Source organism: Xanthomonas vasicola, from assembly GCF_000772705.2.
GTDB lineage: Bacteria > Pseudomonadota > Gammaproteobacteria > Xanthomonadales > Xanthomonadaceae > Xanthomonas > Xanthomonas vasicola.
In genome coordinates this window covers 1-57,671 of record NZ_JSBW02000094.1, presented here as the reverse complement: position 1 = coordinate 57,671, position 57,671 = coordinate 1, and the positions used below count along the sequence as shown (strand labels likewise).

The 57,671-nt window shown below is 64.2% G+C and carries 41 protein-coding genes, 1 other RNA gene, 11 pseudogenes and 1 riboswitch; of the genes and pseudogenes, 31 read left to right on the top strand and 22 right to left on the bottom strand.

Annotated elements, in window-relative coordinates:
* The first annotated feature begins 558 nt into the window (after nt 1–558).
* Nucleotides 559–4,011, top strand: coding sequence for a hybrid sensor histidine kinase/response regulator (locus tag NX05_RS20125; protein WP_172645711.1), 3,453 nt, complete (start codon nt 559–561; stop codon nt 4,009–4,011).
* Between the two features lie 178 nt (nt 4,012–4,189).
* Here NX05_RS20125 and NX05_RS20120 read toward each other — a convergent pair whose 3' ends face one another.
* The 3 genes and pseudogenes from NX05_RS20120 to NX05_RS20110 form a co-directional block, all read right to left on the bottom strand.
* Nucleotides 4,190–4,774 carry a manganese efflux pump MntP gene (locus tag NX05_RS20120; protein ID WP_010374404.1) on the bottom strand — a complete coding sequence of 195 codons (585 nt, stop codon included), beginning with the start codon at nt 4,772–4,774 and terminating at the stop codon, nt 4,190–4,192.
* A gap of 12 nt (nt 4,775–4,786) precedes the next feature.
* Nucleotides 4,787–4,948, bottom strand: a riboswitch (yybP-ykoY riboswitch).
* Nucleotides 4,949–5,027: 79 nt separating this feature from the next.
* A pseudogene (locus NX05_RS20115) lies at nt 5,028–5,901 on the bottom strand (S41 family peptidase); the annotation flags it as partial.
* Nucleotides 5,902–6,651 carry an IclR family transcriptional regulator gene (locus NX05_RS20110; protein ID WP_010374400.1) on the bottom strand — a complete coding sequence of 250 codons (750 nt, stop codon included), beginning with the start codon at nt 6,649–6,651 and terminating at the stop codon, nt 5,902–5,904.
* A gap of 179 nt (nt 6,652–6,830) precedes the next feature.
* On the opposite strand from NX05_RS20110, the gene fucP reads away from it, so the two are divergent.
* Complete coding sequence (gene fucP / locus NX05_RS20105; protein WP_039437538.1) at nt 6,831–8,132, top strand: L-fucose:H+ symporter permease; 1,302 nt, start codon at nt 6,831–6,833, stop codon at nt 8,130–8,132.
* A 2-nt stretch (nt 8,133–8,134) separates the two neighbouring features.
* On the top strand, nt 8,135–8,494 hold the full coding sequence (locus tag NX05_RS20100) for an L-fucose mutarotase (protein ID WP_039437535.1): 360 nt from the start codon (nt 8,135–8,137) through the stop codon (nt 8,492–8,494).
* 465 nt (nt 8,495–8,959) lie between these two features.
* Here the strand turns inward: NX05_RS20100 and NX05_RS20095 are convergent, their stop codons facing one another.
* The 7 genes from NX05_RS20095 to NX05_RS20065 all read right to left on the bottom strand — a co-directional run bounded on the left by NX05_RS20095 (nt 8,960) and on the right by NX05_RS20065 (nt 16,225).
* Nucleotides 8,960–10,279: an L-fuconate dehydratase gene (locus NX05_RS20095; RefSeq protein WP_039437532.1), complete on the bottom strand. Its 1,320-nt coding sequence runs from the start codon at nt 10,277–10,279 to the stop codon at nt 8,960–8,962.
* 674 nt (nt 10,280–10,953) lie between these two features.
* On the bottom strand, nt 10,954–11,811 hold the full coding sequence (locus tag NX05_RS20090) for a fumarylacetoacetate hydrolase family protein (protein WP_039437529.1): 858 nt from the start codon (nt 11,809–11,811) through the stop codon (nt 10,954–10,956).
* A gap of 169 nt (nt 11,812–11,980) precedes the next feature.
* Nucleotides 11,981–12,751 carry an SDR family oxidoreductase gene (locus tag NX05_RS20085; protein WP_010374387.1) on the bottom strand — a complete coding sequence of 257 codons (771 nt, stop codon included), beginning with the start codon at nt 12,749–12,751 and terminating at the stop codon, nt 11,981–11,983.
* Nucleotides 12,748–13,620 (bottom strand): amidohydrolase family protein, encoded by an 873-nt coding sequence (locus NX05_RS20080; protein WP_039437526.1) that lies wholly within the window; start codon nt 13,618–13,620, stop codon nt 12,748–12,750. The genes NX05_RS20085 and NX05_RS20080 overlap by 4 nt, the downstream gene beginning before the upstream one ends.
* Nucleotides 13,617–14,627: an aldo/keto reductase gene (locus NX05_RS20075; RefSeq protein WP_039437523.1), complete on the bottom strand. Its 1,011-nt coding sequence runs from the start codon at nt 14,625–14,627 to the stop codon at nt 13,617–13,619. Before NX05_RS20075 ends, NX05_RS20080 begins: the two co-directional genes overlap by 4 nt.
* An 827-nt stretch (nt 14,628–15,454) precedes the next feature.
* Nucleotides 15,455–15,658: a hypothetical protein gene (locus NX05_RS20070; RefSeq protein ID WP_010374380.1), complete on the bottom strand. Its 204-nt coding sequence runs from the start codon at nt 15,656–15,658 to the stop codon at nt 15,455–15,457.
* A gap of 3 nt (nt 15,659–15,661) precedes the next feature.
* Entirely contained in the window at nt 15,662–16,225 is a 564-nt protein-coding gene (locus tag NX05_RS20065; protein WP_017115910.1) for a peroxiredoxin family protein, read from the bottom strand.
* A gap of 490 nt (nt 16,226–16,715) precedes the next feature.
* Between NX05_RS20065 and NX05_RS25100 the strand changes: the two are divergent.
* Nucleotides 16,716–17,482: pseudogene (locus NX05_RS25100) on the top strand (DUF4424 family protein); the annotation flags it as partial.
* A 53-nt stretch (nt 17,483–17,535) separates the two neighbouring features.
* On the opposite strand, the gene NX05_RS20180 reads toward NX05_RS25100, so the two are convergent.
* Nucleotides 17,536–17,611: non-coding RNA, sX9 sRNA (locus NX05_RS20180), on the bottom strand.
* Between the two features lie 60 nt (nt 17,612–17,671).
* Here NX05_RS20180 and NX05_RS25305 point away from each other — a divergent pair.
* Nucleotides 17,672–17,764: pseudogene (locus NX05_RS25305) on the top strand (DUF4424 family protein); the annotation flags it as partial.
* A gap of 403 nt (nt 17,765–18,167) precedes the next feature.
* On the opposite strand, the gene NX05_RS20055 reads toward NX05_RS25305, so the two are convergent.
* Together NX05_RS20055 and acs are read right to left on the bottom strand one after the other, a co-directional pair.
* Nucleotides 18,168–18,836 carry a response regulator transcription factor gene (locus NX05_RS20055; RefSeq protein WP_010374372.1) on the bottom strand — a complete coding sequence of 223 codons (669 nt, stop codon included), beginning with the start codon at nt 18,834–18,836 and terminating at the stop codon, nt 18,168–18,170.
* 293 nt (nt 18,837–19,129) lie between these two features.
* Nucleotides 19,130–21,073, bottom strand: a complete 1,944-nt coding sequence (gene acs / locus NX05_RS20050; RefSeq protein WP_039437520.1) for an acetate--CoA ligase — start codon at nt 21,071–21,073, stop codon at nt 19,130–19,132.
* A gap of 297 nt (nt 21,074–21,370) precedes the next feature.
* Between acs and NX05_RS20045 the strand changes: the two genes are divergently transcribed.
* The 6 genes from NX05_RS20045 (at nt 21,371) to NX05_RS20020 (ending at nt 28,345) form a co-directional block, all read left to right on the top strand.
* Entirely contained in the window at nt 21,371–22,753 is a 1,383-nt protein-coding gene (locus NX05_RS20045; RefSeq protein ID WP_039437517.1) for a DcaP family trimeric outer membrane transporter, read from the top strand.
* Between the two features lie 85 nt (nt 22,754–22,838).
* Nucleotides 22,839–23,156 (top strand): DUF485 domain-containing protein, encoded by a 318-nt coding sequence (locus NX05_RS20040; RefSeq protein WP_039437514.1) that lies wholly within the window; start codon nt 22,839–22,841, stop codon nt 23,154–23,156.
* The gene (locus NX05_RS20035) at nt 23,153–24,880 is read left to right on the top strand and encodes a cation acetate symporter (RefSeq protein ID WP_010374365.1); all 1,728 of its coding nucleotides are present in this window, start codon (nt 23,153–23,155) and stop codon (nt 24,878–24,880) included. The genes NX05_RS20040 and NX05_RS20035 overlap by 4 nt, the downstream gene beginning before the upstream one ends.
* A 605-nt stretch (nt 24,881–25,485) precedes the next feature.
* Entirely contained in the window at nt 25,486–26,496 is a 1,011-nt protein-coding gene (locus tag NX05_RS20030; protein ID WP_017118524.1) for a glycerophosphodiester phosphodiesterase family protein, read from the top strand.
* Between the two features lie 81 nt (nt 26,497–26,577).
* Nucleotides 26,578–27,462 (top strand): peptidylprolyl isomerase, encoded by an 885-nt coding sequence (locus tag NX05_RS20025; RefSeq protein WP_039437510.1) that lies wholly within the window; start codon nt 26,578–26,580, stop codon nt 27,460–27,462.
* Between the two features lie 175 nt (nt 27,463–27,637).
* The gene (locus tag NX05_RS20020) at nt 27,638–28,345 is read left to right on the top strand and encodes a hypothetical protein (protein WP_039437636.1); all 708 of its coding nucleotides are present in this window, start codon (nt 27,638–27,640) and stop codon (nt 28,343–28,345) included.
* Nucleotides 28,346–28,365: 20 nt separating this feature from the next.
* On the opposite strand, the gene NX05_RS20015 is transcribed toward NX05_RS20020, so the two are convergent.
* Nucleotides 28,366–29,511 (bottom strand): ROK family protein, encoded by a 1,146-nt coding sequence (locus NX05_RS20015; protein ID WP_026112418.1) that lies wholly within the window; start codon nt 29,509–29,511, stop codon nt 28,366–28,368.
* A gap of 397 nt (nt 29,512–29,908) precedes the next feature.
* Here NX05_RS20015 and xth point away from each other — a divergent pair, with 397 nt between their 5' ends.
* On the top strand, nt 29,909–30,688 hold the full coding sequence (xth, locus tag NX05_RS20010; protein ID WP_010374354.1) for an exodeoxyribonuclease III: 780 nt from the start codon (nt 29,909–29,911) through the stop codon (nt 30,686–30,688).
* On the top strand, nt 30,685–31,122 hold the full coding sequence (locus tag NX05_RS20005; protein WP_039437507.1) for a GFA family protein: 438 nt from the start codon (nt 30,685–30,687) through the stop codon (nt 31,120–31,122). Before xth ends, NX05_RS20005 begins: the two co-directional genes overlap by 4 nt.
* Before the next feature lie 61 nt (nt 31,123–31,183).
* On the opposite strand, the gene NX05_RS20000 is transcribed toward NX05_RS20005, so the two are convergent.
* Nucleotides 31,184–31,435, bottom strand: a complete 252-nt coding sequence (locus NX05_RS20000; RefSeq protein WP_039437504.1) for a GlsB/YeaQ/YmgE family stress response membrane protein — start codon at nt 31,433–31,435, stop codon at nt 31,184–31,186.
* 117 nt (nt 31,436–31,552) lie between these two features.
* On the opposite strand from NX05_RS20000, the gene NX05_RS19995 reads away from it, so the two are divergent.
* Complete coding sequence (locus tag NX05_RS19995) at nt 31,553–32,149, top strand: 4'-phosphopantetheinyl transferase family protein (protein ID WP_039437500.1); 597 nt, start codon at nt 31,553–31,555, stop codon at nt 32,147–32,149.
* A gap of 18 nt (nt 32,150–32,167) precedes the next feature.
* On the opposite strand, the pseudogene NX05_RS19990 reads toward NX05_RS19995, so the two are convergent.
* A pseudogene (locus NX05_RS19990) lies at nt 32,168–33,573 on the bottom strand (alkaline phosphatase D family protein).
* A gap of 50 nt (nt 33,574–33,623) precedes the next feature.
* A pseudogene (locus NX05_RS25300) lies at nt 33,624–33,981 on the bottom strand (PhoD-like phosphatase N-terminal domain-containing protein); the annotation flags it as partial.
* A 227-nt stretch (nt 33,982–34,208) separates the two neighbouring features.
* Between NX05_RS25300 and rsmG the strand changes: the two are divergent.
* From rsmG to rpmG, 8 genes are all read left to right on the top strand, one after another.
* The gene (rsmG, locus tag NX05_RS19985) at nt 34,209–34,847 is read left to right on the top strand and encodes a 16S rRNA (guanine(527)-N(7))-methyltransferase RsmG (protein ID WP_039437498.1); all 639 of its coding nucleotides are present in this window, start codon (nt 34,209–34,211) and stop codon (nt 34,845–34,847) included.
* A 329-nt stretch (nt 34,848–35,176) separates the two neighbouring features.
* Nucleotides 35,177–36,994 (top strand): DUF885 domain-containing protein, encoded by a 1,818-nt coding sequence (locus tag NX05_RS19980; protein WP_039437496.1) that lies wholly within the window; start codon nt 35,177–35,179, stop codon nt 36,992–36,994.
* A gap of 316 nt (nt 36,995–37,310) precedes the next feature.
* Nucleotides 37,311–37,694 carry a DUF2946 family protein gene (locus NX05_RS19975; protein WP_039437493.1) on the top strand — a complete coding sequence of 128 codons (384 nt, stop codon included), beginning with the start codon at nt 37,311–37,313 and terminating at the stop codon, nt 37,692–37,694.
* Between the two features lie 55 nt (nt 37,695–37,749).
* On the top strand, nt 37,750–39,021 hold the full coding sequence (locus NX05_RS19970) for a TolC family protein (RefSeq protein WP_039437491.1): 1,272 nt from the start codon (nt 37,750–37,752) through the stop codon (nt 39,019–39,021).
* A 182-nt stretch (nt 39,022–39,203) separates the two neighbouring features.
* Nucleotides 39,204–40,475, top strand: a complete 1,272-nt coding sequence (locus tag NX05_RS19965) for an efflux RND transporter periplasmic adaptor subunit (RefSeq protein WP_039437489.1) — start codon at nt 39,204–39,206, stop codon at nt 40,473–40,475.
* 585 nt (nt 40,476–41,060) lie between these two features.
* Nucleotides 41,061–44,252: an efflux RND transporter permease subunit gene (locus NX05_RS19960; protein ID WP_039437633.1), complete on the top strand. Its 3,192-nt coding sequence runs from the start codon at nt 41,061–41,063 to the stop codon at nt 44,250–44,252.
* 471 nt (nt 44,253–44,723) lie between these two features.
* Nucleotides 44,724–44,960, top strand: a complete 237-nt coding sequence (gene rpmB / locus NX05_RS19955; protein WP_002809459.1) for a 50S ribosomal protein L28 — start codon at nt 44,724–44,726, stop codon at nt 44,958–44,960.
* Nucleotides 44,961–44,973: 13 nt separating this feature from the next.
* Nucleotides 44,974–45,141: a 50S ribosomal protein L33 gene (gene rpmG, locus NX05_RS19950; RefSeq protein WP_002809462.1), complete on the top strand. Its 168-nt coding sequence runs from the start codon at nt 44,974–44,976 to the stop codon at nt 45,139–45,141.
* A 441-nt stretch (nt 45,142–45,582) separates the two neighbouring features.
* Here the strand turns inward: rpmG and NX05_RS25085 are convergent.
* Nucleotides 45,583–46,091 (bottom strand): annotated as a pseudogene (locus tag NX05_RS25085) (amidohydrolase family protein); the annotation flags it as partial.
* On the opposite strand from NX05_RS25085, the pseudogene NX05_RS19940 reads away from it, so the two are divergent.
* Together NX05_RS19940 and cls are read left to right on the top strand one after the other, a co-directional pair.
* Nucleotides 46,081–46,495 (top strand): annotated as a pseudogene (locus NX05_RS19940) (LysR substrate-binding domain-containing protein); the annotation flags it as partial. The pseudogenes NX05_RS25085 and NX05_RS19940 sit on opposite strands and share 11 nt — an antisense overlap.
* Before the next feature lie 16 nt (nt 46,496–46,511).
* Complete coding sequence (gene cls / locus NX05_RS19935; protein ID WP_039437487.1) at nt 46,512–47,930, top strand: cardiolipin synthase; 1,419 nt, start codon at nt 46,512–46,514, stop codon at nt 47,928–47,930.
* A 216-nt stretch (nt 47,931–48,146) separates the two neighbouring features.
* Here cls and NX05_RS25080 read toward each other — a convergent pair.
* A pseudogene (locus NX05_RS25080) lies at nt 48,147–48,480 on the bottom strand (VOC family protein).
* A gap of 167 nt (nt 48,481–48,647) precedes the next feature.
* On the opposite strand from NX05_RS25080, the gene NX05_RS19925 reads away from it, so the two are divergent.
* Complete coding sequence (locus NX05_RS19925; protein ID WP_039437632.1) at nt 48,648–50,048, top strand: FAD/NAD(P)-binding protein; 1,401 nt, start codon at nt 48,648–48,650, stop codon at nt 50,046–50,048.
* Nucleotides 50,049–50,427: 379 nt separating this feature from the next.
* Nucleotides 50,428–52,614, top strand: a complete 2,187-nt coding sequence (gene uvrD / locus NX05_RS19920) for a DNA helicase II (protein WP_038897407.1) — start codon at nt 50,428–50,430, stop codon at nt 52,612–52,614.
* A 175-nt stretch (nt 52,615–52,789) separates the two neighbouring features.
* Here uvrD and NX05_RS19915 read toward each other — a convergent pair whose 3' ends face one another.
* The gene (locus NX05_RS19915; RefSeq protein WP_039437481.1) at nt 52,790–53,014 is read right to left on the bottom strand and encodes a hypothetical protein; all 225 of its coding nucleotides are present in this window, start codon (nt 53,012–53,014) and stop codon (nt 52,790–52,792) included.
* Between the two features lie 455 nt (nt 53,015–53,469).
* On the opposite strand from NX05_RS19915, the gene NX05_RS19910 reads away from it, so the two are divergent.
* Together NX05_RS19910 and NX05_RS19905 are read left to right on the top strand one after the other, a co-directional pair.
* Nucleotides 53,470–54,051, top strand: a complete 582-nt coding sequence (locus NX05_RS19910; RefSeq protein ID WP_017113148.1) for a sugar O-acetyltransferase — start codon at nt 53,470–53,472, stop codon at nt 54,049–54,051.
* A gap of 261 nt (nt 54,052–54,312) precedes the next feature.
* Nucleotides 54,313–54,758: pseudogene (locus NX05_RS19905) on the top strand (universal stress protein).
* Nucleotides 54,759–55,028: 270 nt separating this feature from the next.
* On the opposite strand, the pseudogene tagK reads toward NX05_RS19905, so the two are convergent.
* A pseudogene (gene tagK / locus NX05_RS19900) lies at nt 55,029–55,690 on the bottom strand (transcriptional regulator TagK).
* Between the two features lie 135 nt (nt 55,691–55,825).
* Nucleotides 55,826–55,969, bottom strand: coding sequence for a hypothetical protein (locus tag NX05_RS24520; RefSeq protein ID WP_010381415.1), 144 nt, complete (start codon nt 55,967–55,969; stop codon nt 55,826–55,828).
* Nucleotides 55,970–56,028: 59 nt separating this feature from the next.
* Here NX05_RS24520 and NX05_RS25075 point away from each other — a divergent pair, with 59 nt between their 5' ends.
* The 3 genes and pseudogenes from NX05_RS25075 to NX05_RS23300 all read left to right on the top strand — a co-directional run.
* Nucleotides 56,029–56,211, top strand: coding sequence for a hypothetical protein (locus NX05_RS25075; protein ID WP_230597626.1), 183 nt, complete (start codon nt 56,029–56,031; stop codon nt 56,209–56,211).
* A gap of 73 nt (nt 56,212–56,284) precedes the next feature.
* Nucleotides 56,285–57,025, top strand: a complete 741-nt coding sequence (locus NX05_RS19890) for a hypothetical protein (protein WP_039437475.1) — start codon at nt 56,285–56,287, stop codon at nt 57,023–57,025.
* Between the two features lie 229 nt (nt 57,026–57,254).
* A pseudogene (locus NX05_RS23300) lies at nt 57,255–57,671 on the top strand (transposase family protein); the annotation flags it as partial.

The following is a 57,671-nucleotide window of genomic DNA, read 5'->3' as shown; positions in this document are numbered from 1 at the left end:
GCGATGACTGGCATCACGCGGATGGCGTGGACGACAGCGTTGCGTGGCAATCAAACCGTGCCATGCAAACCGACGTCGCAAGAAACGTCTCGGCACCTCGTCCGATTCAACGTGGACAGACAGTATGTCGTGATAGCGCTAACATCAAGCGTCCTGGCAGACGCGGCTGCAATAGTTGCGCGGCGTCTATCGCTCAGCAGCTGCGGTGTGCTGCGGCCATGATCGTGCAGCACCGACGGCTGTGATTGCACTGCGCGTGTTGGCTGTCTTGGCGCGTGTGAACGGGCTTCGGGTCACCCCACCGGCAGGGAGAAACCGCCCAACGACATGCCGGCAATCCGATGGGCGCGGGTGTGTGTTGCGTGTCTGCGATGACCGATGACCAGCGAAGCGAGCGCAGCGCGCTCGTCCAACCCCGTGAGCGGCCTGGCAGGGCGAGGCACGAACGCCGTCGCAACCATGTGCCTGACCGCTGCCCGGCGCCGGATGCGGCGCACGCAACGCCAACGTGCACGACTGCGTAAACTCCAGGCCTGGCGCTGCGCCGTGTAGGAGGACATGTTGGTCTCGAGCTGGATCCTGCTGCTGGTTTCCGTTGGCTACGCAGCCCTGCTGTTCGGAGTGGCGTGGTGGGGCGACCGCCGTCCGCTGTACCCGGAGCGGCCATGGTTGCGGCCGGCGGTCTATAGCCTGGCGTTGGCGGTGTATTGCTCGTCGTGGACCTTCTACGGCGCAGTGGGCTCGGCGGTGCGCAACGGCATCGGCTACCTGCCGATCTATCTGGGCCCGCTGTTATTGCTGCTGTTCGGCTGGCGCATCATCGAGCGTCTGGCGCTGATCGCCCGTGCCGAAAACACTGTCTCCATCGCCGATTTCATTTCCTCGCGCTATGGCCGTTCGCGCCGGCTGGCCGCATTGGTGGCGGTGATTGCGCTGGTCGGCATCGTGCCGTACCTGGCGCTGCAGTACAAAGCGGTGGCCATGAGCCTGGAGGTGTTGACCGGGCATAGCAGCGCCGGGCGCGGCATCTTCGCCGACCCGGCGTTGTACGTGGCGTTGCTGATGGCCTTGTTCGCCACCTTGTTCGGTACCCGCCAGGTGGACGCCACCGAACACCACCGCGGCATGATGCTGGCAATCGCACTGGAGTCGGTGATCAAGCTGGTCGCTATCGTGGCGGTTGGCTTGTTCGCGTGGCTGTGGTTGAGCGACCACCAACTGCATATCGCCGATTCGGCGCGCACGCTGTTCGAACACACGCCGTCGGTGGGCTTCATTTCGCAGACGCTGCTGAGTTTTCTGGCGGTGATCTGCCTGCCGCGCCAATTCCATGTGGCGGTGGTCGAATGCAGCGACGTGGGCGACATCCGCCGCGCACGTTGGTTTTTCGGCGCGTATCTGGTGATCATCTCGGCGATGGTGATGCCGATCGCCTCGGCCGGCATCGCACTGTTCGGCAAGGGCAGTGCAGTGGTGGACGATGCAGTGGTGCTCGCACTGCCGCTCAGCCAGGGCAACACGGTGCTGGCACTGGTCGCCTACGTTGGCGGATTTTCGGCGGCCACCGGCATGGTGATCGTGGCCAGCATCGCGTTGGCCACCATGGTCAGCAACGACCTGGTGATGCCGGTGCTGCTGCGCCGCCGTGGCAGCGCCGACGCGCGCGCGGCGGTGGCTTCGCGGGTGTTGTGGATTCGTCGTGTCGCCATCCTGCTGCTGGCACTGATTGCCTACGGCTATCACCGCAGCGTCGCTAATGACACTACCTTGGCCGCGTACGGGTTGATGGCATTTGCCGCGGTGGCGCAGTTCGCGCCGGGTGTGATCGGCGGGCTGTATTGGCGCGGGGCCAGCCGCAAGGGCGTGGAGACCGGCATGGTGCTCGGCTTCATGACCTGGATCTACACGCTGTTGTTGCCGGCGGCCACGCGCGCCGGTTGGCTGCAGCCGGAGTGGCTGGTAGATGGGCCGTTCGGTATCGCCTGGCTGCAACCGCAGCAGTTGTTCGGCATGCGCGGCTGGGACCCGCTTGCGCATGGCACGTTCTGGTCGTTGTTGGTCAACGTTGGCGCGATGATGCTGGTCTCCGCGCGCTGGCGTCCCGGCGTGGACGAGCGGCTGCGTGCAGCGCCATTCCTGGACCCGTATGCGCAGCGTCCGGCGGTGGCCGGCGACTGGCCGGGGCATGTGCGCGTGGCCGATCTGCAGGCACTGGCCGAGCGCGTGGTGGGTGAGCGGCATGCGCATCGCGCCTTCGTCGACCAAGCGGCGCTACTGGAACGCGAACTGCAGCCCACCGTGGTGGCCGACCGTGCCTGGGTGCAATTCACCGAACGCCTGCTGGCCGCGTCCATTGGCGCCGCCTCCGCACGCCTGGTACTGACCAGCCTGTTGCGTGGTTCGGGTATGGATCTGGGCGAAGTGGTGGCGGTGTTGGATGAAGCCGGCCAGGAACTGCGTTTCAATCGCGAGATCCTGTCCACCACGCTGGAAAACATCAGCGCGGCGGTCAGCGTGGTCGACCCGGACATGCGCCTGACCGCTTGGAATCGGCGCTATCAGCAGCTGTTCGGGTATCCCGATGGCATGTTGTATGTGGGCCGCCCGGTCGCCGATCTGATCCGCTACAACGCCGAGCGTGGCGAACTGGGCGAGGGCGATATCGAAGACCAGATCGACCGCCGCATCCGGCATATGCGCGCCGGCTCGCCGCATGTGTTCGAGCGTACCCGCAGCGACGGCAAGGTGATCGAAATGCGCGGCCAGGCGCTGCCGGGCGGTGGCTACGTCACCAGCTACAACGACATCACCGACTACAAGCGCGCCGAACGTGCGTTGCTGGATGCCAACGAAAATCTCGAGCAACGCGTGGCCGATCGCTCGCGCGAGGCCGAGTTGGCGCAGCAATCCAAGACACGCTTTCTCGCTGCCATCAGTCACGACGTATTGCAGCCGCTCAATGCCGCGCGCTTGTTCGCCTCGGCCTTGCGCGAGAGTCATCAGAACAACGAAGAACAGCGGCATCTGGCCGAGCGCGTGGATGCCTCGCTACGTGCGGCTGAAGAACTGCTTGATGGTCTGCTTGATGTCTCGCGTCTGGATGCCGGCGGATTACGCCCCACGGTCGAAGATTTCGACGCCAGCGCACTGATGCATGAATTGGCTGCGCAATACGCGCCGGTGGCGGCCAGCCGTGGTCTTCAGCTACAGGTCCATGTGCGCCCGATCTGGGTGCGCAGCGACCGCCGCTTGTTGCGCCGGGTGATGCAGAACTTCCTGGCCAATGCGCTGCGCTACACGCGCCAGGGCCGCATCGTACTGGGCATGCGCGGGCGCGGGCAGCAGGTGGAGCTGCAGGTGTGGGACACCGGCCCGGGCATTCCCGAACACCACATGCGGCAGATCTTCGAAGAATTCCGCCGCTATCAGCAGCCCTTCGATTGGGGCGAGCAGGGTCTGGGGTTGGGTCTGTCGATTTGCCAACGCATCTCGCGCCTGCTCGACCACGACCTGAGCGCGCGCAGCCAGGTCGGCCGCGGCAGCATGTTCTCGATCCTGTTGCCGCGTGTGGCGCCGGCTCCGGTGCCACCGCCCTTGCCGATGACGGCTGCACGTGCATCGCCCAGTGGGGATTCGCTGGCCGGCCTGCGCGTGCTGTGCGTGGATAACGACCGCGAAATTCTCGATGGCATGCGCGCGCTGCTCGGCCGCTGGCAGGTGGAAGTGATCACCGCCAGCACCGTGGACCAGGCACTGGAACGTGCGCGCGAACAGCCGGACCTGATGCTGGTGGATTACCACCTCCACGACCGCATGGATGGTCTGGATACGCTCGACGCCGTGCAAGCCGCTGCACCCGCACCGATCGCCGGCGCCTTGCTCACCGCCGACGGCCGTGACGAACTCAAGCAGCTCGCGCGCGAACGCGGCTATCGCTTGCTGACCAAGCCGGTGAAGCCGGCATCGCTACGTGCATTTTTGAGTGCGCATCACGATGCGAAGAAGCGCTGACGGGCACTGTGCTGGCATTACTGCGATATGCAGGGATGCATGCGGCAACCCTTGAAGATGGCAATGCTTACCTCGCGTGTAGAGCAAGGCCATGTATTGCAGGAGCGCGCTGGCGCGCGATGAAGCGTTACCGATAATGCTTCATCGCGCGCCAGCGCGCTCCTACGATAGATGATGCTTACGCGGCCCCGCCCAGGTGCTCGTACAGAATCACGCTGCCGACGATCACCAGAATCAATCCACCCAAGATTTCGGCGCGCTTGCCGATCAGATTGCCGAGCGCGCGGCCCAGCATCACGCCTGCAGTGACCATGCTGAAGGTGCACAGACCCACCACGACGGCTACCACGCCGATGTGCACATCGAGAAACGCCAGGCTGACGCCAACCGCCATCGCATCAATGCTGGTGGCAAAACCGGTGGTGGCCAAGCCCAGCAATCCATGCCGTTTCGGCGTCTCGGCGTCTGCACCGGCGTCGTCGTCCGGCCCATTGCGCAGGCCGGCGATCATCATATGCGTGCCCAATGCACCCAGCAGCACGAAGGCAATCCAGTGATCGTAGGCAGACACATAACTGGATGCGGCCCGGCCCAGCAGCCAGCCGATCACCGGGGTGATGGCTTCGATACAGCCGAAAATCAAACCGGCACGCAGCGCATCGCGCCACTGTGGTTTGCGCATTGCCGCGCCCTTGCCGATCGCCGCGGCAAACGCGTCGGTGGACATTGCAAAACCGATCAACACGATGGAAAAAGGAGACATCGACACTCTCGGGTTGGGCACGGTCACAACGGCATGCGCCCGCGCCAACCGTCGTCGTGCACGCATGCCGCTGGTCTCGCCAAACCGAAACTGGTTGCCTGCACCACGGCGCACTGGCCGAGTATGTTGATACAGGCGCTTTCGATGGACGAAAGCAGGCTACTCCCCAAGGGGCGCGCAGTGTACCAACGCATTGCCGCGTTCGGTGCGTTTGCACTGCACGCGAAGGTTGGTCTGATCTTTATAGCCTTGGCTATTCGGGCACTTTATGGTGGGCCACCGGCGGTGTTCCATCGCCGCGCAGCAAGGCGCGTACCGTGTTCATTTCCACATCGCGTCCGTGTTGCAGATCCTGCGTGGTGATGTCTACCGGCACGTCGGGTAACACGCCGGGACCTGGCTGTGGGCTGGTTGGAAGCTGTGCGACCAACGGTAGATTCACTTCGATCTGCGAATTGGGAAGATGCAAAAAGAAAAACGCACTGCCGTTGATGCCGCGCAGGTTGCCGCCGGTGGGCTGGCCGACCAGCGTGGCCAGGCCGTTGCGCTGCAGTTGCTGTGCAACGTCGAAGGTAGCCGAGCTGTTCTCGGCGCTGATCAACACCAATACCCGGCCGTTGAAGTGGGGCGTGTGCAGTGGCAGGTAGCGCTGCGCTGCAGGGTGCGGGGAATCGAGCGTGTAGAAACGCGTGTCATAGGCGACAGCGCGCGCCCCAGTCGCGGAAGGAGCGGTCCCAGGTGGTCACATACGGCGCCAACGCATCGGGCAAGCGGCGATAGCGCACCAATTTGCGAAGCGGCGACACCGCGACCTCGCCTGCGGCCAGATAGCCAAGCAGCACGCTTGCCACATCCAGCCCGCCCTCGTTGCCACGCAGATCGATCACCAACGCAGGCACCTGACGCTCGGCAAGGCCTGTGCAGCTGCTGGCCAAAAAGGCCTGCCAATCCCAGGGGCTGTCATAGAGCGCCCAGTCGGGCATGCGCAGGAGTGCCAGGTCGGCCGAGTCCATCGTCAGCGTCCATGCCGGCGCTGCGCTGTCGCGTGCACGCTGGGGCGCCATCGCGTTGCTTTGCGCCGCGTCGATGCCCTGTACCGGTAGTGCGCGGTGCTGGGTTGCGTGCGGCTAGTGCAGCCCGCCGGAAATCTCGGCAGTCGCCGCACACAGGGCCTGCAATGCCGCTTGTGGGCTTACCAGGGCAGGGCGCCGTTCGATGAAGGGCACGGTGAGCGTGTAGCTGGCGCTGCCGCGTTGCAGGATCGGTGCGGTCAGATCGACCACGCCCACTACCGCTTCGCTGGGCTGCATGGCGTAACCATCGCGGCGTGCCTGCGCGGCGGCGGCCAGGAACTGCGCGCGCTCGAACGGCACGTCGCTGGCATCGAGCATGTCCAGCCAGCGCGCCTGCACCTCCGGCTGCTGGAAGGCGAACAGCACCAGCCCGGAGCTGGAATGCGTCAACGGGCGACGATGCCCCGGGCGTACCACCAGGCCCAGATCGCTGGGCACATCCATCTGCGCAATCACCACGATCTGGTCGCCGGACGGCGCCACCAGGTGGCACGGCTGGTAGATCGCATCGGACAACCGCCGCATCACCGGCAACGCGGCTTCGCTGATGCTCTGCACATGCGGCTGCTGCATGCCGAGCATGAATAGACGGTTGGTCAATACGTAATCGCCTTCGCCGTCGCGGGTGAGGTAGCCACGCTCTTCCAACACCTGCAGCATGCGGAAGATCTCCCCGCGCGAGCGGCCGATGCCCTGCGAGATCGCGCCCATGCTCATCGGCTGCGCCTGGCGGGCGAGCAGCTCCAGGATGTCCAGGCCCTTGTCCAGGGCCGGCGCGCGGTACTTGGCGGGTTCGGTGCTCATCCGTTTGCAGGTCCAGGCAAGGTGCGGCGCGCCAGGGTACAGGCAACGCGGCGCGGGGTCAGGTGGGGCGGGTCAGTGCAAATATAAACAAAGATTTTATATTTGCATGGCGCTGGCCTGCGCAGTACGCTCGCTCGATTGCAACGCAAGCGCCACAGCCTTGGGAGGGGAACGGTCGCATGCATCACAGTGACATTGCCGCGTCACCGCGCGGCAACCTGGGGCGTACCGCCATGGTTCCCCTGTTGTTGATCGTCAGCCTGTTCTTTTTATGGGGCATGGCCAACAACCTCAACGACATCTTGATCAAGCAGTTCAAGAAGGCCTTCGAACTGACCGATCTACAGGCCGGGTTGGTGCAGAGCGCCTTCTACATGGGCTATTTCGTGTTCGCGATGCCGGCGGCGATGTTCATGCGCCGCTACAGCTACAAGGCGGCGGTGGTGCTGGGCCTGCTGCTGTACGCCTGCGGCGCGCTCCTGTTCTATCCGGCTGCGCAGATACACACGTACTGGCTGTTCCTGCTGGCGTTGTTCGTCATCGCCAGCGGCCTGGCCTTCCTGGAAACAACTGCCAACCCGCTGGTCACCGTGCTCGGTCCTGCCGATGGCGCAGCGCGGCGCTTGAACCTGGCGCAGGCGTTCAACCCGCTGGGGTCGATCACCGGCGTGCTGGTCGGCCAGCACTTCATCTTCTCCGGCGTGGAGCACACCCCGGCCGAGCTTGCAGCGATGGCGCCAGCCGCGCGCGAGGCGTTCTTCGCCACCGAATCGTCGGCGGTGCAGATGCCATACCTGATCATCGGTGCGGTGGTGGTGCTGTGGGCGATCCTGATTGCGTTGGTGCGCTTCCCCACCGGCGCACCGGATGCGGACGCTGGCGTGGCACCCAAGCGCGCACGCTTCAGCGAGTTGCTGCGTAATCGGTTGTTCGTGTTTTCGGTAGTGGCGCAGTTCTTTTACGTGGGCGCGCAGGTCGGCATCTGGAGTTATCTGATTCGCTACCTGCAAGATGCCGTACCCGGCACGCCGGAAAAAACCGCGGCCACTTACTTGACCATTTCGCTGGTGCTGTTCATGGCCGGCCGCTTCATCGGCACCGCGCTGTTGCGCTATCTGGCACCTGCGAAGCTGCTGGCAACGTTTGCGGTGATCAATCTGATCCTGTGTACGGTGGCCATCGCGCTGCCTGGTTGGACCGGGTTGTATGCGCTGGTGGCGGCGAGCGTATTTATGTCGGTGATGTTCCCGACCATTTTTGCGTTGGGGCTAGACGGCATGCATGACGATGCCCGCAAGCTGGGCTCGTCCTTGTTGGTGATGTCGATCATTGGCGGCGCGTTGCTCACTGCGGTGATGGGCGCGGTGTCCGATATGGCCGGTATCCACTGGGCGATGGTGGTGCCAGGCGCCTGCTTTGCTGTGATTTTGTTGTTCGCGTTGCGCGCACGCCGCACAGCGCGCGTGATTGCAGGAGCCTGAGCATGCCGCGTCTTTGTTATGTGCTGGATCTACACCACGATGCGGCGCTGATTGCCGAATACGAGCGCTGGCATCAGCCCACCGAGGTGTGGCCGGAAGTGGTGGCCTCGTTGCAGCAGGCCGGTATCCTGGAACTGGAGATCTTTCGCAGCGGCGATCGGCTGGTGATGCTGATGGACGTCAGCGAGAACTACGACCCAACCGCAAAAGCGGCGCGCGATGCGGCCGACCCGCGCATCCAGGCATGGGAAGAGCTGATGTGGCGGTTTCAAAAGCCGCTGCCCGGCAGTGCGCCAGGAGAGAAGTGGCGTGAGGCGGGACGGATTTTTGCGCTGAGTAAGGCGATTGAAGCGCAGCGCTAGCGGCGGTTGTTCTGCCTGGGGTTGTGGATGCGTGGATTGCGCACTCGAGCGTTACGTATTGTGCGCTCCAGGTGCGCAGTGTCGGCAGACATTTATCAGGGGCGTTCGGGTCCCATGCCACGTGCCGCGTCTTCGTGCTCGCCGCTGATAGGCTCTGAGTCCGATGTGCGCGCGTGCTTTAACCAGGAGCCGCTAACAAGACATCTGCGCAGCCGCGGTGCGGGCATGGCCAATGTTCGGAATCGACATGAAACACGCGCGGCCTGCGGTTGCTTTGCGCCGTGCACAGCCACCGGACGATCGCTCGCTAGGTTTTATTAGCCGTTCTAAAAAGATTCGCTGCTCAAGGTCGCTGGTATTCCCGGGGAAAAAACGGCTTCAGGCGTGATCAGGCAATCGAGAACGCCCGTCGCGGCTGAAGCCGCTCCTACAATGGATGCGATGTGCGCTGTGTAGGACGCCGGATTACGCCTTCGCTGCTGCCAGGTCTTCGACCCAGAAGCGTCCAGCGGGGTAGCTGAATTCCGCAATCGAGGATGCATGCATTTCTGCAGAGAAACCTGGCACTTCCGGTGCCAGATAGCGGCCGTGCTGGATGCGCACCGGGTCCAGGAAGTGTTGATGCAGGTGGTCGACGAATTCGATGGCGCGGTCTTCCATCTTGCCGGTGATGGCCACGAAGTCGGCCATGGCCAGGTGCTGCACCAACTCGCACAGACCAACACCGCCAGCGTGCGGGAACACGCGGATGTTGAACTTTGCGGCCAGCAACAAGATGGCGAGGTTCTCGTTGACCCCGCCCACGCGTGCAGCGTCGATTTGGATCAGATCCACTGCGCCGGCCTGCAGCAGCTGCTTGAACACCACGCGGTTCTGGGTGTGCTCGCCGGTGGAGACCGGCACCGGGGTGATGCCCTGGCGGATGGCGGCGTGGCCAAGCACATCGTCCGGGCTGGTGGGTTCTTCGATCCAGGCGATATTGAATTCGGCCAGCTGGCGCATCCAGTCGATTGCCGGGCCCACGTCCCAGCGCTGATTGGCATCGACCGCCATCGCAATCTCCGGACCGATGGCTTCGCGGGCCAGGCGGCAACGGCGGATGTCGTCCTGCACATTGGCGCCAACTTTGAGCTTGATGGTGCGGAAGCCATCGGCCACCGCTTCTTTCGCCAGCCGCACCAGCTTCTCGTCCGAGTAACCGAGCCAGCCGGGCGAAGTGGTGTAGGCCGGGTAGCCCTGTTCGAGCAGCTGCGCGATACGTTGCGCGCGCTGCGGTTGCGCATCGTGCAGGATGGTTAGCGCTTCGTCGCGGGTGAGTGCGTCGGTGAGGTAGCGGAAGTCGATGGTGTCGACCAACTGCTCGGGCGTGAGTTCGGCAATGAAGCGCCACAGCGGCTTTTTTGCGGCGCGCGCGGCCAGGTCCCACGCGGCGTTGATCACCGCGCCGATGGCCATATGCATCACGCCCTTTTCCGGGCCGAGCCAGCGCAGCTGCGAATCGTTGGTGAGCCGGCGCGCGAACGCGCCGAGGTCGGCGATGACGTCTTCCACGCGCAGGCCGACCACATGCTCGGCCAGTGCCGCCACCGCAGCGGTCTGCACGTCGTTGCCGCGGCCGATGGTGAACACCAGGCCGTAACCGGCCAGGTCATCGGCCGCATCGGTGCGCAGCACGACATAAGCCGCCGAGTAATCGGGATCGGGATTCATCGCATCCGACCCATCCAGCTCGCGCGAGGTGGGGAAGCGGACGTCGTGGGTATCGAGGGCGACGATGGTGCTCATGAAAGTCCTGGCGATGGAAAGTGGGAAATAAAACGGATGAAAGAAAAATGACCGGAATCAAGCGATGACGAAATCTGAAGCGATGAATAAATCCGGGAACTGCACCCTCACCCCTCTCCCACCGGGAAAGGGGTGAGGGTGCGGCCGCGTAGCGCCCGATGTGTTGAGGCGCTGCAGTGACTCATGCGTTTGCAACTCAGCCCAATGAATCGACTGCACGATCAACTGTGTATTGCGATCGAAGCGTTACACCGTTTGGACATTCAGCGCGGGAGCAAATTCGGTAGAAGCAACATGTTTGTGACGCATTAGCACAGGCGGCTACACGTCAGACCAAACAACAGATGTCATGACGTCGAGTTGCGCGACTACGTGGCGACGTACCTTCGCCCCAACCCCCGCTCCGCGCCCCGGCCCGCGCCAGCAGCACGGGCGCTTCAAGGCACGCGCGCCAATGGCGCGCACGCCGCGCCTTGGCGCCCCGGTGGAAGAGGGGCTTAGGCCGCGTGGCGTCAAGCAGGCCAGTTTGTCGGTGCAACAAGGGTCATCCTGTTGCAGATCAATCTGTACGCAGCACTCAGGTTTCATGAGCAGATTTAAGCCGCACTGTGCGATGTGTCACTTCGCACTGCATGGGCCTTCGCCGCACCCACCCCTTCGAAGTGAGGTTTGCCTCACCCCCCATCCCGCGGATGCGCCACCACCGGCTGACGCTGACGGCCCAGGCCTTCGATCTCCAGTTCCATCACATCGCCCGGCTTCAGGTACACCGGCGGCTTCTGGCCCAGGCCCACGCCCGGCGGGGTACCGGTGCTGATCACATCGCCCGGCATCAACGTCATGTAGCGGCTGATGTGGCTGACCAGTTCGGCCACGCCGAACACCATCGTGCGCGTGCTGCCGTTCTGGTAGCGATGGCCGTTGACCTCCAGCCACATCGACAGGTTCTGCGGGTCGGCGATCTCGTCGCGCGTTACCAGCCACGGGCCGATCGGGCCGAAGGTGTCGGCGCTCTTGCCCTTGACCCACTGGCCGCCGTGTTCGAGCTGGAATTCGCGCTCGGACAAATCGTTGATCACCGCGTAGCCGGCCACATGGTTGAGCGCTTCGTCCACCGACACATCGCGCGCCACATCGCCGATCACCACACCCAGCTCCACTTCCCAGTCGCTCTTCACCGAGCCGCGCGGGATGATCACCGTGTCGTTGGGGCCGCACACCGCAGTGGTGGCCTTCATGAAAAGAATCGGCATCTTGGGCACTTCCATGCCCGATTCGGCGGCGTGGTCGGCGTAGTTCAACCCCACGCAGATGAATTTGCCGATACGGCCGACTGCTGCGCCGTAGCGTACCTCGCCTTCGATCAACGGCAGCGTGGTCAAGTCCAGTGCGCGTAGTTTTTCCAGGCCGGCGTTGGTGATGTGCTCGCCGGCCACATCGTCGATCACACCGCTGAGGTCGCGGATGCGGCCTTCGCTGTCGATCAGGCCAGGGCGTTCGTGGCCTTCGGCGCCAATGCGTACGAGTTTCATGCGGTCTTCCTTTGCAGAGGAGAAGTGGAGCGGCTAGCAAACCTAGCGCGCGTGCATCGGGTAGGTAAGGACACTGTGCTCACATCGAAGCGGACGCGCGCTGCAGATCGCATCACGCAATCGCCGCGCCCACGTGTGTGGCGGGCGGCAGCGTGCGTCGTTGCCGTGCTCAGTTGGACCAGCCGCCATCGATGATGTGGGTCTGGCCGGTGGTGAACGACGATTCGTCCGAAGCCAGGTACACCACCAACTGCGCAATCTCGCGCGGGTCGCCCAGGCGGCCCATCGGCTGGCGATCAGTGAAGCTCTTCCATACCGCTTGTTCGTCGCCGCCCAGGGCTTTGACGCGCTCGCCCAGCGACGGCGTCTTGATGGTGCCCGGGCAGATTGCGTTGCAACGCACGCCCTGCGCCACGTAGTCGGCGGCGATCGCCTTGCTCAGGCCGATCACCGCGGCCTTGGTCACGCCGTACACGAAGCGGTTCGGCACGCCCTTGATGCTGGAGGCAACCGAAGACATGTTGATGATGCTGCCGCGGCCGCGCGCGAGCATGCCCGGCAACACCGCCTTGCAGGTGTAGTACATCGCGTCGACATTGATCGAGAACGAGCGGCGCCAGGCCGGTTCCTCGCAATCGAGAATGCTGCCCTGATGCACGAAGCCGGCGCAGTTGAACAACACGTCGAACGGGCCGTGTGCCTGGATCACTGCGGCAATCGCGGCAGCGTCGGTGACGTCGAGCAGTTGCGTAGTGATCGCATCCGATTCGGCAGCCAGCGCTTGCAATGCAGCGGCGTCGATGTCGGTGGCGATCACCTGTGCGCCGGCACGCGCGCAGGCCAGCGCGCTTTCGCGGCCGATGCCGGCACCGGCGGCGGTGATCAGGCAACGCTTGCCCTGCAGACGGGTGTTGGGAGTGGTGGGGATCGAGACAGTCATACCGATGAGGTTCCGTGGGTGGGGGCCGCCGGCCGTGGCAGACGATAGAACGTGCGTGCGTTGTCGCCGAAGATGGCTGCCGCGTGCTCGGCGGCGTGCCGGGTGACGAGTTGCTGTGCGAGCGCGAACCAGTGCGCGTAATCGGCGCGCAATGTCAGCACTGGCCAGTCGCTGCCCCACAGCAAACGCTGCGGGCCGAAGCGGGCGAACAGATGCGCAACATATGGCTCCAGCGCGTCCACGCCAGCGCCGCGCGCGGCTTCGGTCAGCAGGCCGGAGAGTTTGCAATGCACATTGGGATGCTGCGCCAGAACGGCCATGCCGGCGGCCCAGGCAACAAATTCGCCGGCGGCAATCTGCGGCTTGCCGCCGTGATCGACCACCACGCGCAAGCCCGGATGGCGCTTCAAGCGCGTCTGCAGTGCCGGTACGTGCGCGGCACGGATCAAGGCGTCGAAGGCCAACTCGTTCGCCAGCAGTGCATCGAAGGCGGCATCCAGCGCGGGATCGGCCAGCCAGTGCACGTCGGCGATGTCCTGCACCATCGGGCGCAGGCCCTTGAGCAGGCCGCCGCCGGCACGCACCAGCGCGCCGATACGTGCAGCCGCATCGGGCGCGGCGAAGTCCGCCCAACCGACCACGCCAGCAATGCGCGCGTCATCCCGGGCCAGCTCGAATAGGTAACAGGTCTCGGCCTCGGTGGCGGCAGCCTGCACCACCACCACGTGCTCGACATCGGCAGCGTCCAGCACAGCGCCGGCATCGTCCGGGCCGAAGTCGCGGTACAGCGGCGCCAGCTCGGGCGTCAGCCAATGGTAATCGCCACGGGCCAGGTGCCAGAAATGCAGATGCGCGTCGACCCGGCTCATGGCGTGGGCAGGTCCGCATCGAGCAGGCCATCATCGCGCAGGCGTTGCCACAGCTCGGCTGGAATCGCGGCCGCAAGCCGCGTGGCCGCCGATTGCACTTCGGCCACGGTACGCATGCCGGCCACCACCGTGGTCACCGCCGGATGCGCCAGCGGGAATTGCAAGGCCGCCGTACCGATATCCACCCCGAACGCCGCGCAGGCCGCGTACAGCCGCTGCGCATGCTGCAGCGTGGTGGCATCGACCGGGGCGTAGTTGTAGGTGGCGCCGGGGCCGCGTGCGTCGCTGAGCAGGCCGGAGCTGTACGGGCCGGCCGACAGGATCGCCACGTTGCGTTGCTGCGCCTGCTCCAGCAGCGCGCGCGCGCCGTGCTGTTCCAGCAGCGTGTAACGGCCGGCCAGCATCACGCAGTCGAGCGGAAAACGCGGCAACACCTCCAGTGCCACGTCCTGCTCGTTGACGCCCAGCCCGATCGCCCCGCACGCGCCGGCCGCCTTCAGCTCCACCATCGCCGGCAAGGCCTCCTCCAAGGCCTGGCGCAGCACGTGAGCGTGGTTGTCGCCGTGGGTCAGCGCACCGATGTCGTGCAGCAGCAGTACGTCGATGTAGTCGGTGCCCAGGCGCTCCAGGCTGGAAGCGAACGCACGCCGCACGCCGTCGGCGCTGTAATCGAACTCGGCGCGCCGCCCGGCCACGGCAAAACCATCGCGGCCGGCAACGGCCCGGCCGTCGTCGTAGACGCAGCGGCCGACCTTGGTCGACAGCGTGTAGTCCGCGCGCGCGACGCCAGCCAAGCCACGGCCCAGACGCGCTTCGCTCAGTCCGTAGCCGTAGTAGGGCGCAGTATCGAAATGACGGATGCCAGCCTCGAACGCGCCTGCAATCGCGGCCAGTGCGTCTGCCTCATCCACTTCCGTGTACAGGTTGCCGATCGGCGCGGCGCCGAAGCCCAGTGCCGATAGCTGCACGTTGGTGCTGCCGAGACGCTGCCGTGCCACGCCGCTCACGCGCGCCGCTCCGCAAGCAGGGCGGAAGCGCAGCACGCGTATTGGGAATCTGGAAAGCAGGGGTTAAGCATCACAACATCCACCAGCCAGCAGGTGCCCGGCTGTTCGCATATGAATATGGCAATCATCAATGAACAGATCACGCTGCAGTGCAGCATTGTGGCGGTGCCGGCTTGCCGACCTTTGTACAGACACGCATCGCTCTGTCGAATTCCGCAGCCGGCGTGATCGGGCCAATCCGGACAACGGCGTGTCGATCTTCGTAATCGTGGCCGACGCAAGCCGCGGGCTATGGAGCGTACCGCTTGATCTGAAGATCGCCGGCTGCACCGACCTCGGTCGCGTGGATGAAGAAGACGTCATGGCACGTGTGGCCAAAACGCATCGGCGCATCCGCGTGCACCTTACCAACCATCATCAATGGGTGGAATCGAATTCTCCTTGGATGACGGCCGGCAGTGGATGCGTCCCTCCGACCCGCACCCGCATAGGGGTATCCGGATTGCGTCACGACGTGTTCGCTGGCGGTTTGAGCCTGCCAGTCGGCGTGTACAACGCCCGACAAAACAACGCGGGATTGCGCGACTTGCGCGATTACGCATTTGCGTGCGTGCGTGCGTGCGTGCGCGTCGCGCCACGCAGCGATAGCGTCAAACGGCGAGGCCCGGGGGGACCTCGCCGTCAGGCCTTACAGCGACCATCGATACGTCGCGTAGTGCCCGCGGAATACGGACAGTGCGAAGAACCGGGTGTACGCGTGCGACAGGCCGATTCCACGCGCGGAGCGTTTCTGTTTGGCAGCTACGCAGTCGCTCTTTCGATCACAGTTAACCGCAGCAGTAGCAGACGTTGCCCTGGCCCAGATCGCCGCCAAATTCCGGACACTCGGCTTTGCAGGCCCATGCGCTACATGATTCGACTTTCGGCTGTGCGTTATCGACCGCCATCACCTGGAAGGCACCGAATCCAGTGCTTGCCAGAAAAGTCGCCGCCATCAACGCACTGCGTAAGGTTAGCCAACGCTTCTTCATGCATTACTCCTTCACCGTTGCAAAAGCCGCTGGCGCGTCCGTGTGGCGCAAGGCGGCGACGAGTTCCTGCACCCGCTCCGTGGTATCGAAAACGCCAAGATGGGAATGGCGCACGCGCCCCTCTGCATCGATGGCCATCAGTAGCGGCACGTTGCGCGCGCGAAACAGCATCAGCGCGCGACGATCGGTCAACGTGACCACCGGAAAATCGAAACCGTGCACATGTGCATAGCGCGCAGCCTGCGCAGCGTCGCAGTGGCACACGCCTAGCAGCTGCGGCCGGCCCGGCAGGTTGGCTTGCAGCTGCCGCGCCGCACGCAGCACGGTTGGGGCCGAGCGCTGGCAGTACGGGCAGGTGGTGGTGAAAAAGAACAACACCTGCGCTGGCCCTTGCGGCGCGCCGAGCACATGGCGCTGACCATCGCCATCGGTCACTTCGATACGCGGCACGTACATGCCTTCATACGGTGTGCTGATGCGCGTCTGCAGCCATTGCTGCTGCACGCGCAGCTGCCGGTTCTGCCACGCCAGCACCGCAATCAATGCACATGTCACCAGCAGGCCCATCCAGAGCCAAGGGAAACGTCGTGCCATGCCAGCTCCAACAGCGTCCTGGGTGCCCGAGCCTTGCCCAGCATCAACGCATGGTCAATGGTGATATCGACAACTGCGATGTCGCGCGGCATACAGCTGTGGATGCGATCACGCCCGCGCACTTGGGCTTGTCACTGATGCATTGCGTTGGGATCGGTGTTTGCGCAATCCAGTAAAGCGCCAAGCGTGCAATGCGGCATCGGCGCGTCTGTGCATCCACGAATTGATTAAAGTGTCGAACGCAAGCGCGGCTCAAACCAACGGCGTCTGCAGGCTGATCCACGGCGGATGCACGCAGCGGTATCAAGTCAGCACGACAGAAACACAAAGAGAAGCCAGAGAGTGATTGCCACACTCGCTGCCCACGCAGCGCTGATTGCTGGCCAGCATCCAGCCGTGCCCGCTCGTGGCATGCTGTGCAGCACGGCACGTGGGTGCGTGCCGGCCTTTCAAGAATCATGTAATGGGCGCGATGGCGTTTTCCGTTCGGCTGTGCGTGCTGGCACTGCTTGCCTGCAATGCCGCACAGGCCAATGACAGCAGTTTCGGCGACGACAACGGCACCATCTGCCTGCTGTATCAGCCCGACATCAACATGGACCACGAAGCGCTGCTGCTCAGCGAAGAACGCATGCAGGTGGATTACGTGTTCACCAATCACAGCGAGCGCGACCTGAGCGTGCCGGTGGCCTTCCCGATGCCGCCGATGTATTTCGGCATGGCCGACCACAATGCGCTGACCGATTTCAAACTCTGGGCCGACGGCAAACCGGTCGCCACCACGCGCAAGCTGGTGGTGCTGCTGGACGACGGCAGCGATATCTCCAAGACGTTCGCCGCCACCGGCTGAACCCCGGACGATGTCTGTGCCTTCACCGAATCATCCACGCCGCCGAAGGGACGCAAGCCGCTGCCCGCGCGCTGGGTCGATGGCGATGGGCAACCTCGCTTCGCGCTCAACGAGTACTTCGTCTGGCAGCAGCCATTTCCTGCCAAAGGAAGCGTGCAGATCCGCCACACCTACACGCCCAGTTTGTCAACCGGCGTCCCGCAGCCAGCAGCTATTTGCTGGAGTCCTACGCAAAAGACACCTGCATCGAACCGGCCAGCAAAGCCAGCATGCAGCGCCGCGAAGGCAAGTACGGTCTGGGGGTGGCCAACCTGCGTTATGTGCTCACCACCGGCAAGAACTGGAACGGCCCGATCAAGGACTTCCAGCTGACCATCCGCAAGCAGGCGCCCAGCGACATCCTGAGTCTGTGTTTGGACGGCGAACTAAGAGCGGCTAACAAAACGTAGCGAGCAGTCGTCAGGCGGGTGCGGGCGGCGCACAGGAACCGGAGTGTACGAGTGGTACATGAGGATTCCGAGCACCGGCCGCGCCCGCCTGGCGGCTGCGCAGTAGTTTTGTTAGCTGCTCTAAAAAAGATCGACCCACTGACCTTCCACTTCAAGCAGTCCAACTTCGTACCGATGCGCGACTTAAACGTGCTGTTCGTGCGCGCGGCAGAGCAGATTTCACGGCAGGATCCTCGCAGACGTGCAGACCTGTGCGCGTACTGCCTCTCAGGAAAAGCGCCATCGTGCACACGCATGCGCAGGTCGGTGTCATTGCGCTGCGGTCAGCGCTTTCCAACATGCAGCTCGCCAGACGATGACGGTAGAGAAAAGCGCGAACGGGGAATTAGGCGCATGGCATGGCGGCAATGCGTGAGTTGCTGATAACGCCTGTCGCGCCCGAGGACGCTCCTACAGGTTCACTTCATTGCTGCAGCCGCGCAGGGCCGGTACGTAGGAGCGCGCTCGCGCGCGATGCGGCCTTACTGACCACACCCATCGCGGCAGTCGTCTGTCGCGTGCGGCGAGCGACCCCTATTTGATGACACGCTTAGCCGGCGGCGGACGCCGGCATGCGTCAATCGTCTTCCGGCGGCGGCAGCACGATGCCGTCGGCATCGATGGCGAGCTTGCCGGCCATCAGCACGGCCTGGGTGCGATTGGTGACGCCGAGCTTGCGCAGGATCGCGGTGACGTGCGCCTTGATGGTGGCTTCGGATACGCCAAGATCGTAGGCGATCTGCTTGTTGAGGCGCCCGGCGCCCAGCATTTGCAGCACGCGGAATTGTTGAGGAGTGAGATCGCGCAGACGCTGGCCGACCTCGCGTTCTTCGCTGTCGGTGGGTGGCAGGTTTTGCGCTTCGGCCGGGATCCAGCGCTCGCCATCGAGCACGGTGGCCAATGCGCGACCGATGGTGTCCGAATCTGCAGATTTGGGAATGAATCCGAACGCGCCATGGTCGATCGCCCGCCGCATCACGGTGGGTTCTTCGCGTGCGGACACCACCACTACCGGCAACTGCGGATGCAGCGAGCGCATATGCACCAACGCACTGAACCCCTGCGCGCCCGGCATGTTGAGATCCATCAGCAACAGATCGGCATCCGGCTGTGCATCGGCCAGCGTGTACAACGCATCCACCGTGTCTGCCTCGAACAACTGCACCCCCGGCATCACGCGTTGCACCGCCCCGCGCAAGGCTTCACGGAACAGGGGATGGTCATCAGCGATCAGCAGGGTGGTCATTCTGGAGCCGGGAATCGGGAGTGGGGAATCGGGAATCGCAAAGGCAACAGCAACACCAGCAGTGGCAAGCAAGCAGCAAGGACAGCAAGGACAACGAACGGCATAGACAGCAAACGAGAATAAAAGAACAGAGGAGCGAATTGAGTGGGGCAGCGTTGAAGGACAGCAGCTGCCGGCGAAAGCTGGGGAGATAGGGAACCCGCTTCTGCGAACCCCCATACCCAATCTAACGTCCGCCAACCAGGGAACCGCTCTACCGATTCCCTATTCCCCGATTCCCCATTCCCAGCGTGTCAGCGCGCCAGACGCTCATTGACCAGCGAATCCACCACCGACGGATCAGCCAGGGTCGAGGTATCGCCCAGCTGGTCCGGGGCGTTCTCGGCGATCTTGCGCAGGATGCGGCGCATGATCTTGCCCGAGCGGGTCTTGGGCAGGCCGGGGGCCCACTGCAGGTGATCCGGCGAGGCGATCGGGCCGATCTCCTTGCGCACCCAGCTCACCAGTTCCTTATGCAGTTCGTCGCTCGGAGTCTCGCCGGCGATCAGGGTGACATAGGCATAGATGCCCTGGCCCTTGACGTCGTGCGGGAAGCCGACCACGGCCGCTTCGGCAACCTTGGGGTGCGAGACCAGTGCGCTTTCCACTTCGGCGGTGCCGATACGGTGGCCGGAGACGTTGATCACATCGTCCACGCGGCCGGTGATCCAGTAATAGCCGTCAGCATCGCGCCGGCAACCGTCGCCGGTGAAATAGCTACCCGGATAGGTGCGGAAATAGGTGTCGATGAAACGCTGGTGGTCGCCATACACGCTACGCATCTGGCCCGGCCACGAATCCAGCAACACCAGATTGCCTTCGGTGGCGCCTTCCAGAATCTTGCCTTCGGCATCCACCAGCGCCGGCTGCACGCCAAAGAACGGCAGGGTGGCCGAGCCCGGCTTGAGGTCGACCGCGCCAGCCAGCGGCGAAATTAGAATGCCGCCGGTTTCGGTCTGCCACCAGGTGTCAACGATCGGGCAGCGGCTGTCGCCGACCACTTCGTAATACCAGCGCCAGGCTTCCGGATTGATCGGCTCGCCGACGCTGCCGAGCAGGCGCAGGCTCTTGCGCGAGGTCTTCTTGACCGGTTCCGCGCCATCGCGCATCAGCGCGCGAATGGCGGTGGGCGCGGTGTAGAAAATGGTGACCTGATGCTTGTCGATCACTTCCCAAAAGCGCGACACGTTCGGGTAATTGGGTACGCCTTCGAACATCACCGCGGTGGCGCCATTGGCAAGCGGGCCGTAGACGATGTAGCTGTGGCCGGTAACCCAACCCACATCCGCAGTGCACCAGTAGATGTCGTCCTCGCGCAGGTCGAACACCACTTCATGGGTGTAGCTGGCAAACAACAGATAGCCGGCGGTGGTGTGCAGCACGCCCTTGGGTTTGCCGGTGGAGCCGGACGTGTAGAGGATGAAAAGCGGGTCTTCGGCGTTCATTCGCTCGGGTTCGCACTCGGCCGGCTGGCCGTCGACCACATCATGAAACCAGCGGTCGCGCGGTGCCTGTATCTCCACCGCACCACCGGTGTGGCGCACCACCAGCACGGTTTCGACCGTGTCGGTGCCGGAAATCTTCAGCGCTGCATCGACATTGGCCTTGAGCGGAATCTTCTTGCCGCCGCGCAGGCCTTCGTCGGCGGTGATAATCAGCTTGCTCTGGCAATCGATCACGCGGTCGGCGATCGAGTTGGCAGCAAAGCCGCCGAACACCACCGAGTGCACCGCACCGATGCGCGCGCAGGCGAGCATGGCCACGGCCGCATCGACAATCATCGGCAGATAGATGGTGACCCGGTCGCCCTTCTTGACGCCCAGGTTACGCAGCGCATTGCCCAGCTTGCAGACGCGCTCGTACAACTCGCGATAGGTGACCGGGTACGACGCCGCGCCCGGGCTGTCGGGTTCGAACAGCAGCGCGGTCTTGTCGCCGCGCGTGGCCAGCTGGCGGTCCAGGCAGTTGACGCTGGCATTGAGCTCGCCATCGCCGAACCAGCGGATATGGAAGTCGTCCAGCGCGTAGCTGACGTCCTTGACTTGGGTGGGTTGCTTGAACCATTCCAACCGCTGCGCGGCCTTGCCCCAGAACTGCTCGGGGTGTTCGATCGATTCGCGATACAGCGCGGCGTACTGCTCGCGCGTCACGCGCGCATCGGCGGCGAACGCGGGATCGACGGGATAAACATCAGCCATGGCACCCTCACTTGCGATGAACTTGTGGGAAGAGGGCGTTGCAGCTGCCCTCGGTAGACAATCAGTGTGCCGCATCCATTCTGTCCCGTCGGCCAACGACGCCTTAGACCATGGTCGTAACCCTCGGGAAGTGCACCAGGGCACATCCAGTGCGGGCCGCAGCGCGACCATCGGTCATCTTGCAGAATGCTGCGTTGCAGCTACGACCAAAGGCGAATAGTCCGCGAAGCGCGGACTGCCTCACGCTCCGCACAGCATCGCCATCAAGCGCGAGGCCTTCATTGGGGAGAGGGTTTCATGAAACACCGTATTGCACCGCTGGTGCGCCATCCGTTGGCGGCCGCCTTGTTCGTTGCCACCATTTTGCCGGGCGTGGCGTTCGCACAGACGTCCAAGGAAAAGGCACTGGAAGCGCGCATCGCCGAGCTCGAGCGTCAAGTCCAGCTGTTGGTTTCTGCGCAGCAACAGCAGCAGGGCCAGATCGTTCAGACGCAGACCCAGGTTAGCGAAGTGCGCACCTTGCAGGCACAGACGCCGCCTGCACCGGTGGTGCCTGCCGGCAAGAAGCCGATCCAACTGACCAGCATCACACCGAACGCGTTGCCGGGGACAACGTTCCGTTACGGTGGTTTCATCAAGGCCGACTTCATGACCACCCGCACCAGCGACGGCGCATTGCCTGAAGGTGCGGTTGGGCGTTACCTGTACATCCCGACCCAGACACCGGTCGGCGGGCAAGCCTCCAGCACCGACACCGACTTCCATGCCAAGTTCTCGCGCTTCAACCTGGGCGTGGATACCGTCACCGAAAACGGCGACAAGCTCACCGGCTTCATCGAAATCGATTTCTTCGGCAATGCGCTGGCCAACCAGGTCAACAATCTCTACGGCGGCACCTTGCGGCACGCTTACATGAGCTGGAACAACTGGCTGGCCGGTCAGACCTGGTCCAACTTCATCGATCCCACGATTCTTCCGGAAGCGGCCGATATCGTCGGGCCGACCGACGGTGCGTTGTTCAGCCGTCAGACCCAGATTCGTTACACCCGCGGCGCCTTCAGCGTGTCGGCCGAAAACCCCGAGACGCTGACCACGCCGTATCAGGGTGGCAACACCATCCTGGCCTCGGACCACGGCGCGATGCCGGACCTGACCGCGCGCTACAACTGGAAGGGCACCTGGGGCACGTTCGGTCTGTCGGCCATTGCGCGTCAGTACCGCACCCGCAGCACGTTGACCAACGACACCGATTTCGGCGGCGCCATCGCCGGCGGCGGCCGCTGGATCATCAACTCCAATAACGATCTGCGTTACCAACTCAGCTACGGCGAAGGCCTGGGGCGCTATCTGGGCCTGGGCAACGGCTCGGATGTGGAGATCGATATCGACGGCAATATCCAGACCGTCAGCACAGTTGCCGGCTGGGTAGCCTGGCGCCACGACTACACCGCCAAGCTGCGCAGCACCATCATGTATTCGCGCGCGGATTACGACCACTCGCTGGCCAACACCGGCGGGCTGGCCAGCAAGTCGCAGCAGAGCATCCGCGCCAACGTGTTCTATTCGCCATTGCCGAAGGTGGATGTGGGCGCCGAGCTGATGTACGGCCGGCGCGAAGCCGAAAACGGCGACAGCGGCGACATCTCGCGGCTGCAGTTCACCACCAAGTACAGCTTCTAAGTTGCTGCCACCGGCGGCCTGCTCCATTGCGGTGGAGCGGGCGTCGCATCCTTCGTTTTACCAGCGCTCTACCAGGAGACAGACCATGACCGTCTCGAATGAAGCGTTGATCGCCAAGATCGACGCCAATCCGAAGTACCAGGCACTCAAGCGTCAGCGAAATACGCTGGGCTGGACACTCACCGTGCTGATGTTGCTGGCCTATTACGGCTACATCGGCCTGATCGCGTTCGACAAGGAATTCCTCGCCAAGCCGATCGGTGCCGGCGTGACCTCGATCGGCATTCCGATCGCGATCGGAGTGATGATGTTCACCATCGTCATTACCGCTATCTACGTGCGTCGCGCCAACAGTACTTACGACCAGCTGACCGCGCAGATCCTGGAGGAAGCCCGCAAATGAGCAAGTATTCGCGCCTTCTTCTGATACTTGCCGGTCTGCTGCCTGCCGGCATCGCGCTGGCAGCCGGCGGTGACATGGGCCAGGTCGACAAGCAACCCACCAACTGGGTGGCAATCGGCATGTTCGGCTTCTTCGTGCTGGGCACCTTGTGGATCACCAAGTGGGCGGCGGCCAAGACCAAGTCGGCCGCTGACTTCTATACCGCCGGCGGTGGCATCACCGGCTTCCAGAATGGCCTGGCGATCGCCGGCGACTTCATGTCGGCGGCTTCGTTCCTGGGTATTACCGCTGCGGTGATGGCCAACGGCTACGACGGTCTGATCTATGCGATCGGCTTTCTGGTCGGCTGGCCCATCTTGACCTTCCTGATGGCAGAACGCCTGCGCAACCTCGGCAAGTACACCTTCGCCGACGTGGCCGGTTACCGCTTCGCGCCGACTGCGATCCGTAGCTTTGCGGCGTCGGGCACGCTGGTGGTGGTGCTGTTCTATCTGATCGCACAGATGGTCGGCGCCGGTGCGTTGATCAAGTTGCTGTTCGGCCTGGACTACTGGGTGGCGGTGACCCTGGTCGGCGTGCTGATGATGATCTACGTGCTGTTCGGCGGCATGACTGCAACCACCTGGGTGCAGATCATCAAGGCCGTGCTGCTGCTGACCGGCGTGACCTTCATGGCCGTGGCCATCATGTGGCACTTCAACTTCAGCTTCGAGGCGCTGTTTGCCGAGGGCGTGCGGGTGAAGACCGCCATTGCGGCCAACGGCGGTGCATCGCCGGAGGACGCGGCAAAAGCGGGTCTGGCGATCATGGGTCCGGGTGGCTTCGTGAAGGACCCGATTTCGGCGATTTCCTTCGGTATGGCGCTGATGTTCGGCACCGCCGGCCTGCCGCACATCCTGATGCGCTTCTTCACCGTTCCCGATGCCAAGCAGGCACGCAAGTCGGTGCTGTGGGCGACCACCTGGATCGGCTACTTCTACATCCTGATCTTCATCATTGGCTTCGGTGCCATCGCACTGGTGTTGACCAACCCGCAGTTCGCCGATGTTGCCACCGGCACCATCCATGGCGGCAAGGGTGCGGCCAACATGGCGGCGGTGCTGGTCGGCAATGCAGTGGGCGGCAACGTGTTCATGGGCTTCATCTCGGCGGTGGCCTTCGCCACCATCCTGGCGGTGGTTGCGGGCCTGACCCTGTCCGGCGCCTCGGCGGTGTCGCATGACCTGTATGCCACGGTGATCAAGAAGGGCAACCCGGCACCTGGCTCCGAGCTCAAGGTCTCGCGTGCCACCACCCTGGTGCTGGGCGTGATCGCGGTGCTGCTGGGCATCGTGTTCGAGAAGCAGAACGTGGCCTTCATGGTGTCGCTGGCATTCGCCATCGCCGCCTCGGCCAACTTCCCGGTGCTGATCCTGTCGTTGTTGTGGAAGAACTGCACCACCCGTGGCGCAGTGGCCGGTGGTTTCCTGGGCCTGATCTCGTCGCTGGTGCTGACGATCCTGTCGCCATCGGTGTGGGTGGACACGCTGGGCAATGCGGCCGGCTCGGCGCCGTTCCCGTACACCTCGCCGGCGTTGTTCTCGATGACGATTGGCTTTGTCGGCATTTGGTTGTTCTCGGTGCTGGATCGCAGCCCGCAGGCCGCCAACGAACGCGCAGCGTTCAAGGCGCAGCAGATCCGTGCCGAAACCGGCCTGGGTGCCAGCAGTGCGTCCGGTCACTGATCGACCAGCGTCATTGTTGGTGTGATCGCAAGCGCCGGCCCAGTGCCGGCGTTCTGCGTTTTTGACAACGCTGCCGCATGTTTGGCGAAACGGCCCGGCAATCGCGAGACGGTGCCAGGGCGCTGCTGGCCTGCGTGTCCGGAATCTGCTGGTGACCGAGCACCGTTGAGTTGCTGCGGGCAAGCCGCGCCCGGTGCCGCATCTGCACCTCGTCTTCGCGGTCATCGCGCCGGCGCAGGCGAAACCTGCGGCCTTGCCTGCCACATCGTCGACATTCGTTCGCTCGGTGCGCCATCTCTGCGCGCCGGTAGCAAACCGCCATCTCGTCGAAGAAATTAAGTCATCGAAAGTAAGTAAATTTCCCGCCGAGTCGACCGCCGATCACGGCCGGCTCGCCCTCGCTCACTGCCTTGGTCGGTGGAGTGAGGGCGCGGTCCGGCGAATGCATCGATGGTGTCGACCCATCGGTCCTCGTCATCAGTGCTGCACCTTCCTTCCTTCTGGAGACGAGAGACATGACGACTTCTTGTAAGACCCATCCGCTGGCCCGTGCATGCAGGCTCGTTGGAACGCTTGTGCTATTGGCAGCCCTGCCACAGTTGGCGATGGCGGCCTGTAACGACTCCACCGCAAATAAAATGGATGCCATCCTGTTCAATAGCGCCAATAAAACGACGGTGCTGGCGCATCGCGGTCTGTGGGGAAGCTATTCGGGAATCCGCGATATGCCGGAGAATTCGCGCGGCGCGTTGCAGGCTGCTAATGACCAGTGCATGGATGGCGTGGAGTTGGACGTCAAGCTCACCAGCGACGGTGTGCCGGTCCTGTTGCACGACTACAACCTTGGCCGTACCACCACGGTGTGGCAGCAGCATCCAGGCGTTAAATACGACCCGATCACCAATCAGGGCGTGAATCCATCCATCCTGGTGACGCCCTGGTCGCAGGTCGGTTCACTTTTTCTGCTGAGTCCAGACCGCAGAACCATCTCCGCCTATCACGTGCCGCGGGTCGATGAGGTGTTCACCTATTACAGGCAGCACAACCTGCGCGTACCGATGGTGTTCGACATCAAGGATGCGGCCACGGTACGCGCCGTCCGCAGGGCAGCCGAAGACGCGTTCGGTGTTGCGTCCGGCACCTATGTTGCCGCCAAGGTCAATGCAACGCTGTACACCAGCCGCGCTGCCTACCGTGCCGACGGGAGCGGCATGGTCGGTATTCCGGTCTTCACCACAAACATGCTCGGCAAGATCAACGTGCGCCAGACGATCTCGGCGTGGATGAACGACGGCCAGCAGACGATGGAAATCAACGTCAAGCAGCTCGGTGGCTTGTTGCAAAGCGATGCCGACTTCATTCGTGAGCGCGGCTATCGCGTCGGTGTGTTTCAGGCCATTCCCGACGGTCCGTATGCCGGCAAGTTCTATCAAAACAGCGGCGCGTGCTGCTACGCCTTGTCGGATCTGTATTTCTCCTACTCGGGCGGCCGCGACACGGCCGACAATCGCGGCAGTCTGGATTTCATCACGCGCGACGAGGACTTCCGCCTGATCACCACCGATGACCCGAAGGGCGCCATCGCTTATTTGCGTGCGCGCGGCAAGCACGAATAACGCATGCATCTGGTTGGCCCACGGGCCGAACCCGACGGCGGCGCTGACCGTCGTCGGTTCTTGTCTAACGGAGGTTGTCGTATGGTTTCCACACGTGTGTTGCCTGCCGCGCTAGCGGCGAGCCTGATCTTCTGCGTGGCAGTGGCGCAGGCCGCCACTGCCGCATCCGATGTCCGCAGCAACCAGGCACCGGTGCTGCAGATCGGCAAACAATCGCTCGATGCGCAGGAGTACCGCGCGCTTGCGCTGGCCGGCTTGCCACAGGATTTCAATCCGGCCAGTGCGGCCGATCCGGAGTTTGTGCGCGAATTCGCCGATCGCCTGTTGCTGGTGCAGCAGGCCCGGCGCGTGCATTTGCAGGACGACCCGGTCGTGGCCGCACGGATCCGTCAGGCGACCGATGCGATCCTGGCCAAGGCCGTGCAGACGCGTGCACGCGAAAGCGCGCGTATCGATGCTTCGCAGATAAAAGCGCAATTCGATGCGCACCCACACGATTATGATGAAGTGCACTTGAGTCATTTGTTCGTGGCGTTGAAGCCGCAGGGTGAGGCGCGGCGTGGTACGCCCCTGACCGATGCTCAGGCGCTTGCCCGGGCGCAGCGCCTGAAGCAACAGCTGGAGTCCGGTACACCATTTGCCGAACTGGCGATGCGCGAATCCGACGATGGCAGTACTGCGGCCGAAGGCGGCGAACTGTCGCCGATTTTCCTGCGCAATGTGGCGGATGCGTTTGTCGCGCCGGTGCAGGATCTGGCAGTGGGGCAGGTGTCGGCCCCAGTGCGTGGCCCGGAGGGTTACCACCTGATCCGTGTCGATGCGCGGCGACCGGCAACCCTGGACAGCGCACGTGGACAGATCGAGGTGCAATTGCGCGACCAGGCGGCCGCCGGCGCATTGGAACAGCTGCGTCAGGCCAACCCGGTGCGCTTCGATCACGCCGCGCTGGAAGCGGCGTTGCGTTGAGGCGGGTTAGCTGATGACAAGCCCACTGCAAACGGCGCATGGGCTTGGCGACCGATCAGCCTGGCCATGGCGGGGCATGGTTGTTGCGATCGTGGCGGTGCTGGTGCTGGCGTTTAGTGCGTGGTCGCTGCACGCGTCGCGTGCACCCCAAGCGCCGCGCGTGCAGGATCGCACCATGACGCCGAGTGCCCCATCGATTGCCGCCCGATCACGCCAGGCATCCACCAGCGCATCGCCCAGCTTGTTCGACAACGCGATGCAGCAACGTGCCTGCCGCGAACGTCAGCACGAACAGGCTGCGCAGATCGCGCGCGGTGCGGTGAGTGCCGCAGGGTTGTCTGGTCGTGCCGGATGCGTGGCGGGCACGCCGTTGCAGATCGAGGCGATGCTCCGTACCGCCGCCGCGCGCGGCGATGTGGATGCCCAGCGCTATCTGCTGGCGCAACGCGCGGCCGACCTGATGCAGCGCGCTGTGGCGGCAGCGCCTACGCGCACGCAGCCAACCTTGTCGCCGGATGCAGAGCGCGAGGTGGCTGTCATCGTGAGCGAACTGGAAGCGCTGGCATTGGCAGGTCACCGCGATGCCATCGATACCTTGGCGCAAGTAGTGGAATCGCCGCTGCTGCATGCGCCCGACCCGGTCTATGCGGCGGCGTGGCGACTTGCCGCACGCCAGCCGCCGGGGCGAGCGCTGGAGGCGACTGCGCCACTGCAGGCCGAGGACGAAGTGTTGGACGCGCTTGCTCAACAGCAGCAGCAACAAGCGCGCACGCTGGCGGTGGAGCTATTCGACGATTGCTGCCGCCACCTGCGGCAACGACGAAATGACAGCGATGCTGCCGCTAACCAGAGCGCGTATCTCTCATCGCCGCAAGGACGCTAGCCGCGTAGGCAGCATCTGCCTCAGCGGAAGTAACGCGCCTGCAATGGCAAGGTCGCCGCGCCAATCGCGCAGGCATCGGCAGGCGCTTCGGCCGGAAGCAGCACCGGCATCGGGCGGGATTGGCCGCGCCGTGGCAGGTTGTCGATCTGCACCGCCGCGATCAGACGTCGCGCCAGATCGCATGGCAGGCGTCCGCCAAACACGATGGCTTCGGGGTCGCACACGGCCGTGATGGCCGAAATGATCAACGACAGCCCCGGCGCGCTCCGGACGATCCAGCGCTCGATCGCCGGCCAGGCCGGATCGTAAGCGGCCAGCAAACTGCGCACATCGGCAAAGATCACGCCGTCTTCGGCCAGCAGTTCACGCAGCAATTCCAGGGTGGCGCGTTCCAGCTTCTGCGCAGGCAACATGCCGGCAAATTCGCCGGCATTGCCGCGTGCCCCCCGCATGACTTGGCCGTCGATGACCAAGCCGCCGCCCAGTCCGTAACTCAAATACAGATACGCGAAATCGCGATGGCGTTGGCCCACGCCCAGCATTGCCTCGCCAGCGGCGGCAACGCTGCCATCGTTATCCATCCATACCGGTTGCCCGAACGCCTCGGCCAGCCACGGGCACAGTGCGATCTGGCCCAGGGCGCGCAGCGGTTCGGGCGGATTGATGAAAGCATCCTCGCCGGTGAAGAACCCGGTCATCGCTACGCCGATGCCCAGGCGTGGGCCGGCATCGTCTACGCGTGCCAGCAACGCCGCATCGGCCGCCTGCAGCTGGGTGAGCACGCCGTACAAGGTGGTGTCGGTCAGCGCGACCTCGCTGACGGCGAGCACTGCTCCGGAAAAATCCACCAATGCTAGGGTCAGCACATCGGTGGCGATGGAAATACCCAGCGTGTGCCCGTAGGCCGGATTCAGCGACACCGCCATGCCCGGCTTTCCTCGCCCGCTACGCGCCACCGCCTCACCCATCTGCACCATGCCGCGCGCCTGCAGACCTTCGATCAGCCGCACTGCGGTCTGCACAGTCAGCCCGCTGCCGCGGCTAAGGTCGGCACGGGTGAGCACACCGGCCAGACGCAGGCGGTCGAGCATGTCGCGCTCGTTAAGGCTCAGGCTCGGGAACGCAGGCGAATGCGGCGGCAACGCGACGGCAACTGATGACGGCATGGTTCGCTGTGTCATAGAGGTAGCGCTAGCTTACCCACTTCGGCCGAGCTAATTAATTCACAGTAAGTTATTGAACTGATAGCCACCGTCACTTGCAGATGACAACGTTATGCCTTCGCTCACGGGCACCAATTGCCCTCATCGGTGCCACCTGCGAGTAGGCGCCGACCCTGCGTCGCTAAGTGGTGGCAAGCGCCAGATGCGCCAGCCCGGCGCGCCAAGCCGCACGGCCACCCGAACCACGGAGGGCGCGCGCCTGGGCGGGCTGCACGCGCCCGGCCCATATTCATAACGGCATCGCGGGCGCGGATGTCCCCTGCTCTAGAACGCATGGCCCACGCCCTGAGGCCCGGCACATGGCGCGGTACCATTGGTGGTTTGAACCTCGGTCCGCGCCATGAAGATTGCCTCCTGGAACGTCAACTCGCTCAACGTGCGTCTGCCGCACCTGCAACAGTGGCTCACCGCATTCGCGCCGGACGTGGTGGGGATCCAGGAAACCAAGCTGGAAGATCATAAGTTTCCGGACGCAGCGCTGGCAGAGCTGGGCTACCGCAGCGTGTTTTGCGGGCAGAAAACCTACAACGGCGTCGCCATCCTGTCGCGCTCGCCGGCGCTGGACGTGCAGACGGGCATCCCCGGCTTCGACGACGTACAGCAGCGCGTCATCGCCGCCACGGTCGATGGCGTGCGCATCATCAATCTGTATGTGGTCAACGGCCAGGACGTGGGCACCGACAAGTACGCCTACAAGTTGCGCTGGCTGGCTGCAGCGCATGACTGGATCGCGCAGCAGCTGCAAACCTATCCACAGCTGGTGGTGCTGGGCGACTTCAACATCGCCCCGGATGCGCGTGACGTGCACGATGCGACAGTGTGGAACGAGCACCACATCCTCACCTCGACCGACGAGCGCGCCGCGCTGGAAAAACTGCTGGCGCTGGGTCTGCACGATGCATTCCGGTTGCATCCCCAAGCAGCGGAGCAGTTCAGTTGGTGGGATTACCGCCAGGCCGGTTTCCGCCGCAATCTCGGCCTGCGCATCGACCTGACGCTGGTGTCCGATGCCTTGCGCACGCGCGCCGTGGAGTCGGGCATCGACCGCGAACCGCGCACGTGGGAGCGCCCCAGTGACCACGCGCCGGCATGGGTACGGCTGGCGGAGGCGGGCGCATGAGTGGTCGGCATCTGCGTCGCAGCACGCACAAGGTAGGCGATGTCACGCTGGGACCGGTGCATCGTCTGAGTTGCCACTGCGGTGCAGTGCAAATCGATCTGGATCTACCGCACGGCCTGCTGGATCCGCGCCGTTGCGACTGTTCGATGTGCCGCCGGCGTGGCGCCATTGTCGCGTCGGTTCCGCTCGATGGCCTGCATGTGCTGCAGGGCGAAGACGTGCTGCGGCTGTATCAGTTCAACACGCAGACGGCAGCGCATTATTTCTGCGGTGTGTGCGGCATTTACACGCATCACCAGCGCCGCTCCAACCCCAACGAATACGGCTACAACGTCGGCTGCCTGGAAGGCGTCAATCCATATGCCTTGAACATTGCCGTGCCGGTGGAAGACGGCGTGCACCATCCGGCCGATCGGGCTGTGGTGGATGTCTAAAACGAGAACGCCCGGGCGAGCCCGGGCGTTGAACAACGCGACATCTGTCTAACGCAATGCGTTAGCGCAGGCGGCCGCGGGTTGCCAGATTGACGATGGCCAGCAGGATCACCGCACCCACCAGCGACCACACGAAGGTCCACAGCGTGATGGCCTGATTGATGCCGCCGCCAAACAGGAAACCAGCGATCAGCGCACCCACAATGCCGACCACCACATTGAGGATGATGCCTTGCTGCGCATCGCGACGCATGATGATGCTGGCAAGCCAACCCACGATGCCACCGACGATCAACCAGATGATGATGCCCATGTTGCTGATCTCCTTGTTCGCGTGCACCGGAAGTGGTGCATGGACGCCATTCAACGCAGCCGCGCGTGAAGCAGCTGTCGAGCGCGATGGCCAAGTGTTTGGCTTGGTGCACAGCGCGTGACAGCGCACGCAAGTTGGCGGGTTGGTCCGGTGCAGCTGTGGCTGCGCCCGCACCGGCACGGCGAACGCGGCGAGCCGCAGGCGCGTCAGTTACTTGGCCCGGCGCTGGGCATCGACCCGGCGCTGGTGCCATTGCAGCGCGATGCACGCGGGCGTCCCTCGCTGCAGCCGGCGCTGCCTAACTGCGACACCGGCTGGAGCCATAGCGGCGAGTATCTGCTGGTGGGGCTGGGCGAGGGCGTGCGGCTGGGTGTGGATCTGGAGCGCATCCGCGCGCGTCCGCGTGTGCTGGAGATCGCGCAACGCTTCTTCCATCCCGACGAAATCGCCTTGCTCACCGCGCTGGCGCCGGACGCACAGCACGCGTTGTTCTTCCGGCTGTGGTGCGCCAAGGAAGCCTTGCTCAAGGCGTATGGGCATGGCCTGTCATTCGGCCTGCATCGGCTTGCGTATGCACTCACGCTCGATGGTGCGCTGCACCTGCAGTGGTGCGATCCGGAGCTTGGCCAGGCCGCGCAATGGAAGTTGCACGAATGGTGGGCTGCACCGGAGTGTCGCGCCGCGTTGGCGTTCTATCCATTGGCGGGCGTGTAAGCCGGCCGCCGTGCGTGATTACGCCACACCGTGCGGCAGAATCGGCTGACGAAACTGCGCCACGCCATCCAGGTCGCGCAGGGTCACCGTAAGCACGCCGCTGCGTCCATCGATCTCCACCTCGCCGAAGAACTGGTAACCGGCCAGCGGTGACGTGTTGGGCGCAGGTGGCGCCTTTTGAAACACCACGCACGGGCCGAACGTGGCATCCAGTCCATTCGGCCCGAAACTGCCGGCATTGAGCGGGCCGCCGACAAATTCCCAGAACGGTTCGAACTGCTGAAACGCCGCGCGATCGGGATGGCAATAACGGGCCGCGCAGTAATGCACATCGGCCATGAGCCACACCGTATTGCGGATGCGTGCGTGGCTGATGAAGCGCAACAGCGTGGCGATTTCCTGTTCGCGGCCACGTGGTACGCCGGAGTCGCCATTGGCGATCGCTTCCCAGCGCGGGCGCCCGTTCGCATCTTCGCCATCGGGCACCTGCGGGCCGATCGGCATGTCGGCAGCAATCACTTCCACTGCGCCCGCGAACCCGCCAGTTCGCGTTGCAACCACGCCAATTGCTCCGTCCCGAGAAACGCGGCATCGGGGCTGGGCTGCGGTTGCAGGTTGTCGCTGTTGGCGCCGCGGTCACTGGGCATGTCCAGCACGAACACATCCAGCAGCGGGCCGTAGGCAATCTTGCGATAGATGCGTCCGTTGCCATCGGCACGCACGCCGCGCATCGGCGCATATTCCAGGAACGCCTGGCGGGCGCGCTTGGCCAGCACGTCGATGTCGCGCACCCGATAGCGCGCATCCAACTGTTTGCCGGGTGACCAGTTATTGGTGGTTTCGTGGTCGTCCCATTGCCAGATTTGCGGCACTTCGGCGTTGAAGCGGCGCACGTGCTCATCGAGCAGGTTGTAACGGTAATTGCCGCGGAATTCGTCCAGCGTTTCGGCCACCTTACTTTTGGCCGCGGTGGTGAGCTTACGCCAGCGCTTGCCGTCTTCCACCGTCAGTTCGGCCGGGATCTGGTTGTCGGCATAGATGGTGTCGCCGCTGTGGAGGAAGAAATCCGGATTGCGCTCGCGCATCGCGTTGTAGATACGCATGCCGCCGATATCCGGATTGATGCCGAAGCCCTGGCCAACCGTGTCGCCACTCCAGACAAAGCGGACATCGCCACGCACCTGCGGTGCACTGCGCAGGTGGCCGTGGACGGGCGCGCTCAACACACCGCTGTCGGCATCTTCGAAACGCACGCGATAGAAGATGTCCTGGTTGCGTGGCAGGCCGCTCAGGTCCGCACGTGCGGTGAAGTCGTGCGCCGCCGATGCGATCGTGCCGTCCACGCGCCGCTCCTGACGCAGGCTTGGGCGGGTGTCCCATTCCACCCGCAACCGCGCCGGGCGATTGGCGCGGCTCCACAGCATCGCGCGGCCATCCAGCACATCGCCGCCCTGCACCCCGTCGGTGATGGTCGGCCCCAGACGGGGCTGGCAACGGTCTCGTCCTGGCGCACGATGGTGCGCATGTTTGGGTCGCTGCCACCTGCCAACGCATCGGCACCGCTGCGCGCAGGCCGCCGCGTCCGTCCGGGTCCAGCGGGCGGGGGCCAGCCGCGTCCAGCTCACAAAGCCGTCGGCCAGCGGGTCGCCTGCCGCCACGCCCAGGGTGAAGGGGTCGGTACTGCCGCTGGCGCGTGCGAAGGGGCTAAGCAGCCCGGCTGCAGCCAGAGTGGCGCCAGCGATGAGGATGCGCCGGCGGCTGGGATCCGGTGGAGCGAGCGTGGCAGCGGAGTCAGGCAGGGGTGAGGCGGTAGACGGGTCGATCACAGGCATGGACAACAGGGCAGGGAAGCGGACGCAACCATGCAGCAGCCGCGTCATGTCAGTTTTTGCGTCAGCTAGTGCAGCCCACCTGCCGATCTATTCATGCAGCTGCGGTCACTGGAAGTGCGGGCGTCGCGCGGCAGGTGGACTAGGGGCCTAGGCAGCCACGCCATCCCTCGCCGCACCGCCTTCATCGGTACGCGCATGCCCGCCAGCCCAGCTGCGATAATCGCGCCATGAACGATGCCGTACTTGCCCCCGATGTCTCTGCCGCGCTCGAACGCGGCCTGCAGTCCCAATCCCTGGATGCGGCCTTCGCCGCGCCGCTGCTGCGCTACCTGGCCCTGCTGGTGCGCTGGAACAAGACCTACAACCTCACCGCCGTGCGCGACCCGCGCGAGATGGTGACCCGCCATCTGCTCGATTCGCTGGCCATGCAGCCCTACATCGCCAGCGGCACTCTTGCCGACCTGGGCACCGGCCCCGGCTTGCCCGGCATCCCCTTGGCGATCACCCGCCCGCAGCTGCAGGTAACGCTGGTGGAAAGCAACGGCAAGAAGGCGCGCTTCATGCGCGAAGCCTTGCGCCATCTGGAGCTGCGCAACGCCCGCGTGGCCGAATCGCGCGCCGAAGCGCTGGACGAGCCGGCGGCCTACGACCACCTCACCGCGCGCGCGCTGGACACGCTGGCCGGCATCATCGCCGTCGGCGGCCACCTGCTGCGCCCGGGCGGCAGCCTGCTGGCGATGAAGGGTGTCTATCCGCACGAAGAAATCGCCGCATTGCCCGAAGGCTGGACGATGAGCGAGGTACACCCGCTGCAGGTGCCCGGCCTGGAGGGTGAGCGGCATCTGGTGGTGGTGCGCAAGGCCTGAGCCGAAGCCGCGTTCGGCCGATCTCAAGTGGCCCGCACTCCAACCCTCTCACCGAGAGGGCAAGCTCTCGCGAAGGAGGAGTTCAACGCCGCTCTCGCCCGACGCGAGGTGGCCTGTTGTCTTCGACACGCCCAGCAAGTCCCTTCCCCGCTGCCGGGGAAGGGACTTGGCGGATGGGGGCATTAACCGACGCGCCCCTGCCATATCAGGCCAGCCGTTGACACGCCTGCCAGACCAGGGCAACAGCCCGCGTTGGGACTTCCGGCCCATGGCAGCGTGCCCGGGTGCTGCCATGATCGGGCGTTCGCTCCAGATCAGGCTTTCCGCACGTGACCTCTCCGCTCGCCGCCGCACTCTCGCTCGCCCTGCTGGGCGCAGGCTTCGCCGCCACCTCGGCGTACGCCGCCACGCCGCCCGCTCCGGCCACGCTCACTGCCGAAGCACCCGCCGACGCGCGCTTCCGCGCCATCTATGAAAAAGAATGGGCCTGGCGCCAGGCCGAGACCGGTCAGGCCGACGAAGACAGCGACACCACCGGCGACAACACGCATCTGCCCGATGTCAGCGCGGCCGCGCAGCAGGCGCGTCTGGCGGTATGGGACGGCGTACTCAAGCAGCTCGACGGCATCGACCCGAAGCAGCTCTCGCCGGCCAACCAGATCAACTTCGCCATCTACCGCCCGCAGGTGGAGAACCTGGCGGCCGAAGTGCGTCTGCGCCTGTACGAAATGCCGTTCAATTCGGATACCTCGTTCTGGTCGAATCTGGGCTTCATGGCGCAGCGGCCGATGAAGACCGCGGCCGAGTACCGCGCCTACATCGCGCGCCTCAACGATGTACCGCGTTACTTCGACCAGCAGACGGTCAACATGCGCGCCGGCCTGGCACGCGGATTCAGCGTGCCGCGCGCCGTGCTCGACGGGCGCGATATGTCCATCGCCACCGTGGCCGATGTCAAAGACCCCACCGAATCGACTTTCTACGCGCCGTTCAAGCAGCTGCCTGCGCAGATTCCCGCCGCCGAGCAAGCGCAATTGCGTGAACAGGCCAGGGCGGCGTTGCGCACTGCCGTCCTTCCGGCGTACAGCAAGCTGTTGACCTTTTTCCGCAACGACTACATGCCCAAGGCGCGCACCACGCTTGCCGCCGAAGCATTGCCCGACGGCAAGGCGTTCTATCGCCAGCAGATCCGCGAATACACCACGCTGGAATTGACGCCCGAGCAGATGCATCAGATTGGCCTGGACGAAGTGGCGCGCATCCAGACGCAAATGAACGCCATCATCAAACAGGTGGGTTTCAAGGGCAGCTTCGCGCAGTTCCTGACCTTCCTGCGCACCGACCCGCAGTTCTACGCCAAGACCCCGCAAGAGTTGCTCGATCGCGCCGCATGGATTTCCAAGCGCGTGGACGGGCAGGTGGGCAAGTTCATCGGTACGCTGCCGCGCGGGCGCTTCACCATCAAGCCGGTGCCGGATGATATTGCGCCGTTCTGGACCGCTGGCCGCGGTGGTGCCACCACCTACTGGGTCAATACCTACAACCTGCCGTCGCGGCCGCTGTACAACCTGCCGGCGCTGACCTTGCACGAGTCCTCGCCCGGTCATTCGCTGCAGGGGTCGCTGGCGCTGGAGCAGGGCGAGCAACCGGCGTTCCGGCGCGAGAACTACATTTCCGCCTACGGTGAAGGCTGGGCGCTGTACACCGAAAAGCTCGGCCAGGAGATGGGCATCTACGAGACCCCGTACGAAGCGTTCGGCCGGCTCACCTACGAGATGTGGCGCGCCTGCCGGTTGGTGATCGACACCGGGGTGCACCATGACGGCTGGAGCCGCGAGCAGGCACTAGCCTATCTGCGCGACCGCACCGCGCTCAGCGAGCACGAAGTCACCACCGAAGTGGACCGCTACATCTCCTGGCCCGGCCAGGCGCTGAGCTACAAGCTGGGCGAGATCACCATCGTCAAGCTGCGCGCCGAGGCTGAAAAGGAGCTGGGCGATCGCTTCGACATCAAGGCCTTCCACGATGTGGTGCTGCGCCAGGGCTCGGTCACCCTGCCGGTGCTGGAGCAGCAGGTGCGTGCCTTCATCGCCGAAAGCAAGGCGCGCCCGACAGATACCAAACCGGCCCGTCGCGCGGCGCCGTGATGCCGAGTGGACAATGACCGGTCGAAACGATCGGCGCGCAGAATTTCAACAAAGCAGCAAGCTGTCCGGCGTGGTTTCGTGCTTTCCCAGAACCGCCAGCCAACTGTCTGCTGAGGTGTCCTTGCCGATTGCGGGGCCGCTTGCGGCATGGATGCCGCCATCGAGCCCCCATGGATGGGTCTACGGCGTGTCCCGCGAGCGGTGAGGGCACCGCGCGCTCGGTCACCAGGCATCTGACCTGAGCGTCCGAGTGCACACAACCACGCGACACCCCCATGAAATTGTGTAACCACCCCGGCCCCTATACGCTGCGCCCATGCTGCTCCATCGCGCCCGCCTGCTGCACCCGTTGCTACGCCTGATGGCGTTGGCGGTGCTGGTCATGGGCGTACTGGTCGCACCGGTCGCCTGCGCGCTGGGCGATGTGCATGCGTTGGCGCACGACCAGGCGCATCTGGACGACACCGCACCGCATGGCCATGACGGCGCCGACGAAGGCGATGCCGGCGAACGCGACGGTGCCGGTTTGCTGCATGCCTTGATGCATAGCGGCTATTGCCACGGGCACAGCCCGGCCATGCTGCCGGCGCTGGCCTGGGGCCTGTTGCCTGCACGCACGCACGGGCAGCCGCCCGTGCTGACCACCGATTACCGCTCGCATCTGAGCGAGACAGGGTTGCGTCCTCCGATCGCGGCCTGATGCACCGCCGGCAGCTGCCGGCCTGTCCATCGATCCCGATTCCGGAGACACCCTCATGTGGTTGCGACTGACGGCGCTTGCCGTCTTCGCGGTTGCGTCGTGTGCCAACGCGCAGGACCTGCCGCCTAAACCCGTGCTGACCCTGGACGACGCCATTGCGCGCGTCGCCCGCCAGCACCCCGACCTGCGCCTGGTCGATGGCCAACGCGCGGTCCTCACCGCCGACGCCGAGCGCGATGCACTGCGTCCGCCGTTGCGCATCGGTGCCGAACTGGAAAACGTATTCGGCACCGGCCCCACCCGCGCGCTGGACCAGGCCGAACTCACCGTCACGCTGGCCGGCGTGCTGGAACGCGGCGGCAAGCTCGACGCGCGCCGCACCCTGGCGCAGGCGCGTATCGATGTACTGGCACCGCAACGCGCGCTGGCCCGGCTGGATGTGCTGGCCGAAGTGGCGCGGCGCTACCTGGCCATCGGCATGGCCACGCAGCGGCACGCGGTTGCGCTGGAAACGCTGGTCCAGCGCCAACGCACCGTCAGTGCCGCGCGCCAGCGGTTGCAGGCCGGCGCATCGCCCGAATCGGTGCTGCTGACCGCCCAAGCCCTGCAGGCGCGCGCAGAACTCGAACGCGACCGCGCCCAGCAGGAACTGCTCGCCGCACGCCGCCAATTGGCGGTGTTGTGGGGCGATCGCACGCCGGACTTCGGTGCGATCACTGGCGACCCGTTGCAGCTGCCGGCGATTCCCGAGTTCGAGGTGTTGGCGCAACTGCTCGACGCCACGCCGGAACTGGCACGCTTGAACGGCGAGCAGCGCGTGCGCGAGGCACGGGTGCACTTGGCACGCAGCCAGGCGCGCCCGGATCTCGACTGGCAGGTGGGCGTACGTCGGCTCGAAGGCAACGAGGCCACTGCGTTGCTCGGCAGCGTCTCGCTGGCGTTGGGTAGCGCTACACGCACGCAGCCGGAAATTCGCGCAGCCGAAGCGGAGCTGTCATTGCTGGAGATCGAACGTCAATCGCAGGCGCTGACGCTCTACACAACGCTGGCCGATGCGCATGGTCGCTACCGTGCAGCACAGCTGGAAGTGACGCGCATGCGCAGCGATGTGCTGCCTGCACTCGCACGCGCCGATGCCGCTGCCGAACGCGCCTATCGTGCCGGTGCCACCAGTTATCTGGACTGGGCGCAGCTGCAGGCGCAACGCAGCGATGCGCGTCAGCAGCAACTGGCTACCGCATTGGAAGCGCAGACCGCGTTGATCGAAATCCAGCGCCTGACCGGGCAGCCATTCGTGCGCGATCCTGCCGCGCAGGTGACGCCATGAACGTTACTTCCGCGTCGCGTTTTCGTGCGGCGTGCGTGGACTTCGTTGCAATCGCTGCATCCGCAGGGATGTCGGCACCCAGCACTCTCGAAACGATGCCCATGCCTGCCGCACTTCCAGCGCAACCCATCTCCATTCGTTTGCCCGACGCAACGCGTCGGCGCCAACCAGGATCACCTTCGATGACACATTTCATGATCGCGCCGCTGTTGCTGGCGCTGTTTCTCAGCGGCTGTGGCCGCAGCAGTGAAGCATCGCACGATGACCACGCCGGGCACGCCGCCGAAGGCGGAGCAGGCGCCGATGCACACGGCGACGCAGCCAAGACCGGCATCCATGGCGGGCGACTGCTCAACCAGGACGGCGACAGCGTGGAGCTGGTCATCGCCGAAGACGGCACACCACCCACCTACCAGGCATGGCTGTACCGCGATGGCAAACCGTTGCCGGCCACCGCCGGCAGCGTGGAAGTGCAACTAAAGCGGCTCGGCGGCGTGAGTGAAGTCCATCAATTGCGGCCGCGCGACGACGGCAGTCTGCTGGCCGAAACCACGGTCAGCGAGCCGCATTCGTTCGATGTGGAAGTGCGCGCCACCGTGCAGGGCAAGACACATCATTGGAGCTATCCCAGCTACGAGGGGCGCACCACCATCGCGGGCAAGATTGCGCAGGACGCGGGCATTCGTGTCGCCGCCGTCAGCGCTGGCAGCATCGCCGACCAGCACGAAGTGCAAGGCTTACTGACGCCTGCAGAAGGTGCGCAGGCACAAGCCACCGCGCGTTTTCCCGGCCCGGTGCGCAGCCTGCGCGTCAATGTGGGCGAGCAGGTGCGCGCAGGCCAGGCGCTGGCCACGGTGGAGAGCAATCTGAGCCTGACCACCTACTCGGTGAGCGCGCCGATCAGTGGCGTCGTGCTTGCGCGCAACGCCAGCCTGGGCAGCAACGCAGGCGAAGGTCAGGCGCTGTTCGAAATCGCCGACCTGTCCACCTTGTGGGTGGATCTGCATATCTTCGGTGCCGACGCCGGGCACATCACCGCCGGCGCACCGGTGACGGTGACGCGCATCAGCGATGGCGTGGTGGCGCAGACCACCCTGGAACGCGTATTGCCGGGCACCGCCACCGCGAGCCAGAGCACTGTCGCGCGCGCGGTGTTGCGCAATAGCGATGGCTTGTGGCGGCCGGGTTCCGCAGTGAAGGCGCGGGTAACGGTGGCGCAGCAGCCGGCGGCGATGGTGGTGCCGGTTGGTGCGTTGCAGCAGTTTCGCGACTGGAATGTGGTGTTTGTACGGGTGGGCGATGTGTACGAGGTGCGGCCGGTGAAGCTGGGCGCGCGCGATGCGCAGCAGGTGGAAGTGTTATCGGGCTTGGCGGCAGGCGATGCGGTGGTGGTGGAGCAGAGTTACCTGGTGAAGGCCGATATCGAGAAGTCGGGGGCTTCGCATGATCATTGATCGCGTTGGTTTGTGTGGCATTGCGTTGTCGAGTGGGGGCGTTTGTTGGGTGCAAGGGGATGTGCCACGTCCAAGGCCTTCGCGCCCTCTTGGGCTAGGGCGAGGGCTTTCGCGCCCCTTCGGGCTGGAGCAGAGGCTTTCGCGCTCCTTCGGGCTAGGGCAAAGGCTTTCACGCCCTGTCGGGCGCGAGTCACTTTTCTTTGCTTGTGCAAAGAAAAGTAACCAAAAGAAAGCACACCCCGTCCTCGCGCCCTCCGCGCCTGCGGCGCTGCGGGTTCGCAAGGCCGGCAGAAATTTCTGTAAGGGACGTCCCTGTCCCTTACAAAAACGTCGCGCATCCATGCGCGCCGCCCTGCGGGTTGTATCTGCCGGCCTTGCCGCTGCGGTATGGGGTCCCGAAAGCAAACAACAACAGCAACAACAGCAACAACGAGAACTAACACCACGACGGTGCTGGCGCGAGGGTGAGTGTTTGTTTGGTGTGGTGCGGCGCGTTCCTGTGGGGCAGCGGCGCTGTCTGTCGGTGGTACGACCAGTGCGATGCTCGGCGCAGTGCGGTGCCAGGTGTGCGCGGAGGTGTTTGTCATGCTGACCAACATCATCCGGTTTGCGATCGCCCAGCGCTGGTTGATGCTGGCATTGACGGGCGTGCTGGTTGCGATTGGTGCGTGGAGTTTTTCGCGCTTGCCGATCGATGCAACGCCCGATATCACCAACGTGCAGGTGCAGGTCAACACTGCGGCGCCGGGCTATTCGCCGCTGGAATCCGAGCAGCGGGTGGCGTTTCCGCTGGAGACGGTGCTGGCAGGTTTGCCGGGCCTGGAATCCACGCGCTCGCTGTCGCGCTACGGTTTATCGCAGGTGACCGCAGTCTTCGCCGACGGCACCGATCTGTATTTCGCGCGGCAACAGGTGGCCGAGCGCTTGCAGCAGGTCAAGTCGCAATTGCCGGCCGATCTGGAGCCGCAGCTAGGGCCGCTTGCCACCGGCCTGGGCGAGATCTTCATGTACACGGTGGAAGCCCAACCGAACGCGCGCAAACCCGACGGCAGTGCGTGGACGGCGACCGATCTGCGTACCTTGCAGGATTGGGTGGTGCGCCCGCAGCTGCGCAATGTGCCGGGCGTGACCGAGGTCAACACCATCGGCGGCTATGCGCGGCAGATCCATATCACGCCCGACCCCGCGCGCATGGTCGCGTTGGGATTTACCCTGGACGACGTCGCGCAAGCGGTCGAAGCCAATAACCGCAACATCGGCGCCGGCTATATCGAACGCAACGGCCAGCAGTTTCTGGTGCGGGTGCCGGGGCAGGTGGATGACATCGCGCAGATTGGCGCGATCGTGCTGGATCGACGCGCCGGTGTGCCGATCCGCGTGCGCGATGTGGCGCAAGTGGGCGAGGGCCGCGAACTGCGCACCGGTGCGGCCACCCAGGACGGCAACGAGGTGGTGCTCGGCACGGTGTTCATGCTGGTCGGCGCCAATAGCCGCACCGTGGCGCAGGCCGCAGCGCAGCGGTTGGAGGTGGCTAACGCCAGCCTGCCCGCAGGCGTGCAGGCGGTGCCGGTGTACGACCGCACTGCCTTGGTAGACCGCACCATCGTCACCGTCGCCAAGAACCTGATCGAAGGCGCGTTGCTGGTGATCGTGGTGTTGTTCCTGTTGCTGGGCAATGTGCGCGCAGCGTTGATCACGGCTGCGGTGATTCCGTTGGCGATGTTGTTCACGCTCACTGGCATGGTGCGCGGCGGTGTGTCCGGCAATCTGATGAGTCTGGGTGCGCTGGACTTCGGTTTGATCGTCGATGGCGCTGTGATCATCGTGGAGAACTGCCTGCGCCGCTTCGGCGACGCGCAACTTCGGCTTGGGCGCGTGCTCGAGCGCGATGAGCGTTTCGAGCTCACTGCCGAAGCTACTGCCGAGGTGATTCGCCCCAGCCTGTTCGGCCTGGGCATCATCACCGCGGTGTATCTGCCGGTGTTTGCGCTGACCGGCATCGAAGGCAAGATGTTTCACCCGATGGCGATCACCGTAGTGCTGGCACTGGCCGGCGCGATGCTGCTGTCGCTGACCTTCGTGCCTGCAGCGATTGCATTGCTGCTTGGCGGCAAGGTGGCCGAGCACGAAAACCGTGCGATGCGCTGGGCACGTCGGGTGTATGCACCGTTGCTCGATGGCGCGCTGCGTCACGGCCGCTGGGTCGGCATTGCGGCCTTCGCGACGGTGGCGCTGTGCGCGGTGTTGGCCACGCGCTTGGGCAGCGAGTTCATTCCGAACCTGGATGAAGGCGATATTGCACTGCATGCCTTGCGCATTCCCGGCACCAGCCTGGAACAGGCCATTACCATGCAATCCACCCTGGAAAAACGCATCAAGCAGTTTCCGGAAGTGGCGCATGTGTTCGGCAAACTCGGCACCGCCGAAGTGGCCACCGACCCGATGCCACCATCCGTTGCCGATACGTTCCTAATCATGCATCCGCGCGCGCAGTGGCCGGATCCGCGCAAGCCCAAAGCGCAATTGCTGGCCGAGATTGAGGAGGCGGTGAAGCAGTTGCCCGGCAACAATTACGAGTTCACCCAGCCAATCCAGATGCGCATGAACGAGTTGATTTCTGGCGTGCGTGCGGATGTGGCGATCAAGGTCTATGGCGACGATCTGGACACGTTGGTCAAGCTCGGGCAGCGCGTGCAGGAAATCGCCAGCGCAGTGCCGGGCGCCGCCGATGTGAGTCTGGAACAGGCCACCGGCCTGCCGATGCTGGCGGTGGTGCCCGATCGTGCCGCGCTGGCCGGCTACGGGCTCAATCCCGGCGTGGTGCAGGACACCGTGGCGGCGGCAGTGGGCGGGCAGGCGGCCGGGCAATTGTTCGAAGGCGACCGGCGCTTCGACATCGTGGTGCGTTTGCCGGAGGCGCTGCGCCAAGACCCCACCGCGCTGGCCGATCTGCCGATCCCGCTACGTGGCGATGGCGAACGTGCGGATCTGGACGAGTCCAGCCGCGCAGCAGGCTGGCGCAGTGGCGAACCGGCCACCGTGCCGCTGCGCGAGGTCGCCAAGATCGATACCGTGCTGGGCCCCAACCAGATCAATCGCGAAGACGGTAAACGCCGCATCGTGATTACCGCCAATGTGCGTGATCGCGATCTGGGCGGTTTTGTCGCCGAGGTGCAGCAGCGCGTGCAGGCGCAGGTCAAACTGCCCACCGGCTACTGGATCGGCTACGGCGGCACCTTCGAGCAACTGATCTCCGCCAGCCAGCGCCTTGCCTGGGTGGTGCCAGGCACCTTGCTGCTGATCTTCGCGCTGCTGTACTGGTCGTTCGGTTCGCTGCGCGATGCGCTGGTGGTGTTCAGCGGCGTGCCGTTGGCACTGACCGGCGGCGTGGTGGCGTTGGCGCTGCGCGGACTGGCGTTGTCGATTTCCGCCGGCGTGGGCTTTATCGCCTTGTCTGGTGTGGCAGTGCTCAACGGCCTGGTGATGATCGCCTTCGTGCGCAGCTTGCGTGCAGAAGGCATGCCGCTGGAGCAGGCATTGCGCGAAGGCGCGTTGTCGCGCCTGCGACCGGTGCTGATGACTGCACTGGTCGCCGCGCTGGGCTTTGTGCCGATGGCCTTCAACGTCGGTGCCGGCGCCGAAGTGCAGCGCCCGTTGGCCACGGTGGTGATCGGCGGCATCGTCTCCTCCACCCTGCTCACCCTGCTGGTGCTGCCGGTGCTGTATCGCTGGCTGCATCGGCGCGGCACTGCAGCCGGTCCTGCGCTCGGCCTGTAGTTGGCGCTGCGCAGCGAAGCAGCGTTGCGCAGACGTTCGCTTCAGGCGCGTTGTGTGGGTTGCAGCGACAGGTTCCCCAGAATCATGCGTCTCGCTGACGCTTTGTCGCTGGGCATGAACTTTTCGTTGATGGCGTCGTCGCGGCGGTCTAGGTTCTCGGACAGCCCCAGCAAGTTTCATGTATGGATGATGCAACCTTAGGTTCGTTCCAAGGATGCTGAAAGCGAGCTGTTGAGCTGCCGATCCCGTCCCTCCCGCGCTGCCGCTAAGTGCTTGCGGCACATAGGAAAGCCGTGCATAATGCGCGGCTCGCTGTGCCCGGATCGCTCCGGATGGCGGCACCCAGCGCAATGGGGTTGCCGGCTTGTTCCAGCGTAAGTTCTTGATTCCCAACGTTGCGTGACAGCCTTGGCGCTGTCGGGGCCGCCGCTCCCCAGGCTATGGGTGGCAATTCATTTATCGAGGTGCGTAATGTCCCGCGTATGCCAAGTGTCCGGCAAGCGTGTGCAGACGGGTAACAACGTCTCCCACGCAAACAACAGAACCCGTCGTCGCTTCCTGCCTAACCTGCATGAGCGTCGTTTCTGGGTCGCCAGCGAAAACCGCTGGGTGAAGCTCCGTGTCTCCGCGCATGCATTGCGCACCATCGACAAGAACGGGATTGATGCCGTTCTGAAAGAGCTGCGCGCGCGCGGCGAAAAGGTCTGAGGAGTAAGCAGTCATGGCAAAAGGCAAGCGTGACAAGATTCGTATGATTTCCTCGGCCGCTACCGGCCACTTCTACACCACGGATAAGAACAAGAAAAACACTCCGGGGAAGATGGAAATGATGAAATACGACCCGGTCGTGCGTAAGCACGTGATGTACAAGGAAGGCAAGATCAAGTGATCGACTGATCGCTGGATCTGCTTTCAAGCAAACACCCGCCGAAAAGCGGGTGTTTGCGTTTGTGGGGTTGGATGCAGTTGCTGCGTGAGCGTTGGCGTATGTGCGTGCAATGAGCAGTGTCGTTGTCTGCTGCGTTGATGCGCATACCAATGCGGCAAGCGTGCATCGAGCCCTTCTCCCGCCGGGACGACAAGGCACGGCTTGCGTACCGAAGGGGGGCGTGTCTTGGAGCACCCGCGCCGCTGGCGCGGGCCGGGGCGCGAAGCCGGGGTTGGGGTAAGGTACGGGGCGAAGCAACGGGCGTGTCACCTTTGCAGGCGCGTGGCGACGCGTTCGTCATCGCAGAGACTCGCAAATTTATGCGGCGCCCCTCATCCGGCGTTGGCGCAACCTTCTCCCCCATGAAGGGGGACAATGTCCCGGAGGGAGAAGAAAGTGCCATCACAGCCCACGCGACCGCAACTGCGCGTCCAATCTCGGATACGCCCGCCGTGCTTTGCCGTCGAACACCTTGCGCTTGTCGGCATCGGAAATCGCCAACGCATCGATGTAGCGTTTGGTGTCGTCGAAGTAGTGGCCGGTCTGCGGGTCGATGCCGCGCACGCGCGCCAACCATCTCGAGCCGAACAGGATGTTGTCGATGTCGATCACCTCGAACAGTAGGTCGATACCCGGTTGGTGATACACACAGGTATCGAAAAACACATTGCGCATCACGCGGGTGGATAGCGCAGGTTTGCCCAGCATATCGGCCAGGCCGCGGAAGCGGCCCAGTGATACGGCACCGCGCCGCCGCCGTGCGGAATGATGAGCGCAGGTCCGGAAAATCAGTGAACAAATCGCCTTCAAGAAATTGCATGAAGGCCGTGGTGTCGGCATTGAGATAATGCGCACCGCTGGAATGGAAATTGTCGTTGCAGCTGCCCCGACACATGCACCATCGCCGGCACGCCGGTGCGCGCGTGCTGGGAACAGCTATTCCGCGACCATCAGCTAAAGCCGCAGCCGCTGCGCATCGAATGCGGCGCTGAGCTGACCGTGCGCGGCTTGCTGCTGGAAGACGACTGGCTGACCTTGATGTCGCGCGATCAATTTTTGTTCGAGCGGCGCGCCGGACGGCTCGCCGAGATCGGCAGCGCCGGGCCGCAGTTGCGCCGGCAGATCGGTATGACCACACGTAGCGATTGGTATCCTACCCGCGCGCAGTCGGTATTCGTGCAGACGTTTGCGACAGGTCTGCGCCGAACGCGTGCAGCCGGCCGATGCGCAGGGTGGGCCGTTTCGCTATTGCACGCCGGCATCGACATCGACACCGTTGCGTTTATGCGTGGCCAGGTCAGAATCGGGTTACTGATGAGAAAGGATCACTGATGCTGCCCGATTGGGTGACAGGCACTTGGCTGCTGGCGCTGGACTGGACGATCCGCCTGGCCGCCCTGCTATGGATTCCCGCCCGTACCACGCCTGGTGCGGCACGTAGCTGGCTGTTGCTGATCGGCTTTGTGCCGGTGGTCGGTCTGCCGCTGTATCTGCTGTTCGGCCATCCGTGGTTGTCGCGGCTGCGGGTGGAGCGGCAAGCCAGTGCCTCGCAGGTGATTCGCGAGCAGCAACTGCCATTGCACGCCCTGCGCTGGACCCCGCAGGCCGACACCAGCAGTGCCGAAGTGGTGCCGCTGATCGAGCGCGAAGGCGATTTCATGCCGACGCTGGGCAATGCGGTGGAATTGCTCGACGACTACGCGCAGTCGTTGCAGGCCCTGATCGCAGCGATCGACGCAGCCGCAAAACGCGTGCATCTGCTGTATTACCTAATGTTCGACGATGCAGTGGGCGAGGCGGTGGTGGCGGCGCTGGAACGCGCCAGTGCGCGCGGCGTGCGCTGTCGTGTGCTGCTGGATGCGGTGGGGGCCAAGCGCGGCCTGCGCCGCTACCGCAAGCGCCTGCAGGACGGCGGCGTGCAGGTGCTGGCGGTATTGCCCGGCGGTCTGCGCTGGCGTCGCAGCGGCCGCATGGATCTGCGTAACCATCGCAAGATTGCGGTGATCGACAACCAGATGGCGTTTGTCGGCTCGCAGAATCTGGCCGAGGCCGGCTTCATCGATGGCGTGCCCAATCGCGAATTGGTGGCGCGCGTGCGCGGGCCGGTGGTCAATCATCTGGAAGCGGTATTCGCCAGCGACTGGTTCACCGAAACCGGCGAGCGCGTGGACGTGTGGCCGGATGCACCGGTGTGCGAGGCCAATATCGCCACGCAATTGCTGCCCAGCGGGCCGGCATATCCGTTCGAAAATGCGCGCGATGCGATCAATGCGATGATCCATCTGGCGCGGCGCAAGGTGGTGTTGGTGACGCCGTACTTCGTGCCCGACGAGGCCTTGCTGAGCGCGTTGCGCATTGCCGGCGTCTCGGGCGTGGATGTGCAGCTGATTTTGTCGGAGAGCAACAACCAGCGGCTGGCTGCATGGGCGCAGGAAGCCTATTTCGAAGAGCTGCTGCGGTGTGGGGTGAAGATTGCGCTGTATCGTCCGCACTTTTTGCATGCCAAGCATCTGAGCATGGACGAGGACATTGCGTTGGTGGGCTCGATCAATCTGGACATCCGCTCGTTCGCGCTCAACGCCGAGATCGGCATGCTCTGCTACGACACCGGCGTGGTGCAGCGGCTGCGCGATATCGAACAGGACTATCTGGCCAATGCGCGGCAATTAGAGCTGGACCAGTGGCGCCGCCGCCCGGCCTGGCGGCGCAGCCGCGAGGGCATTGCGCGGTTGGCCGATGCATTGATGTAGGGCGCTTGCGGCGTAGAGCGGCTAATAAAACGGCTGCGCTTAGTGCTGGACGGGCGCGGTTAGTCTTCGGTGCCTCATGCGCCACGTGGGCGCTGCAGGCTCTGCATGCCATCTACAAGCAAATGACCACTGTTCGCGGCATTCTGTTCGCTGCTCCTAATCCAGACGCCTGACCTGGAAGACCTTGCCCTTCGGATCGCAGCCGTCGTACATCTGCTAAGCAAAGCCGGCATAGCGTTTGAGTTCGCCAACAGGTACGCCGGCACGCTGCAGCTGCTGGAGATGCGCGAGCAGATCGGTGGTGATGGCGAGCACCAGTTGGTGGCGGTGTTTGCCGCGGTCACTGCGCTGCCGGGTGCACGCGTATCCGGCTGCTGTCGGTAAGCCTCGCCAACCCGGTGCAGCGCCAGCTCGATGCCGCTGGCTGCGAGCACCACCCACTCCTGGCGATCTGCTCGATGACGGATAGCGCGAAGTGCGTTTGGTAGAACGCCTTGACCGCCGCGACATTGTGCACGTAGAGGATGAGCCGGACCAGAGCGATGGACATATTGCAGGCCCCCCACGGCGCGCGCCGATGCTGAGCGCCCGATCGTAAGCGCTTCGGCTGCTGGCCGTGTGGGACGCGGTGACACACGCCGCGCCTGCGCCACTGCGGCATAACAATCCTGCGCCCAACGACGGGGGGTCATGCGATGCATCGCCTACAATGCCGCCATGAATGAACCGCGTGATCCCGGCGATGCAGTGATCGCCATCGTCGGTGGTGGCGCGTCCGGTGTGCTGGTCGCGCTGCAGCTGCTGCGTCAGGCCGTGGCGCCGTTGCAGGTCGTCATTATCGAGCCGCATGCGGTGCTGGGCGAAGGCGTGGCGTATTCCACCGCTCGGGCCGAACACCTGCTCAATGTGCCGGCTGCGCGCATGAGTGCGCTGGCGGAATTGCCGAACGACTTCGTTGATTACCTGCGCGCGAACGCCTGTTGCCCCGAGCTGGACGATGCGCGGTTACCGCAGCAGTTCGTGGGGCGCCGGCATTACGCACCGTATCTGCGCGACCGTTTGCAAGCTGCGCGTGCGCACAGCCTGGCATCGCTGCGCGTGCACACCGCACACGTGCAGACCCTGCAACGCACTGCCTGTGGCGCGCTCTTGCAGCTGGACGATGGACAAGTGTTGCAGGCCACCGCCGTGGTGCTAGCCGTAGGCAATGCGCTGCGGCCGCTGCCGCTGCGCGGTGCCACGGGATTGTCGCGCGCGCAGCGTGTTGAAGCCTGGGACAGCGAGGCGGTTGCAGCGTTGCCGCAGGACGCGGCGGTGTGCATCGTCGGCTCAGGCTTGAGCATGGCCGACACGGCGGTGACGTTGGCGGCGCAGGCGCATCGCGCGGCCGTGCATGTGGTGTCGCGACATGGGCTGTTGCCGTTGCCGCAGGCGCATGGCGGCGTGGCGGCGTTCGACCCGCAACCACTGCTGGCAATGTCACTGCGCGCGCGCATACGCACATTACGCCAGCACGCGCGTGCCGCTGCTGCGCAGGGCCTGCCGTGGCAGAGCGTGATGGAGCGCATCCGGCCGTTGAGCCAGGTGCTGTGGCAGACACTGTCGGTTGCCGACCAGCGCCGCTTTTTGCGGCATGTGGTGCGCTATTGGGACGTGCATCGGCATCGCATCGCCGCACCGGTGCATGCGCAGCTACAGGCAATGCAGGCGCGCGGGCAGCTGCAGGTGCATCGCGCACGGCTAGATGTGGCCTTCGAGGTGGGCGCTTGCGTGCGCGTGAGCGCCGGGGCCGCCGGTGCCGGACATGCGTTGCAGCTGGATGTGCAGACGCTGGTCAATGCCACCGGCGTGGAAATGCGGGTGCAGGCGATGCGCAACCCGCTGCTGCAGCAATTGTTGGGGCAGGGCATTGCCGTGGCCGGGCCGCATGGAATCGGCGTAGATACTGCCGCCAATGGCAGCCTGATCTGCGCCGAAGGGCTTGCAAATCCGCAACTGCGGGTGATCGGCAGCCTGCGCATCGGCACGTTGTGGGAAAGCCTGGCAGTGCCGGAGTTGCGCGAGCAGGCTGCTGGGATTGCGCGGGATGTGCTGGGAGTGCTGGGGGTTGATCGATAGGCCTGGCCCCGAGATTGAGCCGAAGATAGTTCCCTTCTCCCGCCGGGGCATTGTCCTCCTTGATGGGGGAGAAGGTGCCCGCAGGGGCGGATGACGGCGCTGCAGAGAGGCGTCAGTCACTGCAATGACAAACGCGTCGCCACGCGCCTGAAGGTGACACGCCCGTTGCTTCGCCCCCGTACCCTCACCCCAAGCCCCGCTCCGTGCCCCAGCCCGCGCCAGCGCGCGGCCGCTCAAAGGCACGCGCACCGTCGGTGCGCAAGCTGTGCCTTCTTGCTGCGAAGGGAGAGGGGCTTGGCTTGGGCAATCAATCACCACAATCCCAACCGCTTCATCGCAGTCTCAGCCGCGGCGACGCTACAACCGGTAAAATGCGCTGGTGGATGTCTCTCATTTGCTCGATCATTTAAACCCCGCCCAGCGCGAGGCCGTTTCCGCACCGCCGGGGCATTACCTCGTGCTGGCCGGCGCCGGCTCCGGCAAGACGCGCGTGCTGATCCATCGCATTGCCTGGCTCAATGAAGTTCAGGGCGTGCCCAACCACGGCATCTTCGCGGTGACCTTCACCAACAAGGCCGCCGGTGAAATGCGCCACCGCACTGACCTGCAGCTGCGCAACGGCAGCCGCGGGATGTGGATCGGCACCTTCCATGGGCTGGCGCATCGCCTGTTGCGTCTGCATTGGCAGGATGCGCGGCTGCCGGAAGGCTTCCAGGTCATGGACAGCGATGACCAGCTGCGGTTGGTCAAGCGCGTGGTGCAGTCGCTGGAGCTGGACGAGAGCAAGTATCCGCCCAAGCAGATGAGCTGGTGGATCAACGAACAGAAAGACGAAGGCCGGCGTCCGCAGCACATCCAGCCCGAGCCCAACGACGATTGGACCGAGGTCCGCCGGCAGGTGTACGCGGCCTATCAGGAACGCTGCGACCGCTCCGGTCTGCTGGATTTCGCCGAATTGCTGCTGCGCGCGCACGAGCTGCTGCGCGACACGCCTGCATTGCTGGCGCATTACCGCGCACGCTTCCGCGAAATTTTGGTGGACGAGTTTCAAGACACCAACGCCATCCAGTATGCTTTCGTGCGTGTGCTGGCCGGCGAATCGGGCAACGTGTTCGTGGTGGGCGACGACGACCAGGCCATCTATGGCTGGCGCGGCGCCAAGGTTGAAAACGTCCAGCGTTTCCTGAAGGATTTCCCCGGCGCGCAGACCGTGCGGCTGGAGCAGAACTACCGTTCCAGCGCCAATATCCTGGGCGCTGCCAACGCCGTGATTGCGCACAACCCGGACCGCATCGGCAAGCAGCTGTGGACCGATTCCGGCGATGGCGACCCGATCGATCTGTATGCGGCCTACAACGAAGTCGACGAGGCGCGTTATGTGGTTGAGCGTGCGCGGCAGTGGGTGCGCGACGGCGGCAGTTATGGCGAAGTGGCCGTGCTCTACCGCAGCAACGCGCAATCGCGCGCGCTGGAAGAAGCGCTGATTTCCGAGCAGCTGCCGTACCGCGTGTATGGCGGCATGCGCTTCTTCGAACGTGCCGAAATCAAGGATGCATTGGCGTACCTGCGCCTACTCACCAACCGCAGCGACGATGCAGCCTTCGAGCGTGCGGTCAACACGCCCACGCGCGGCATCGGCGATCGCACGCTGGATGAGGTGCGCCGTTTGGCGCGTGCCAATGCGTTGTCGTTGTGGGAAGCAGCAATGCTGTGCACGCAGCAGAACACGCTGGCCGCACGGGCACGCAATGCCTTGGCGACCTTCCTCAGCCTGGTCGGCCAACTGCATGCCGAAACCGGCGAGATGGAACTGGCCGAACGCATCGACCACGTGCTCATGCGCTCGGGCCTGCGCGAGCATTGGGCCAAGGAAAGCCGCGGTGGGCTGGATTCGGAATCGCGCACCGAGAACCTGGACGAACTGGTGTCGGTCGCCTCGCGCTTTACCCGCCCGGACGATGAAGACAGCCAGGGCATGACCGAGCTGGTCGCCTTCCTCGCTTACGCCTCACTGGAAGCCGGCGAAGGCCAGGCACAGGCCGGCGAAGAAGGCGTGCAGCTGATGACGCTGCATTCGGCCAAGGGCCTGGAATTTCCGATTGTGTTTCTGGTCGGGTTGGAAGATGGCTTGTTCCCGAGCGCGCGCTCGTTGGAAGAGAGCGGGCGGCTGGAAGAAGAGCGGCGCCTGGCGTATGTGGGCATCACCCGCGCGCGGCAGAAGCTGGTGCTGTGCTACGCCGAATCGCGCCGCATCCACGGCCAGGACAACTACAACGTGCCGTCGCGCTTTCTGCGCGAAATCCCGCGCGATCTGCTGCATGAAGTGCGCCCCAAGGTCCAGGTCTCGCGTACTGCCTCCCTGGGCGCGACACGCGGCGGGCCGGTGCATGGTGTGGTGGAAGCGGCACCGATCAAGCTTGGCGCCAACGTCGAACATCCCAAGTTCGGCGGCGGCGTGGTCGTGGACTACGAAGGCGCTGGCGCGCATGCGCGCGTGCAGGTGCAGTTCGATGAAGTCGGCGCCAAGTGGCTGGTGATGGCTTACGCCAATCTGACTGTTGTGTAGTCGGGTTTGTATTCGCCTGCGATTGCGTTTTCGTTAGCAGGCGGAGCAGTCGTGTGGTTGCGCTGGGCGTGTAGTGAGCGGGGCCGACCGCTGCTGCACTACACGCGCCGAGCGAGATCGCGCGAAGCAGACGGCAGGTGGACGACCTGTCGCCGCCGTTGCTGCCCTCGCGCGCTTACATCTCCCAACTGAAGCTGTAGTTGATCCGCTTGCCGTTCAAGGTCAGTGTCGATTTGTTGGCGAGCACGACCAGGGTAAATGGCGGCACACGCTTATCATGCCCTGTGTAAATCAGGCGGAGGATTCTGCGCTTGGTGTCGAACGTCTTGACCTGGAAGTCGCTGCGCACCCAGATGCCCTCGCTGTCGCCAGGTGCATTGAAACGAAGACTGGCGATCACTGGTCGGGTGTCGTGCCCGATTTCGAAAAGGATGGAGTAGCCACTCTCTTCAAAAGAAAGTGAGGTGGTTGCGTGTGCAGGTGTGCTGAGGCATGCCCACAGCAAGAACGCAACGCAGGCGGCTAGAAATTGTGTCATGACGTCATCCTTGAACGTGGTCGTGCCGGAAGGGCAGGATCAGGAGTATGGATGCTGGCAGAGCGGCGTTGCAACGTATGCGGCAAGCAACGGAATGGCGACACAGCCGCCTTGCGGGTGAGGCCCGGGCTCGACATCCGCATTGGCCGTTTCCACCCCGCTGGTGACCGCGCTAGTCGCTCCAACTAATGGCCTGACCGCGACGTTGTGTAAGCCGCGTTGAGCGGCAATCGGGGTTATTGGTGCATCGCTCGATGCGTACCGCCCAACATCCATGCCACCCTGTTAGCAGTTCATTGCATAGGGCCCGCCACGGCATGCAGACGGAAAAACAAAAAATGCTGGCAGGCGAACTCTACAACGCTGCCGATGCACAACTGCAGGCCGATCAGGCGGCGGCTGCGGAGTGGATGGCACGCTACAACGCCACCTGCGCGCAGCCATCCGCGCAGCGGCATGCGTTGCTGGTCGAGCGGCTAGCCGAGGTGGGCGCGGGCGCGGTAATCCGGCCGCCGTTTCATTGCGATTACGGCTACAACATTCGTCTGGGCGCGGGCGCGTTTCTCAACTTCAATTGCGTAATTCTGGATATCTGCGAGGTGTACATCGGCGATGGCACGCAGGTGGGGCCCGCGGTGCAGTTTTATGCCGCCGACCATCCGCGCGATGCGGCCGGACGTGCCAGCGGGCTGGAGTTCGGGCGGCCGATCCGCGTCGGGCGCAATGTGTGGATTGGTGGTGGGGCAATCATCCTGCCGGGCGTCAGCATCGGCGACGATGCGGTGATCGGTGCTGGTGCGGTGGTTACGCGCGATGTGCCGGCCGGCGCGACCGCAGTAGGCAACCCTGCGCGCGTACGTGAACCCAGGCACACTGCCGATGAGGCGCCCACCGACTGAAGCAACGAAGAAGAGGAGCTAGCAAAACGACAATGCTGCTACCAGGTGGGCGCGGCCGCTGCGCAATGCAGCGCACACGCGAACAGTGCAATTTTGAACGCGCTATTGGCACCAGTGTGACGGTCGCTCACCAAGACAGGGTTGCCGCTTCAAGCGCTACAGTCAGTAACGTGCAAGATTGATTTGTATCAAGGTCTGCGTTGCCGCGTGCTGTCAATCTCACCTCGCCGGCGGGGCCGCCGGTCTATCCGGGAGGTCATCATGTACAAACGAATCCTGATCGCCATCGATGCATCCGAGCTGTCGCATCGCGGCTTGTTTCAAGGCCTGGAGCTGGCCAAGGCGACCGGTGCGAAAGTGGATATCGTCACCGTGTCCGAGCCGTGGGCGATGGGCATGTACGATGCCATGGGCTGGAGCGTGGGCTACGAGGCCAGCCCCGAATATCGCACCGGGCGCGAAGCGGCTGCTGAAAAATCCTGCGCCCGGCGCTGGAACTGGCCGCCTCCGCCAACATCAAGGCCACGTCACGGCATGTGCTGGATCGCTTCGCTGCCGAGGGCATCGTACAGACCGCCAAGGACTGCAACAGCGATCTGATCATCATGACCTCGCACGGCCGCCGCGGCATGCAGCGCATGCTGCTCGGCAGCCAGACGGTGGAAGTGCTGACCCACAGCTCGATTCCGGTCCTAGTGATTCGCTGATTCGCGGCGCTGTGACAACGCGGTATTGCGCGCTGTTGGCTGATCGCTACAGCGCCGCGTGTGGCTCAAGACGCGCGCTCATCAAGCTGATGCTCATGGCGCCCAGCAGCACCAGCGCTGGATCGTATAGATGCCGGGTAGCAACCACGCTCGGTTTGGCGGTTATGCAGTGATTTTTCAATCACTCCAAGCCCTGATCGCCAGCGACCGCAGGCCACGGAACTTTCTGCGCATCGTATGTGCAGCACACGTACAACGCGCACACCACGCTCAACTATCCACATACTCCAGCTCAATCGCACGTGCACGCAGCGGCTGGCCGAGACGACGCAGCGCTTCGGTATGCACGAGCGAAGCGTTGTGCAGCGGCAACATCCCGGCGCGCACCGGGACTTCTGCGCGTTGCGTGTTCTGGCTCAGTTCGCGCATGAAGCGCCACATCGGCATGTAGTGGCCACGTCCTGACGTCGGTGTGTGCGGCGCGGCGCGGCACTGGCGGCGCCACTGCATCGGCGGCATGCCGGAGCGTTGCTGAAATGCCCGTTGAAGCTGCCGCTCGGATGCAAAGCCCATTTCGTACAGCAACCAGGTCAGGCTGCAGTCGGGGCAGGCCTGCAGATAGCGGTGAGCGGTGCTTACCCGCTGTTCGCGGATGTAGCTGGTCACGCCGCCGTGCGACTGAAACAAGCGGTACAGCGATGCGCGCGACAACGCGAACCCTTGCTGCAATGACTCGGTTGCCCGGCTTCGCCTCGCCGATGTGCTGCTCGATGTAGGCCAGCAGATCGATCATCAGCGGCGCATGCGCCTGTATGGCCGAGGACGCTTGCGGAACGATGGCGCTGTAATACGGGGTGCTGCTCATATGGGGTAATGCCTGCGGCCCACTCTTCGGGGCCTGTCCCCTGAGCAACCGAAAACAGCACCGCCAACCCATCGCGCCTCTTTCACGAAGGCGGCACTCGATCACGCAAACAGACCACGGCGCCCACATAGCTGCAGCTGTGCAAGCAGGCAGAAAGCGGCATCTGGCAATAGCCAAGACAGGCATTTGGGCGTAAGCCTGATCAGGTATGAGCACCCGCGCTGATGCCACGCTGCGTCGCAACCCTGATTTCAAGAAGGCTGTCGAGCGAGCAGTCGTGGCAGGCCTGTCGCAGGCAATTGGGGCTTTCGTCGATCACGGTCGTGCCCGCGATCTCGCTGATCAATCCGATCTTCGAGGAAGTGTTCGTGTGCGGTTACCTCATCCACGCCCTGGAGCCACGCCATGGCCCCTACAGTTGCGGTGAATGGAAGCGTGGCGATCCGCATGTCGTATCACCTGTACCAGGGGCCGGTCGGCACCATCAGTATCGTGATGATTGGGCTGATCCGGGTTAGTGGGTGGCCCGACGCGGGCGGCTGTGGCCGGCGATCTTGGCGCATGGCGCGCTGGATCTGCTGGGGTTGATGGTCAACACCTGACTCGCTGGCATCACCGCGATGCCGCACACTTGTCGCTTGGTCGAACACAGGACGAAGCAATGGCACGGCGATATGGATGGAGCGGGATACTGTTGTTGGTGTGGCTGTCGGCGTTCGGCACGGTAGCGGCCGGTCCGACACCTGGCGAATACGGCACCAAGCAAGGCTGGGGCAGCCTGCAGGTCAGCGACAAGGGTGGGGTGCGCCACTTCGAGATTCTCGCGGTGGGCGCCAACGGCCACACCTGTTCGTTGGAGGGCACGCTGCAAGGCGACAAGGCGGAAGTGAGCGATGCCAGCGACGCGCCGTGCAAACTATCTTTCAAGCCGGTGGCAGGTGGCTTCAGCATCGCCGCACTGACCCAAGACAGCTGCCGCGATTACTGCGGCATGCGCGCCAGTTTCGAAGGCGACTATCTGCAGTTGCCGGCCGGCTGCACCTCCGCGGCCAGCAGCCGGAGACGTGAGGCGTACCTAAGCGACTATCGCGGCAAGCGCTATACCGAAGCACTTGCCGGCATGCAGGCGTTTGCGCGTGAGTGCGGCGAGTTTCTCAACTGGCTCGATCGCGACCGTTTCGCCAACGACCGCGCGCTCACCCTGCTGCGCCTGCACCGCCCGCAAGAGTGCCTGGCGGCGTTGGACGAGACCATGGCGGGTCACAGCCACGACGAGGAGTCGTTTCAAGCGGAGCTGGACAAGGAGAGCACGATGCTGCCGCCCAGCGACTGGGATGCGTACCTGCCCATCGCCAAGTCCACCTGGTTCAATCGCAAGCTCTGCGAGGCGGCCAAGCGTTGAGTGTGAAATCGCTCGCGTTGCGGTGCGCAGGTGAGCGTCTGGATGCGACGGCGTGCCGATGGTCGTTCTTGCGTGATCGAGATACGCTGGGACCGTTGGTCACCACTTCGCTCACTAGCAATCCCGGCCGCCCTTGTCTCACTCGGCTGCAGATGGAGCGCTGGGCCAGATCGTCAGATTATTTTTCTCGTTCGTTAGGCACGATGCTGGACGTGTCCGGGGCGAATCAATCTCCAAGTGCCACCATGCAGCACTGGCACAGACTTTTCGGCGGGTCACGCAAGAGCGCCTGAGAGCGCTTTCCAAGCGTTACGGCATCCATCAAAAGACGGTGGCGAAGTGGAAGAAGCGGACCTCGGTTGCCGATTTTGCCAACCGGGCCGACGCAGCCGTGGCCCACAGTGTTGTCCGTTGCGGAAGAGGCGGCGATTGTCGCTTTCCGCAAGCACACCTTGCTGCCGCTGGACGACTGTCTCTACGCACTGCAGCCAAGCATTCCCGTCTGACGCGCTCATCTTTCACCGTTGCCTGCAGCGCCATGGCATTTCGCGGCTACCCGACATCACGGGCGACAAGGCCGCGAAGAAGCGGTTTAAAAGCTATCCGATTGGCTACTTTCATATCGACATTGCAGAAGTACAAACAG

What these genes read in the sequence shown, in the direction of transcription:
- NX05_RS19965 (WP_039437489.1), top strand. Translation starts at nt 39,204, where the DNA reads ATGACACATTTCATGATCGCGCCGCTGTTGCTGGCGCTGTTTCTCAGC.
- NX05_RS20030 (WP_017118524.1), top strand. Translation starts at nt 25,486, where the DNA reads ATGGCGGCCTGTAACGACTCCACCGCAAATAAAATGGATGCCATCCTG.
- NX05_RS20020 (WP_039437636.1), top strand. Translation starts at nt 27,638, where the DNA reads ATGACGCCGAGTGCCCCATCGATTGCCGCCCGATCACGCCAGGCATCC.
- NX05_RS19925 (WP_039437632.1), top strand. Translation starts at nt 48,648, where the DNA reads ATGAATGAACCGCGTGATCCCGGCGATGCAGTGATCGCCATCGTCGGT.
- NX05_RS20065 (WP_017115910.1), bottom strand. Translation starts at nt 16,225, where the DNA reads ATGGGCCTGCTGGTGACATGTGCATTGATTGCGGTGCTGGCGTGGCAG.
- NX05_RS20055 (WP_010374372.1), bottom strand. Translation starts at nt 18,836, where the DNA reads ATGACCACCCTGCTGATCGCTGATGACCATCCCCTGTTCCGTGAAGCC.
- NX05_RS20125 (WP_172645711.1), top strand. Translation starts at nt 559, where the DNA reads ATGTTGGTCTCGAGCTGGATCCTGCTGCTGGTTTCCGTTGGCTACGCA.
- NX05_RS20100 (WP_039437535.1), top strand. Translation starts at nt 8,135, where the DNA reads ATGCCGCGTCTTTGTTATGTGCTGGATCTACACCACGATGCGGCGCTG.
- NX05_RS20045 (WP_039437517.1), top strand. Translation starts at nt 21,371, where the DNA reads ATGAAACACCGTATTGCACCGCTGGTGCGCCATCCGTTGGCGGCCGCC.
- NX05_RS20005 (WP_039437507.1), top strand. Translation starts at nt 30,685, where the DNA reads ATGAGTGGTCGGCATCTGCGTCGCAGCACGCACAAGGTAGGCGATGTC.
- NX05_RS19890 (WP_039437475.1), top strand. Translation starts at nt 56,285, where the DNA reads ATGGCACGGCGATATGGATGGAGCGGGATACTGTTGTTGGTGTGGCTG.
- NX05_RS20110 (WP_010374400.1), bottom strand. Translation starts at nt 6,651, where the DNA reads ATGAGCACCGAACCCGCCAAGTACCGCGCGCCGGCCCTGGACAAGGGC.
- xth (WP_010374354.1), top strand. Translation starts at nt 29,909, where the DNA reads ATGAAGATTGCCTCCTGGAACGTCAACTCGCTCAACGTGCGTCTGCCG.
- NX05_RS19975 (WP_039437493.1), top strand. Translation starts at nt 37,311, where the DNA reads ATGCTGCTCCATCGCGCCCGCCTGCTGCACCCGTTGCTACGCCTGATG.
- NX05_RS20025 (WP_039437510.1), top strand. Translation starts at nt 26,578, where the DNA reads ATGGTTTCCACACGTGTGTTGCCTGCCGCGCTAGCGGCGAGCCTGATC.
- acs (WP_039437520.1), bottom strand. Translation starts at nt 21,073, where the DNA reads ATGGCTGATGTTTATCCCGTCGATCCCGCGTTCGCCGCCGATGCGCGC.
- rpmG (WP_002809462.1), top strand. Translation starts at nt 44,974, where the DNA reads ATGGCAAAAGGCAAGCGTGACAAGATTCGTATGATTTCCTCGGCCGCT.
- NX05_RS19970 (WP_039437491.1), top strand. Translation starts at nt 37,750, where the DNA reads ATGTGGTTGCGACTGACGGCGCTTGCCGTCTTCGCGGTTGCGTCGTGT.
- rpmB (WP_002809459.1), top strand. Translation starts at nt 44,724, where the DNA reads ATGTCCCGCGTATGCCAAGTGTCCGGCAAGCGTGTGCAGACGGGTAAC.
- NX05_RS20070 (WP_010374380.1), bottom strand. Translation starts at nt 15,658, where the DNA reads ATGAAGAAGCGTTGGCTAACCTTACGCAGTGCGTTGATGGCGGCGACT.
- NX05_RS20035 (WP_010374365.1), top strand. Translation starts at nt 23,153, where the DNA reads ATGAGCAAGTATTCGCGCCTTCTTCTGATACTTGCCGGTCTGCTGCCT.
- NX05_RS20040 (WP_039437514.1), top strand. Translation starts at nt 22,839, where the DNA reads ATGACCGTCTCGAATGAAGCGTTGATCGCCAAGATCGACGCCAATCCG.
- rsmG (WP_039437498.1), top strand. Translation starts at nt 34,209, where the DNA reads ATGAACGATGCCGTACTTGCCCCCGATGTCTCTGCCGCGCTCGAACGC.
- NX05_RS20090 (WP_039437529.1), bottom strand. Translation starts at nt 11,811, where the DNA reads ATGAAACTCGTACGCATTGGCGCCGAAGGCCACGAACGCCCTGGCCTG.
- NX05_RS25075 (WP_230597626.1), top strand. Translation starts at nt 56,029, where the DNA reads ATGGCCCCTACAGTTGCGGTGAATGGAAGCGTGGCGATCCGCATGTCG.
- NX05_RS19910 (WP_017113148.1), top strand. Translation starts at nt 53,470, where the DNA reads ATGCAGACGGAAAAACAAAAAATGCTGGCAGGCGAACTCTACAACGCT.
- NX05_RS20085 (WP_010374387.1), bottom strand. Translation starts at nt 12,751, where the DNA reads ATGACTGTCTCGATCCCCACCACTCCCAACACCCGTCTGCAGGGCAAG.
- fucP (WP_039437538.1), top strand. Translation starts at nt 6,831, where the DNA reads ATGCATCACAGTGACATTGCCGCGTCACCGCGCGGCAACCTGGGGCGT.
- NX05_RS20015 (WP_026112418.1), bottom strand. Translation starts at nt 29,511, where the DNA reads ATGCCGTCATCAGTTGCCGTCGCGTTGCCGCCGCATTCGCCTGCGTTC.
- NX05_RS20000 (WP_039437504.1), bottom strand. Translation starts at nt 31,435, where the DNA reads ATGGGCATCATCATCTGGTTGATCGTCGGTGGCATCGTGGGTTGGCTT.
- NX05_RS20120 (WP_010374404.1), bottom strand. Translation starts at nt 4,774, where the DNA reads ATGTCTCCTTTTTCCATCGTGTTGATCGGTTTTGCAATGTCCACCGAC.
- NX05_RS20095 (WP_039437532.1), bottom strand. Translation starts at nt 10,279, where the DNA reads ATGAGCACCATCGTCGCCCTCGATACCCACGACGTCCGCTTCCCCACC.
- NX05_RS20080 (WP_039437526.1), bottom strand. Translation starts at nt 13,620, where the DNA reads ATGAGCCGGGTCGACGCGCATCTGCATTTCTGGCACCTGGCCCGTGGC.
- cls (WP_039437487.1), top strand. Translation starts at nt 46,512, where the DNA reads ATGCTGCCCGATTGGGTGACAGGCACTTGGCTGCTGGCGCTGGACTGG.
- NX05_RS19960 (WP_039437633.1), top strand. Translation starts at nt 41,061, where the DNA reads ATGCTGACCAACATCATCCGGTTTGCGATCGCCCAGCGCTGGTTGATG.